Annotated in this window: 42 protein-coding genes and 3 pseudogenes (1 of these 45 running past the window's edge); 14 read left to right on the forward strand and 31 right to left on the reverse strand. The window is 72.4% G+C overall.

Annotated elements, in window-relative coordinates:
• The 5 genes from cas5e to ACH4KB_RS19825 form a co-directional block, all read right to left on the reverse strand.
• Window positions 1-468 carry the 5' portion of a type I-E CRISPR-associated protein Cas5/CasD gene (gene cas5e / locus ACH4KB_RS19805; RefSeq protein WP_398067172.1) on the reverse strand. The gene continues 408 nt to the left of window position 1, outside the view, so 468 of the gene's 876 nt are visible here — the first part of the coding sequence; it begins with the start codon at window positions 466-468; its stop codon lies beyond the left edge, outside the window.
• Window positions 465-1,820: a type I-E CRISPR-associated protein Cas7/Cse4/CasC gene (locus ACH4KB_RS19810; protein WP_398067173.1), complete on the reverse strand. Its 1,356-nt coding sequence runs from the start codon at window positions 1,818-1,820 to the stop codon at window positions 465-467. The genes cas5e and ACH4KB_RS19810 overlap by 4 nt, the downstream gene beginning before the upstream one ends.
• Window positions 1,817-2,413 carry a type I-E CRISPR-associated protein Cse2/CasB gene (gene casB, locus ACH4KB_RS19815; protein WP_398067174.1) on the reverse strand — a complete coding sequence of 199 codons (597 nt, stop codon included), beginning with the start codon at window positions 2,411-2,413 and terminating at the stop codon, window positions 1,817-1,819. Before casB ends, ACH4KB_RS19810 begins: the two co-directional genes overlap by 4 nt.
• Complete coding sequence (gene casA / locus ACH4KB_RS19820) at window positions 2,410-3,924, reverse strand: type I-E CRISPR-associated protein Cse1/CasA (protein WP_398067175.1); 1,515 nt, start codon at window positions 3,922-3,924, stop codon at window positions 2,410-2,412. The genes casB and casA overlap by 4 nt, the downstream gene beginning before the upstream one ends.
• Window positions 3,925-4,106: 182 nt before the next feature.
• A complete protein-coding gene (locus tag ACH4KB_RS19825) occupies window positions 4,107-4,283 on the reverse strand; it encodes a hypothetical protein (protein ID WP_398067176.1) in 177 nt (58 codons plus the stop codon).
• Window positions 4,284-4,539: 256 nt separating this feature from the next.
• Between ACH4KB_RS19825 and ACH4KB_RS19830 the strand changes: the two genes are divergently transcribed.
• Window positions 4,540-8,202 (forward strand): ATP-binding protein, encoded by a 3,663-nt coding sequence (locus ACH4KB_RS19830; RefSeq protein ID WP_398067177.1) that lies wholly within the window; start codon window positions 4,540-4,542, stop codon window positions 8,200-8,202.
• On the opposite strand, the gene ACH4KB_RS19835 is transcribed toward ACH4KB_RS19830, so the two are convergent.
• The 3 genes from ACH4KB_RS19835 to ACH4KB_RS19845 form a co-directional block, all read right to left on the reverse strand.
• Window positions 8,159-8,371: a hypothetical protein gene (locus ACH4KB_RS19835; protein ID WP_398067178.1), complete on the reverse strand. Its 213-nt coding sequence runs from the start codon at window positions 8,369-8,371 to the stop codon at window positions 8,159-8,161. The two genes, ACH4KB_RS19830 and ACH4KB_RS19835, sit on opposite strands and share 44 nt — an antisense overlap.
• Before the next feature lie 83 nt (window positions 8,372-8,454).
• Window positions 8,455-9,159 (reverse strand): response regulator, encoded by a 705-nt coding sequence (locus ACH4KB_RS19840; protein ID WP_398067179.1) that lies wholly within the window; start codon window positions 9,157-9,159, stop codon window positions 8,455-8,457.
• A gap of 106 nt (window positions 9,160-9,265) precedes the next feature.
• Complete coding sequence (locus tag ACH4KB_RS19845) at window positions 9,266-10,453, reverse strand: sensor histidine kinase (protein ID WP_398067180.1); 1,188 nt, start codon at window positions 10,451-10,453, stop codon at window positions 9,266-9,268.
• A gap of 358 nt (window positions 10,454-10,811) precedes the next feature.
• Between ACH4KB_RS19845 and ACH4KB_RS19850 the strand changes: the two genes are divergently transcribed.
• On the forward strand, window positions 10,812-11,687 hold the full coding sequence (locus tag ACH4KB_RS19850) for a peptidoglycan-binding protein (RefSeq protein ID WP_398067181.1): 876 nt from the start codon (window positions 10,812-10,814) through the stop codon (window positions 11,685-11,687).
• A gap of 199 nt (window positions 11,688-11,886) precedes the next feature.
• Window positions 11,887-12,487: pseudogene (locus tag ACH4KB_RS19855) on the forward strand (GNAT family N-acetyltransferase).
• A 2-nt stretch (window positions 12,488-12,489) separates the two neighbouring features.
• On the opposite strand, the gene ACH4KB_RS19860 reads toward ACH4KB_RS19855, so the two are convergent.
• The 4 genes from ACH4KB_RS19860 to ACH4KB_RS19875 form a co-directional block, all read right to left on the reverse strand.
• Entirely contained in the window at window positions 12,490-12,951 is a 462-nt protein-coding gene (locus ACH4KB_RS19860; RefSeq protein WP_398067226.1) for an anthrone oxygenase family protein, read from the reverse strand.
• Window positions 12,952-13,021: 70 nt separating this feature from the next.
• Window positions 13,022-14,629 (reverse strand): von Willebrand factor type A domain-containing protein, encoded by a 1,608-nt coding sequence (locus tag ACH4KB_RS19865; protein WP_398067182.1) that lies wholly within the window; start codon window positions 14,627-14,629, stop codon window positions 13,022-13,024.
• Between the two features lie 282 nt (window positions 14,630-14,911).
• Window positions 14,912-15,826 carry an ABC transporter permease gene (locus tag ACH4KB_RS19870; RefSeq protein ID WP_398067183.1) on the reverse strand — a complete coding sequence of 305 codons (915 nt, stop codon included), beginning with the start codon at window positions 15,824-15,826 and terminating at the stop codon, window positions 14,912-14,914.
• Window positions 15,823-18,477 carry an alpha/beta fold hydrolase gene (locus ACH4KB_RS19875; RefSeq protein ID WP_398067184.1) on the reverse strand — a complete coding sequence of 885 codons (2,655 nt, stop codon included), beginning with the start codon at window positions 18,475-18,477 and terminating at the stop codon, window positions 15,823-15,825. The genes ACH4KB_RS19870 and ACH4KB_RS19875 overlap by 4 nt, the downstream gene beginning before the upstream one ends.
• 143 nt (window positions 18,478-18,620) lie before the next feature.
• Between ACH4KB_RS19875 and ACH4KB_RS19880 the strand changes: the two genes are divergently transcribed.
• Entirely contained in the window at window positions 18,621-19,049 is a 429-nt protein-coding gene (locus ACH4KB_RS19880; protein ID WP_398067185.1) for a GNAT family N-acetyltransferase, read from the forward strand.
• A gap of 303 nt (window positions 19,050-19,352) precedes the next feature.
• Here ACH4KB_RS19880 and ACH4KB_RS19885 read toward each other — a convergent pair whose 3' ends face one another.
• A complete protein-coding gene (locus tag ACH4KB_RS19885) occupies window positions 19,353-19,661 on the reverse strand; it encodes a hypothetical protein (protein ID WP_398067229.1) in 309 nt (102 codons plus the stop codon).
• Here ACH4KB_RS19885 and ACH4KB_RS19890 point away from each other — a divergent pair.
• Window positions 19,570-19,785, forward strand: a pseudogene (locus ACH4KB_RS19890) (phosphatase PAP2 family protein); the annotation flags it as partial. The gene ACH4KB_RS19885 and the pseudogene ACH4KB_RS19890 overlap by 92 nt on opposite strands.
• Window positions 19,786-19,875: 90 nt before the next feature.
• Here ACH4KB_RS19890 and ACH4KB_RS19895 read toward each other — a convergent pair.
• The 3 genes from ACH4KB_RS19895 to ACH4KB_RS19905 all read right to left on the reverse strand — a co-directional run bounded on the left by ACH4KB_RS19895 (window position 19,876) and on the right by ACH4KB_RS19905 (window position 22,993).
• The gene (locus ACH4KB_RS19895; protein WP_398067227.1) at window positions 19,876-20,532 is read right to left on the reverse strand and encodes a response regulator; all 657 of its coding nucleotides are present in this window, start codon (window positions 20,530-20,532) and stop codon (window positions 19,876-19,878) included.
• Window positions 20,533-20,704: 172 nt separating this feature from the next.
• A complete protein-coding gene (locus ACH4KB_RS19900; RefSeq protein WP_398067228.1) occupies window positions 20,705-22,234 on the reverse strand; it encodes a sensor histidine kinase in 1,530 nt (509 codons plus the stop codon).
• Between the two features lie 138 nt (window positions 22,235-22,372).
• Window positions 22,373-22,993, reverse strand: a complete 621-nt coding sequence (locus tag ACH4KB_RS19905; RefSeq protein ID WP_398067186.1) for a DUF4291 domain-containing protein — start codon at window positions 22,991-22,993, stop codon at window positions 22,373-22,375.
• 223 nt (window positions 22,994-23,216) lie between these two features.
• Here ACH4KB_RS19905 and ACH4KB_RS19910 point away from each other — a divergent pair, with 223 nt between their 5' ends.
• The gene (locus ACH4KB_RS19910; RefSeq protein WP_398067187.1) at window positions 23,217-24,161 is read left to right on the forward strand and encodes a DUF4258 domain-containing protein; all 945 of its coding nucleotides are present in this window, start codon (window positions 23,217-23,219) and stop codon (window positions 24,159-24,161) included.
• 35 nt (window positions 24,162-24,196) lie between these two features.
• A complete protein-coding gene (locus tag ACH4KB_RS19915; RefSeq protein ID WP_398067188.1) occupies window positions 24,197-24,424 on the forward strand; it encodes a DUF2283 domain-containing protein in 228 nt (75 codons plus the stop codon).
• A gap of 112 nt (window positions 24,425-24,536) precedes the next feature.
• On the opposite strand, the gene ACH4KB_RS19920 is transcribed toward ACH4KB_RS19915, so the two are convergent.
• From ACH4KB_RS19920 to iolC, 7 genes are all read right to left on the reverse strand, one after another.
• Window positions 24,537-25,691: a sensor histidine kinase gene (locus ACH4KB_RS19920; RefSeq protein ID WP_398067189.1), complete on the reverse strand. Its 1,155-nt coding sequence runs from the start codon at window positions 25,689-25,691 to the stop codon at window positions 24,537-24,539.
• Between the two features lie 116 nt (window positions 25,692-25,807).
• A complete protein-coding gene (locus tag ACH4KB_RS19925) occupies window positions 25,808-26,449 on the reverse strand; it encodes a response regulator (RefSeq protein ID WP_398067190.1) in 642 nt (213 codons plus the stop codon).
• A gap of 130 nt (window positions 26,450-26,579) precedes the next feature.
• Complete coding sequence (locus tag ACH4KB_RS19930; RefSeq protein WP_398067191.1) at window positions 26,580-28,082, reverse strand: CoA-acylating methylmalonate-semialdehyde dehydrogenase; 1,503 nt, start codon at window positions 28,080-28,082, stop codon at window positions 26,580-26,582.
• A gap of 79 nt (window positions 28,083-28,161) precedes the next feature.
• The gene (gene iolD, locus ACH4KB_RS19935) at window positions 28,162-30,210 is read right to left on the reverse strand and encodes a 3D-(3,5/4)-trihydroxycyclohexane-1,2-dione acylhydrolase (decyclizing) (protein ID WP_398067192.1); all 2,049 of its coding nucleotides are present in this window, start codon (window positions 30,208-30,210) and stop codon (window positions 28,162-28,164) included.
• Window positions 30,207-31,118 (reverse strand): 5-deoxy-glucuronate isomerase, encoded by a 912-nt coding sequence (gene iolB / locus ACH4KB_RS19940; RefSeq protein ID WP_398067193.1) that lies wholly within the window; start codon window positions 31,116-31,118, stop codon window positions 30,207-30,209. Before iolB ends, iolD begins: the two co-directional genes overlap by 4 nt.
• Window positions 31,115-32,026 (reverse strand): deoxyribose-phosphate aldolase, encoded by a 912-nt coding sequence (locus ACH4KB_RS19945; protein ID WP_398067194.1) that lies wholly within the window; start codon window positions 32,024-32,026, stop codon window positions 31,115-31,117. Before ACH4KB_RS19945 ends, iolB begins: the two co-directional genes overlap by 4 nt.
• Window positions 32,023-33,231 carry a 5-dehydro-2-deoxygluconokinase gene (iolC, locus tag ACH4KB_RS19950; protein WP_398067195.1) on the reverse strand — a complete coding sequence of 403 codons (1,209 nt, stop codon included), beginning with the start codon at window positions 33,229-33,231 and terminating at the stop codon, window positions 32,023-32,025. The genes ACH4KB_RS19945 and iolC overlap by 4 nt, the downstream gene beginning before the upstream one ends.
• A 132-nt stretch (window positions 33,232-33,363) precedes the next feature.
• On the opposite strand from iolC, the gene ACH4KB_RS19955 reads away from it, so the two are divergent.
• Entirely contained in the window at window positions 33,364-34,290 is a 927-nt protein-coding gene (locus tag ACH4KB_RS19955) for a sugar phosphate isomerase/epimerase family protein (protein ID WP_398067196.1), read from the forward strand.
• Between the two features lie 80 nt (window positions 34,291-34,370).
• Here the strand turns inward: ACH4KB_RS19955 and ACH4KB_RS19960 are convergent, their stop codons facing one another.
• Window positions 34,371-34,895 (reverse strand): DinB family protein, encoded by a 525-nt coding sequence (locus tag ACH4KB_RS19960; protein WP_398067197.1) that lies wholly within the window; start codon window positions 34,893-34,895, stop codon window positions 34,371-34,373.
• Between the two features lie 247 nt (window positions 34,896-35,142).
• On the opposite strand from ACH4KB_RS19960, the gene ACH4KB_RS19965 reads away from it, so the two are divergent.
• The gene (locus ACH4KB_RS19965) at window positions 35,143-35,334 is read left to right on the forward strand and encodes an AlpA family transcriptional regulator (protein ID WP_010064909.1); all 192 of its coding nucleotides are present in this window, start codon (window positions 35,143-35,145) and stop codon (window positions 35,332-35,334) included.
• Window positions 35,335-35,396: 62 nt separating this feature from the next.
• Here the strand turns inward: ACH4KB_RS19965 and ACH4KB_RS19970 are convergent, their stop codons facing one another.
• Window positions 35,397-36,149: a class I SAM-dependent methyltransferase gene (locus ACH4KB_RS19970; RefSeq protein WP_398067198.1), complete on the reverse strand. Its 753-nt coding sequence runs from the start codon at window positions 36,147-36,149 to the stop codon at window positions 35,397-35,399.
• 445 nt (window positions 36,150-36,594) lie between these two features.
• On the opposite strand from ACH4KB_RS19970, the gene ACH4KB_RS19975 reads away from it, so the two are divergent.
• A complete protein-coding gene (locus ACH4KB_RS19975; RefSeq protein WP_398067199.1) occupies window positions 36,595-36,912 on the forward strand; it encodes a heavy-metal-associated domain-containing protein in 318 nt (105 codons plus the stop codon).
• A gap of 102 nt (window positions 36,913-37,014) precedes the next feature.
• Window positions 37,015-37,250: pseudogene (locus ACH4KB_RS19980) on the forward strand (haloacid dehalogenase); the annotation flags it as partial.
• A 544-nt stretch (window positions 37,251-37,794) separates the two neighbouring features.
• On the opposite strand, the gene ACH4KB_RS19985 reads toward ACH4KB_RS19980, so the two are convergent.
• Window positions 37,795-39,093, reverse strand: a complete 1,299-nt coding sequence (locus ACH4KB_RS19985; RefSeq protein ID WP_398067200.1) for a citrate synthase — start codon at window positions 39,091-39,093, stop codon at window positions 37,795-37,797.
• Window positions 39,094-39,307: 214 nt separating this feature from the next.
• Window positions 39,308-41,569, reverse strand: coding sequence for an ATP-dependent RecD-like DNA helicase (locus ACH4KB_RS19990; RefSeq protein WP_398067201.1), 2,262 nt, complete (start codon window positions 41,567-41,569; stop codon window positions 39,308-39,310).
• Window positions 41,570-41,753: 184 nt separating this feature from the next.
• Here ACH4KB_RS19990 and ACH4KB_RS19995 point away from each other — a divergent pair, with 184 nt between their 5' ends.
• A complete protein-coding gene (locus ACH4KB_RS19995) occupies window positions 41,754-42,278 on the forward strand; it encodes a hypothetical protein (protein WP_398067202.1) in 525 nt (174 codons plus the stop codon).
• Window positions 42,279-42,514: 236 nt separating this feature from the next.
• Here ACH4KB_RS19995 and ACH4KB_RS20000 read toward each other — a convergent pair whose 3' ends face one another.
• Window positions 42,515-43,108, reverse strand: a complete 594-nt coding sequence (locus ACH4KB_RS20000; RefSeq protein WP_398067203.1) for a MarR family winged helix-turn-helix transcriptional regulator — start codon at window positions 43,106-43,108, stop codon at window positions 42,515-42,517.
• A gap of 153 nt (window positions 43,109-43,261) precedes the next feature.
• Here ACH4KB_RS20000 and ACH4KB_RS20005 point away from each other — a divergent pair, with 153 nt between their 5' ends.
• Window positions 43,262-44,941: an MFS transporter gene (locus ACH4KB_RS20005; protein WP_398067204.1), complete on the forward strand. Its 1,680-nt coding sequence runs from the start codon at window positions 43,262-43,264 to the stop codon at window positions 44,939-44,941.
• On the opposite strand, the gene ACH4KB_RS20010 is transcribed toward ACH4KB_RS20005, so the two are convergent.
• Window positions 44,907-45,305 (reverse strand): VOC family protein, encoded by a 399-nt coding sequence (locus tag ACH4KB_RS20010; protein ID WP_398067205.1) that lies wholly within the window; start codon window positions 45,303-45,305, stop codon window positions 44,907-44,909. The genes ACH4KB_RS20005 and ACH4KB_RS20010 overlap by 35 nt on opposite strands.
• A gap of 117 nt (window positions 45,306-45,422) precedes the next feature.
• Between ACH4KB_RS20010 and ACH4KB_RS20015 the strand changes: the two genes are divergently transcribed.
• A complete protein-coding gene (locus tag ACH4KB_RS20015) occupies window positions 45,423-46,436 on the forward strand; it encodes a helix-turn-helix transcriptional regulator (protein WP_398067206.1) in 1,014 nt (337 codons plus the stop codon).
• Window positions 46,437-46,562: 126 nt separating this feature from the next.
• Here ACH4KB_RS20015 and ACH4KB_RS20020 read toward each other — a convergent pair whose 3' ends face one another.
• Window positions 46,563-46,889 (reverse strand): hypothetical protein, encoded by a 327-nt coding sequence (locus ACH4KB_RS20020; RefSeq protein ID WP_398067207.1) that lies wholly within the window; start codon window positions 46,887-46,889, stop codon window positions 46,563-46,565.
• Window positions 46,886-47,221: a hypothetical protein gene (locus tag ACH4KB_RS20025; RefSeq protein WP_398067208.1), complete on the reverse strand. Its 336-nt coding sequence runs from the start codon at window positions 47,219-47,221 to the stop codon at window positions 46,886-46,888. The genes ACH4KB_RS20020 and ACH4KB_RS20025 overlap by 4 nt, the downstream gene beginning before the upstream one ends.
• Window positions 47,222-47,409: the final 188 nt, after the last annotated feature.

Consider the following 47,409-nt stretch of genomic DNA (forward strand, 5'->3'; position numbering starts at 1 on the left):
CTCGGTGACCATGGCTTTCCTGCGCACCTCGGCGGAGACCAGTGCCCCGGACAACGGATCCGCGGCGATCCTCTTCGGCGCTCCGTACCAGTCCGCCACCTCATGACGGCCGAAGGTGTCCCCGGTCACCGCGTCCACCGAAGCGGCGGCCGCCGCGGCACGCCGGTGGTCGGTGACCAGCTCGCGGGGGCGCAGCGGATACCGGCCGGCGCCGACGGTGTGGTAATCCCGCACCGGTTTGCCGGGGTGGTCGGCCCGTACGCCGAAGAGCAGAGGAGCCAGTTCGGCCAGCGGATCCTGCTCGGGTGCGTCCGGCGGGGGCTCGCGCGGCAGGCCGAGCGCGGCGGCGCACATCCCGATCACCCCTGACTTGGTGGGCCGGCTGTGCGTGTCGCGCTGCCAGAAGCGGCTGGCGACGCCCCAGGACTGGAGCGGAGCGGCAAGCCGGACGAGCAGCACGTGGTTCACGGCGCCAGCTCCCCGATCGCCGTGACGGATGCCACGCCTTCCCTGCCCGCCGTCTCGAACTCCTTGACCACGGCGTCGATCTGCGGGTCGTAGGTCAGCACTCGGGCAGCCGTCAGGTCGGGACGGCGTTCGCTGACGAAGGCGTGGTGGGTGAGGAGCCTGCGTACCGCGGCGGGCCCGGCCGGTCCTTCGCCTCCCGCGCCCGTCGGGCTCTCGTCGACGGGGCGCTGGAAGGCAGCGGCGTAGTTGTAGGGGCGCGTGCCCTCGAAGGCCAGGACGAGGGCGGGCAGCGAGCCGGTGGAGGCCGTGGAGTTCTTTTTCGCCTGGGGGAACGCCTCCACGAAGGCGTTGACGAACTCCTTCTCCGCGTCGAGTGCCGTCTCCGCCGCCTCGGCCTCGGTCATCCCGGCCGCGCGGAGATTGGTGGTCAGCTGGGCCCGGTCGAGCACGGCATGGCGGTAGAAGGTGCCGGAGATGAGCGACTGGTAGCCGGTCATCCCGGCCCCGGCGTCGTCCGCAGAGTCGAGGAAGTCCAGGGCGTTGCGCTTGCGGTGCAGCTTGGCGTCGTCCGCCGCCGCGTAGAAGTCGTCGACCTGCTCGGCTTCCTGGACGGTGAAGGCGTGGCTGCTCTGCACAGCCCCGTCCACGTTCGGCGAGTCCGCGATCTCCGCGAGGAAGCGGCCGTAGAGCGCGATGTCGATGGCGTCGCGCGGTGCGATGGCGAAGAGCACGGCCTCGCGGTGCCGCTTGGGGAGAGGCGGCACGGTGGCCTTTGCGGAGGCGCCCGTGCCCTCCTCCGCACCCGCTTCGGGAGCCCGGCCGGTCGCCCGGCCGCCCTTTCTGGTGGTCTTCTTCCTGCTCTCGTCCTGTGCCTGGAGGTACCCGTCCCGCCAGACCAGCAGGTCGTGGGCGTGCTCCTGGATGTGGGCGGCGATCCTCGACCCGGCGTCGGACGGGGCGAAGAGCAGCACCTTGGTCAGGTTGGCCACGGTCTTCTTGGCAGGGTCGCCGAACTTCAGGCCGACGGCCTCGATGACCGCGCGGGCGGTGGCGACGGCTTCGTCCCTGTCCCACCCGTGGTCCTTCTCCAGGGACCTCGCGGCGATGAGCGCCCATTCGCGCGTGCGGAGCCCGGTGCTGCGGCCCGCCAGGGCGCCGATACCGGCGTTGGCCCGGTCCCGGGCGTGCACACGCTCGGCCCGGCGGCGCGCCTGGCTGGTGATCATGTGACGCTCCACGCCGCCATAGACCAAGCTTTTCGGGGATCCGTTCTCGTCCCGTACGGGGAGCACGGCTACCAGCGTCTCCAGCACGTGCAGGGAGAGGAACTGGTTTCGGGGAGCCTCGGTCACGTACTCGCGTCCTTCCGCGTCGACTGATCGTTCGTTCCGTCGCCTGCCGCGGCCGCGCTTGGGCCGCCCTTCGTGCCGCGGCTCCGCGTGGGCGGCTCGTGGAAGTCCACGGTCCACAGGTAGGGGATACGCGCCCTGCGGTCGTGCCACCGGGCCAGGTCAACGGTGAGCTGCCCCCAGGAGGGCGGCGGCTGTTCGCAGGACCGCAGGCGGGTGATCGTGTGCTGAAGATGCCGCCACGGGAGGCGACGGCTCGCCACGACGCGGGACAGCAATCGCTGCGCGCCGGGGTTGTCGGGCCCACGCCCCGCCCCGTCACCGATCCTTCGGGCGGCCTCGCCGAGGCTTCCCTTCCCACGCAGGGGAACGGAAGCGCCCTGATGGTAGACGCCGAAGAGGAATGCGACTTTCTCGTAGACCTCGCGCTGCCCTTCGGGGGCGAACCACCCAGCACGGATATGGGAGTCGGTCGGCTTGGTGCGGCGAAGCTCGGCCAGATTCCCGTACTCGCGGTTGCGTACGAGGCTCATGAGCCAGGCGGTGAGCTGATCAGCAGCGCGCCCGTCCGCGACGGACTGGGAACGTTCCATCATCTCTGTCTCTCCTCCCGGAGTTCGGCGGGAGCTGTCCCATCAGCCATGTCAGCCTGGAAACGCTGTTCGGCGCGGGCACGGGCGAGCATGCCCCTCTCGTTCGGCTCCAGCGTGTCGAGCCGATTCCTGAGAAACTCCTCCGCATGGGCGCGGAGCTCCCCGGCGTAGTCACGCAGGGCAAGCGGCACATCCCCGCCCCGGGCCGTCTGATCGAGCAGACGCAGAAACGGCTCCCTCGCCGCCGGCCAGAACTCCCGCCGGGCATCGAACCGGGCCCTCTGGGCCTTGTGGTCGGATGGTTTCGGATTCGGGTAGGCCACCTTCCAGGCGGCGTACGCGGCGCGCTCCAGGGCCCGTGCCACGTACTCGGCGACCTCCGAGCCGTGCCGGGACGCCTCGCACAGCGCCTCTCCTTGGCTCGGGGCATACGGAAAGTGGCCCTCCGTCCAGGTGGCGGCGACCGTCTTGTCGGCGACGAGCCCGACAGCCCAGAGGACGCTCGGCGGGCCGCCCCCTTCGTACGGAAACTCGATACGCCTCAGCCGCCCGAACAGGCCCGTCGTCTCTCTGGTCGCAGCGGTGTAGAGCGCGTGGGCCTCACGCCAGAGAGCGCGGGTGGGCGATGGCCAGAGAGGCTTGCGGTGACCGTTCAGCATTCTCCCGGGGACGGCATCGTCGAGATCGCGCTCGGGGTCGAGAGCGAGAAGCTCACCGGCCCCGATCAACACCCTGTCGACGTGGACGGGTTCGCCCCGCGACGCCTGGGCCGGCTCCAGGAGCACGGAGCGGCCCAGGCTGCTGTGCAGGTCGGCGGGGCCGGACGTGGGGCGGGCCGGCGGCTTCGTCCTGAACGTCCGGCGCGGGTACTTGCCGGTGGTCCACGAATGGTTGAAGTCGCCCGCCTCTCCGTCCGCGGGGGGATAGAGGTTCAGGCGCAGCGTGTCCGCGAGGGTGCGGCCCTGGACCACGACCCGGATCCGGCCCTGGAGCCGGCCCGCGGCGAGGTTGGTCAGCTTCGGGCCCAGCGTCCTGCCCGAGATCCGGGCCCGGCCGGAGAGCCCGTAGTGGTGCTGGGTCAGCAGGGCTCTGAACGCAGCGGCGACCGGCAGCGGTTCGGAGTGTTCGAGGTGATGGTGATCGAACAATTGAACATAGTCGCCCACGCGTTCAAGGATGAGCTGGGCCGGCCCTGTCGCATCTTCATCGAACTGCTGGCGCAACTGGCTGTTCTGTCCCAGGGGCCGTTCCGGATGGAACAGGTCCCAATCGTCGGCGGATTCCCGGACGAGCCACTTCTCCACCTCGTCGAGGCGGTGCTCCTGGGCGACCCAGGCGGCCCACTCCTCATCGGACGACGGAAAGGTCCGGGAGGCGAAGCACAACGCGAGCAGGTATTCGAGGAGGGCCACCCCCTCGCCCGGAGTGGCGCAGTAGAGCCCGCTCAACTCCTGTGCCCGCCGCAGCACCTCGACCAAGGACAACTCGGCGGCTTCACCTTGAAGGGAGATCACCGGCACACAGGGCTGATACCGGGGATCCCAGGAAGGGCGGTTCCCGATCGGAGGCAGGGCCAAGGACAAGTCGCGCTACCGCTTTCACGTACGATCACACACGGCTACGATCACACAGGGCTACCCATCGGCCGCTAATAGTAAGCGTGTTGGGGTGCGGGAGATTCATGGATTCGCCTCCCTCACCTCGGCGGCCGTCGCTTCAGCAGAATCGTCAGGGTGGCCCGCGCATCGCGGCGGCGGTCGGGCTTGGGGGCCAGGACCGAGGTGAGGGCGACCACGGCGAGCACGGCGGTGTAGGTCGTGGCACCCGCGGCGGCCAAGGTCGCGGCATCGAAGAGCGCAGGGAGAACGGGCACGGGGATTCCTTCCGGTTCGCGCCCGGCTGTCCACCTGCCGGGCTGATGCCACCTTGACCGGCCGACCCGCCCTCCAGTAACGGGGGTACAGCACCGAACCCCCCTTTTTTCGCAGGTCAGAGACTTGAAGAAATCTCTTGAGGCTCGTTCTGGAGGTACCGCTGTGGAGAGCGGGACGCATGCTGACTGGGAGGCACGAAAGCGGTTCGGCCGCATGCTGGGCCGCTTGAGGGACCGTGCCGCTCCATCGGGGAACGTGAGCGTCTCGGCGTGTGCGAGGATCGCGGACGTCCACGAGAACTCCATTCGGCTGTGGTCCGCCGGCCGGGCCGCCCCTCGCCGGGCCAACACCGACGCCGTGGAGCGCCTCGTGGTCTTCCTCCGGCGAGAGGCCGGGGAGCCGGCCGAGTTCGATGCCCGGTGGCGCCAGGCCCTCGGGGCGGCACAGCGGGAGGCCCACGACGCTCGTGGTGCTTCCCCGGAGCGCGTCGAACGAAGGCGCTTCATGGGCTCCATCGGCGCTCCGCGGTTTCTGGAGACGCCCCTCGACGGCCGCGAGGCCGAGCTCAGACGCGTGGACCGATTCGTCGCGACGAAGGACGACGCGCCTCCCTGCCTCTGGCTGCAAGGGGATCCGCTGGCAGGGAAGTCGGCGCTGCTGGGCCGGGTGGCACAGCATCTCTGGGCGTCGCCGAAGACCGACGTCGTGGGCTACTTCGTCTCCGAGACCGACGGCTGGGACCGGGCCGGTCACTTCACGGGGGTGATGGTCCGGCAGCTGGCCCGCTTCCTGGGGAGAAGAAGGATCCCCGCCGGCCCGGAAGAGGTACCGCCCGGCAAGCTTCAATCCCTCTTCCGTGAAGCGGCCGAACTCTCGGCCAGGAACGGCCGACGGCTCGTGGTCGTCGTGGACGGGCTGGACCAGGACGCCGCCTGGCGGGGTGGGGTGCCGGACGGCGAGCGTCCCGGAACCAGCATCGCGTCCTTGCTCCCCTGCCCGAAGGCGCGCGCGGTCGAGGGGGCCGGGCAGAAGCGGCACGGCAAGCGTGCGATCCGGCTCATCGTGTCGAGCCGTCCCGCCGCGGAACCTCCCGGTGACGTATCGGCCGAACACCCGCTGCGGCGAGCCGAGTCCGTACAGCTGCGTCGCCCCTCCCCTCGCACAGGAGATGACGGGCCGAGCCTCCGGGACGGGCTGGATCGCCTTTGTGGTTCCGCTTCGGGACGGGCCGTCGTCGGGTTCCTCGCCATTGCCGGGGAGGGGCTGCGCGCCGAGGACCTCGCCGAGCTGACGGGCGGTGAACCAGCCGCGATCGCACGGCTGATGACGGCCTTCTGGGGCCGGTGCCTCGTGCCGGCCGATCTCGGCGAGGGCAGCTTTGTCCTCGCCGACGAGGAACTGCTGCACACGGCCTGGCAGAAGAGCGGGCCGGATCTGCGCTCCGCGTGCGTTCGCCGACTGCACGCCTGGGCCGACTCCTGGCACACGGGCGACCGGCCCGGGCCCCTGCCTCGCTACCTGCTCTCGTACTACCCCGCCCTCCTCTGCGAAGGGCCACGGCTCGAACGGTACGTTCTCGATCCGCGACGTCAGCGGCGGCTCGTGGAGGCGGGCCGGCTCGACGAAGCGCTGGCGCAGCTCGACCTCCTGCCGGGCGGGGAGGACCGCACACCGGAGGTGGCCGCGCGCGTGGCCCTCTCCCGGGCCGTGCTGTCCGGCCGCGCCCGGCCTCCCGTACCACCGGAGCTTCCGAGCCTGTTCGCGCTCGCCGGAGACGTGACGCGGGCCCGGCAGCTGGCCCTCTCGGCTTCGGCGGACGCGGCCAGAGCGGTACGCCTGGTCAAGGTGGTGTCCGCAATTGCCGGGACAATCTCCGGAACCGCCGCTCTGAAGGCCGCGGAGCTCGCGGAACTCACGGAACTCGCGGGCGAAGCAGTTCGATGGGCGGAGCGCGCCACTGACGCCGCACCGTCGATCGCCGAGCAGAGCGACGACATGGAGGAGCTGGCCGAGGCGGGCCACACCCTCATCGAGTGCGGCGCGGAAGAAGCGGGGCGCGCCGTGCTGCGTGCCGTCATCCCCTGCGCGTCCGTGGGCTGGGCATCCCGGATCAAGGCCGCGCAGGCGCTCGCCCCGGAGCAGGAGGGCTGGCTCACCGGGATCGCCCGGTACGCGTCGGTGCTCGCCGAGGGTGGGTTTGACGAGGAGGCCGAGGCCTTGGAGATCTGGGGGCAACTGATCGCGCGACATGCTCCGGGCACTGTCGCGTTGCGGGACACCGTGAAGAATCTCTGCGCCGAGCTGGATCCCGCGTCGGACCTGACCCACGCCGATCTGCTCGCCCTCGGCGCGAGCGCCCTGGCGCGGGACCGGCGGGCCCAGGCCCGCACGATGGTTCGCGCGGCCGTGAAGGCACTGACCTCGGCTTTCACCGATCCCGAGGCACTGTCCCCGGCCGACCGCGCCCATCTGGACCTCGAACTGTCCACCACGCTGGTGCGTGTCGTCCAGGCTCTGCACGACGTGGACTACAGCGCGGCAAAGCTCCTGGCCGCCGTTCCGGACGAGCTGCGCCGGGACGTTCTCGGCGACGACGTCCGGGAGCAGGCCCGCTCGGTGAAGGGGCGAAGCACGGACTCATCGTCGAACAGCCGGGCGGAGGCGACGAGCGGCACCAATTTCCTGGGCGTCAGGGAGGAGCTGATCAGTAACCCCGTCCGTGGACGCCACCTCCTCGCAGAAGCCTTCGCCCGGTGGGAGGGGCACGCGTCGGCCGTTACGGCTGCCGGCTGGCGGCTTCCTCTCGCCCAGGCCCTCGCCGTCGCCGGGCATGCGCGGGAAGCCGTGCGGCTCACGGGCGGTTCGCCGGAGACGGCCGGGCGGGCGGGGGGCCTGGCCGTCGTGGCCTTGGGTTGTGCGGCAGGCGGACGTCCGGCGGAAGCCCTGCGGTACGCGCGAGAGGCCGCCGGGTCGGCCGTGTCGCTGACCGACCCGGCCGTACGCGCTCTCGTCGCCCAGGCGTGCGCTCATGCCGGTGCGTCCGAGTCCGCGCTGAGCCGGGTCGACGGGGGTGGGCCTTCGTGGAAGGAGCGCGAGCAGGTCGAGCGAACGGAGGCCGCCGTGGCCGTGGGGCTCGCCCCGTACGACCCCGAGGCCGCCGCGCGGATCGTCGGGCGGCAGCTCGTGGGGGTGAACCGGGCGGGCCGCGTATCGGGTGGGGAGCGGCATCTGCCCCGGATCATGGGGCTGCTGCTCACCCTTCCCGACCCCCGGCGGCCCGGCGGCGACCTGTGCGCGGCGCTCCAGGGGTTGTGCGCCGGGCCGGCCGAGAGCATCCAGGGGTGGGACATGCGCGCGGTGTTGTTCCAGGCGCTGCTCGATGTCGGCGAGTGCTGCTCCGGGGTGGTGCCCCTCGGGGACAGGCTCGACCGCTGGGAGCGGTATGTGGGCTCCACCCCGTTACCCGAAGGCGTGCCGCCCCTCGCCGAGTGGGCCGTTCTGCATTCCGTCCGGGGCGATGTCCAGGGGGCGCGGGACACCGCCGGGCGGGCCGGGACGCCTCAGGGGCGGGCGGCTGCCCTGGTCGCTGTGGCGACCTACCTGTCCGGCGTCCCGGTGATCGTCCCGGCCGCGGACGGCTGGGCGTCGCAAAACACTTCCGTACTGCGCTTCCTGGCGCTCGCCGACGCCCTCGGCCCCGAGGGCACCCGCGACGAGTGCGAGGCCCGACGCATCCTGCGGGAGGTGCTGGCGGGCGAGCACTGGCGGTACGCCTTGCCGCTCCTGCCCCGGCTCGCGCCGGAGGCCCTTCCCCGGCTCGCGGAGTTGGGCCTCGTGCACACAGCGGGCGATGCCGGGGAGCGGCATCCTCCCCTCATGCGTCCCGCCGACGGAGCAGCACCAGCGCCCGGAGCGTGAGCGCCTCCGTGCAGGCGGCGACCAGAAGCAGGGAAGGCCAGGGACCCAGGCTGCCCACGGTGTCGGCGGTGGCGTACGAGGTCTGGGTGACCTTCTCCAGGGCGGCCGTCGGGGAGAGTCCGGCGACCCAGCGTTCGGCGTCGCCGGTGAGTTCCGTTGCCTGGATCATGCGGCCGACGCTACGAGCGGGGGGCCGATGGTGAATCCTCCGGCGGGGGTCGTTGCCTGCTCCCCCCGGGGGTACGGCAGGCCCTAGCGTTCTCCCGCCCTGACCAGGCCCGTCTCGTAGGCGAGGACCACGAGCTGGGCCCGGTCGCGGGCGCCGAGCTTCGTCATGGTCCGGCTGACATGGGTCTTCGCGGTCAGCGGGCTCATGATCAGCGCCTTGCCGATCTCCTCGTTGGACAGTCCGGCGGCGACGAGCGCCATCACCTCGCGCTCCCGGCCGGTGAGCACGGCGAGCCGTTCGGCGCCCGCCGCCTCGGGGGTCTTCAGCCGGGCGAACTCCTCGATCACCCGACGGGTCACGGCGGGGGCGAGCAGACTCCGGCCCGCCGCGACCGTGCGGATCGCGGCGCGCAGGTCGTCCGGCTCGATGTCCTTCAGCAGAAAGCCCGCCGCGCCGTGCCGGAGGGCTTCGAAGACGTACGCGTCGACCTGGTACGTGGTGAGCATGACGACACGGACCCGGTCGAGGGAGCGGTCCTCGGCGATCCGGCGGGTGGCCTCCAGGCCGTCGACGCCGGGCATCCGGACGTCCATCAGCACGACGTCCGGGCGGGTCGTCCGGACCGCCTCGACGGCCCGGGCCCCGTCGGAGGCCTCCGCGACCACGACCAGGTCGTCGGTGAGGTCGAGCAGGGCGCGGAACCCGGCCCGTACGACGGTCTGGTCGTCGGCGAGGACCACGCGGACGATCCCCGGCGGCCCCGCCGCGCTCTCCACCTGCTCGCTCACGGGGCCGCTCCCCGGGTTCCGTACGGCGCCACGTTCACGAGGCCCTGCCCTGTTCCGTACAGCGCCACGTTCACGGGGCCCTCCCCTGTTCCGTACAGCGCCACGTTCACGAGGCCGCTCCCTCCGTCGGCAGTTCGGCACGGACGCGGAAACCGCCGCCCGGCACCGGACCGTAACTGACGTCGCCGCCCACCGCGACCGCTCGCTCCCGCATGCCGATCAGGCCGAAGCCCCGGTCGGCGGGCGGGCCGGCGGGCGGGCCGGCCGGCGGCGGCACCGGGGGGCCGTCGTCCACGACCTCGACGGTCAGCCGGGTGGCGTCGCGGGTCACCGACACCGCGGCGTGCAGCGCCGCGGAGTGCTTCACCACGTTGGTCAGCGCCTCCTGCACGATCCGGTACGCCGTGGCCTCGACGACCGCGGGCAGGGCGGCGCCCCCCGTCTGCCGCCGCAGGCTGACCCGCATCCCGCCCGCCTCGACCCCCGCGACCAGTTCGTCCAGCTGGTCGAGGCGGGGCGCCGGCGCCGTGGACTCCGTCGCGCGCAGGACGGACAGCGTGGCGCGCAGTTCCCGTACGGCTTCCTTGCCGGAGGCGCGCACCTGGGTCATCGCCTGCCGCGACACCTCCGGCGCGGCGTCCAGTGCGTCGAGGGCGACCCCGGCCTGCACGGTCATCGCGCTCACCGTGTGCGCGAGGATGTCGTGGATCTCCCGGGCGACCCGTGCCCGCTCCTGGCGGACCCGGCGGGCGGCCTCCCGCTCGCGGTCCTCCTCGGCCCGCGCGGCGCGCGCCGCGTACTCCGCCAGCAGTTCCCGCCGGGTGCGCACCACCTCACCCAGAAGGAGCGGGACGAGCGGCCAGACCATCTCCAGGACGGGCAGCCCCTGCGGGTTGACCACGTCCCTGCCGACCTTCAGCGCCACCGCGCCCGAGACCGTCGCGGCGATCACCCCGGTCCACAGGGTGCGCCGGCGGTCGCCCAGCACCGCCACCGTGTAGAGCGCCACGATCACCGGGAGGTTCAGCAGTTCGCCGATGTGCCCGTGCAGCGCCCACCCGCCACAGGCCGCCCCGGTCACACAGACCACCGGAACGGGCCAACGGCGGCGGCAGGCGAGCGCCGCCAGCGAGACCACGAGGAAGGCCCAGGTCAGCGCGTCGGCCTGCCGGTAGCCGGGCTCGTTGACGGCCGCGTCGGCGGTGGTCAGCACCCCCACCACCGCCACCACCAGCAGATCCGCGACGATCGGCGGCAGAGCCCGCGCACGGGCGGCCAGGCGGTCGAAGGTCATCACCCCCTCACGGTAGGAGGCGGGAGGCCGGGCCGCATACGACGGCGGGAGTACACCGGGGCGGGGCCGGTGGCGAGCGTACCGGCACCGTGCACATCGGGCAGGAGTTCGGACACACCCGGAAGGGAGTTCGGGCACGGCGCAACCTTCCGTCCGGCGGGACGTTCGGCAGGGCCTGGGAACGGGCAAATCGATCAGGTGGGCCCGAAGGCGGAATCCCCGCCGCTGGGCGCTCCCGACCGTCCCCTCACCCGGCAGGTGTACGCGGCTCCGCGCCGTCGGCCGCCCGCCGGTCCCGCCGACCCCACACCGAAGCGCCCGCGTGAACTACGCACCCATCAGGGAAAGGAGCGCCGCGATGGCGACGCCGCTGTCTGCAGCCAGGCTGCTCAAAGCCCTCCGCGACGAAGGTCTCCACGTCGTCGAACACCGGAGCTGGCGTACCAACAACCGGAACCACAAGGGGCCCTGGGGCCCGACGCACGGCGTGATGATCCATCACACCGTCACCTCGGGCACCGCCTCCTCGGTCGAACTCTGCTACAACGGCCACTCCGCCCTGCCCGGCCCGCTCTGCCACGGGGTCATCGCCAAGGACGGGTCCGTCCACCTCGTGGGGAACGGCCGGGCCAACCACGCCGGGCTCGGCGACGACGACGTCCTGCGCGCCGTCGTCGCGGAGAAGGCACTGCCGCCGGACAACGAGGCCAACACCGACGGCAACCGGCATTTCTACGGCTTCGAATGCGTCAACCTCGGTGACGGCAAGGATCCCTGGCCGGCGGCCCAGCTGCTGGCGATCGAGCGGGCCGCCGCCGCCGTCTGCCGGGCGCACGGCTGGTCGCAGCGGTCGGTGATCGGGCACCTGGAGTGGCAGCCGGGCAAGGTCGATCCGCGCGGGTTCACCATGAACTCGATGCGCTCGCGGATCGCCAAGCGGCTGGGCGGTTCCCCGGACGGACCCTCCGATCCGCCGCCGAAGCCGACGTACGAGCCGTTCCCCGGCGCCGCGTTCTTCAAGGTCGGCCGCAACAGCGCGGTCGTCACGGCGATGGGCAAGCGTCTGGTGTCCGAGGGCTGCGGCCGGTACACGGTGGGTCCCGGCCCGGCCTGGTCCGAGGCCGACCGGAAGTCGTACGCCGCCTGGCAGCGCAAGCTGGGCTACACGGGCGGCGACGCGGACGGCATTCCCGGCAAGAGCAGTTGGGACCGGCTCAAGGTGCCCAACGTGTGACGGCGGCACGTCCGGCTCCTCCTCCTCGCCGCCGGAGGTGAAGAAGCTGAAGGCGGTGAAGGCGGTGAAGGCGGTGAAGGCGGTGAAGGAGCCGGACTATGCGGATGATCACGGCGGTTCACTAGGGTTCTCTCACTGCGCCGGTGGGCGCTCCGGCGATCCGCCGATGGATCGCCGACGAGATCCGAGGGACGGTGCGATGGCGGCCGAGGTGCGAACGGTGACGGCCGGGGAGCTGAACCGGTACGCCGACGGGATCCGCGAGGTGTACGCGCGGGCGTTCGCGGCCCCGCCCTGGAACGAGGATCCGGCGCAGGCCGACGGCTATGCGGAGCGGCTCGCACGGGACGCGCTCCGGCCCGGTTTCACGGCGGCGGTGGCGGTGGCCGGGGGGGGCGGTAGCGGGTTTCGCCACGGCCTGGATCACCCCGGAGGTCTTTCCTGCCGACCGCAGCTACGGACAGGTCGCCGAGGCGCTCGGGCCCGGGCGGACGCGGGCGTGGCTCTGCGGTGCGCTGGAGGTGAACGAGCTGGCCGTGGCGCCGGAGGCGCACGGTGCGGGGCTCGGCGCTGCGCTGCTGCATGCGGTGACGGGGTCCGCCCCGGACGGCCGTTGCTGGCTGCTGACCTCCGTGCGGGCCGAGGCGGCGCTGCGCCTGTACGAGCGGGCCGGCTGGCAGCGGGTCGACGCGCCCGTGCCCGGCGCGGCCGCTCTCGTGGTGCTGCTCGGCCCGCGCCACCCGCGGCGGGCGGAGGCGGGGGCCCACGTACGGAGGGGCGCCTCGCCCTTCAGCGCCTAGCCCTACAGCGCGACGGCCAGCAGGACGCACGCCACCAGCGCGAACGCGGTGCGCACCTGGTGGAGGGTGTTCCAGCGGGATTCGAAGGCCGCGCGGGCCGCACGGTCGTCGCCGCCCTCGGAGGCGGCGAGGGCGTTGTTGAGCGGGATGTTCCCGACCACGGTCACCAGATGACCGGCGACCACGCAGATCAGCGCCCCCAGGATGGCGGGCCCCGCCGCCTCGCCGTGCTCGCCGAGGCCGGTGAAGAACGCGGCGGCGGGCCGGGCGGGGCGGGCCGGGCCGGGCGGGCCAAGCCGAGCGGGCGGGCCGAGCCGAGCGGGCCGGGCGGGCCGAGCCGAGCGGGCCGGGCGGGCGGGGCGGGCGGGCCGGGCCGGGCGGGCCGGGCCGGGCCGGGCGGGGCCGGCCGGGCGGGCCGGGCGGGGCGGGCCAAGCCAGCCGAGTGGGCCAAGCCGGCCGCCCAGGACACACGTCCCGCTCGGCCCGGCCGTCCTCCTCGACCCGCCCGGCCCCTCGGCCTCCGGCCGCTCCGCCTCAGCCGATCTCGCCCTCGCCCTCGCCCGGTTCCGGCTCGTCCGTTCCGGAGCCCCGCTCGATCCGGTCCGCCTGGCCGATGGCCTTGGCCAGCTTCGTGACGGAGCTGTCCTCGGTCGTCTCCGCCAGCCCGGCGGCCCGCGAGGCCAGTTCACCGAGCCCGGGTGCGCCGGGCAGGTCGCCGCCCCGCAGGTGGTCGGCGAAGTAGGCCACCACCGCCGCCACTTGGAGCCGGTCGCCGCCGCTCCAGAGGGAGCCGTCGATCGCCCCGGTCGTCGCGGTCCGGGTCTCCTCCTGGGCCTCGCGGGTCTTGGGGTCGAGCCAGCGCACGGTGGCCTTGGCCACGGTGCCGGACGCGCCCTCGCGCAGCCGTACGGCGTACAGAGCGGTCACCGTGTGGCCGGGGCCCACCTCGCCGCCGTCGGCGCTGTCGTCGCGGAAGTCCTCGTCGGCGACCTTGCGGTTCTCGTAGCCGATCAGCCGGAACTGCTTCACGGTCTTCCGGTCGAACGCCACCTGGGCCTTCGCGTCGCGGGCCCTGATCTCCAGGTGGGCGGGAAGCTGGCCGACGAAGACCTTGCGAGCCTGCGCCTCGTCACTGACGTACGTGGTGTTTCCGTCGCCCTTGTTGGTGAGCCGCTCCATGAACGCGTCGCCGTAGTCACTGCCGACGCCGACGCCGAAGAGGGTGATGCCGTACTCCCGGCGGGTGGAGTCGATCTTCTCCAGGATGCCGTCGGCGTCGGTGTCGCCGGTGTTGGCCAGCGCGTCGGAGAGGAGCACCACCCGGTTGGTGGCCCCCTTGCGATGGCCCTTGACCGACTCCTCGTAGCCGAGGGTGATGCCCGCCTCGACGTTGGTGGACTGCGTCGGCCGCATCTCCTCCACCACGTCCTTGATCCGGTTCCGGTTGTCCTTCAGGCGGGTCATCGGCAGCCGGGTCTCGGCCTCGTCGCTGAAGGTGACCAGGGAGATGGAGTCGTCGTCGCGCAGTTCGTCGGTGAGGATGGTCAGCGACTTCCTGACCAGGTCCAGGCGGCCGGTCTCGGCCATGGACCCCGAGATGTCGACGACGAACGTGAGGGCCGCGGGCGGCCGTTCAGCGGTCGACGGGGCGGCCTCGGTGGCCAGGCCGACACGGAGCAGCGACCAGTCGGAGGCTCCGGTTCCACCGCCCCCGCCCCCGCCCTTCCCGGAGCCGATGCGCGCCCCGTCGACGTTCACCGAGAAGCCGGGGCCCTTCGGCCGTTCGTACCCCTGGCGGAAGCTGTTGACGAACTCCTCGGGGCGCACCTCCTCGGGAGAAGGCAGTCTGCCGTCGCCGAGGGTACGGCGCGCGTACCCGTAACTGGCGGTGTCCACGTCCAGGGCGAAGGTGGAAAGGTAGTCGGGTGCCGGGACATCCAGCCTGGCCACATCTCCGGACTCGCCCGCCGGTGCGGCCGAGCGGCCCTTCTCGGGCGCCGCCCCGTCCGGCGCGGGCTGTCCGCCGCCGGTCGATCCCTGCCCGTCGCGCGTGTCCGAACTCAGTTCGCGCTTGCTGCCCGAGGCGCTGTCACCGCTGCCGCACGCGGTGAGGACCATGGCGCCCGCCAGCAGGAGCGCCATGGCCCCCGCCCGGCCCCCGGCCCTCACTCCGGACCGAACTCCGGACCGGCCTGCGGACCGGACTCCGGACCGGCTTTCCGCCCGGTCCCCCGCCCGCTTCTCATGTCGCCGGCCTGTCTGCTGCATGTGCAACCCCCCACGTCGTCACGTCGTCACGATGTCCTCGACATCTGTGAATGTGACGTACGAGGTCGCCGACCGGAGTCGACGAAAGCGTTGCGGAACCATCTCGATGCGGCAACAGCGGCGGTCAACGGGTGGGAAACCGGCGGAACATCAGATTCAGGACACGATGTCCTTACGACTGAACCCGCGGAAGGCCAGCGCGAACAGGATCAGGGCATAGGTCACTGATACGGCCGTGCCCTTGATCATGCCGCCCCACTCCAACTGCGGCTGGAGGGCGTCGGCCCACGCGAACTGCCAGTGCGCGGGCAGGAAGTCGCGCCAGGAGCCGAGCGCGGTGACCGCGTCGAGCACATTGCCGACGATGGTGAGGCCCACCGCGCCGCCGACCGCGCCGAGCGGGGCGTCCGTCTTCGTGGACAGCCAGAACGCCAGGCCCGCGGTGACCAGTTGTGAGACGAAGATGAACGCCACGACGATCGCGAGGCGGGGCACCGTGTCCCCGGCGGACAGCGCTCCCCCGGTGGGCAGCTTCAGCGGCCCCCATCCGTAGGCCGCCGTGCCCGCCACCAGGGCGACGAGCGGCAGCAGCACCATCGCGGCCAGGCTGAAGCCGAGGGCGACGACGAGCTTGGACCAGAGCAGCCGGACGCGCGGTACGGGCGCGGCGAGCAGATAGCGCAGCGAGGACCAGCTCGCCTCGGAGGCGACGGTGTCCCCGCAGAACAGGGCCACCGGCACCACCAGCAGGAAGCCGGCCGAGACGAACAGCGAGGTGGCGGCGAAGTTCGCGGCGGACTCGGTCGCCACGTCCATCAGGTTGATCCGGCCGCCGCCCCCGCCGCCTCCTCCTCCGCCGTCCTCGCCGTCCGGCGTGCCGCCGATCGCGAAGGCGATGATCAGGATGAAGGGGAGCGCGGCGAGGATTCCGCCCATCAGCAGGGTGCGTCGTCTGCGCAACTGCCGCATGGCCTCGACGCGGAGGGGAAGGGTGCGCCGGGCGCGGTAGCCGGGGGCCTCCGGGTGTTCGGTCTCCACCCGGGCCTCGGGGGGCTGGACGGGGGCGCTCATGCTGCTCCTCCTGAGATGAGGGTGAGGAAGGCGTCCTCCAGGCGGCGGTGCGGTCCGACGCCGGTGACCGGGACGTCGAGCCGGACGAGGTCGGTGACGAGCCGGGAGGTGGTGGCCCCGTCGAGCCGGACGAGGAGTCCGCGCCCGTCGTCGGTGCGGACGGCGGAGCCGATGCCGGGCAGGGCGGCCACCTTCTCCGCCAGCGGCTCGGACACCTCGTCCGCCGTGGTCACCAGGATCATGTCGCCGGAACCGGTGATCTCGGCGACGGGTCCGGCCTGGACGAGCCGGCCCCGGTCCATGACGACCAGGTGCGTGCAGGACTGCTCGACCTCGGAGAGGAGGTGGCTGGAGACGATGACGGTCCGGCCGCCGGCCGCGTACCGGATCATCACGTCCCGCATCTCGCGGATCTGCGGCGGGTCGAGCCCGTTGGTCGGCTCGTCGAGGATGAGGAGGTCCGGCATGCCGAGCATGGCCTGGGCGATGGCGAGCCGCTGCCGCATGCCCTGGGAGTACGTCCGTACGGCACGGGCGAGCGCGTCGCCGAGGCCGGCGATCTCCAGGGCCTCCTCGATGTGCGCGTCCTCGGCGGGCCGGCCGGTGGCCTGCCAGTAGAGGTCGAGGTTGGCGCGCCCGGAGAGGTGGGGCAGGAACCCGGCCCCCTCCACGAACGCCCCGACCCGGGACAGCACCGGCGCGCCCGGCCGGATGGCCTGCCCGAAGACACGGATCTCGCCCTCGTCGGGGCGGATGAGCCCCATGAGCATGCGCAGGGTGGTCGTCTTGCCCGCGCCGTTGGGCCCCAGCAGCCCGAGGACCTGGCCCTTCTCGACGCGGAAGGACAGCTCGCGCACGGCGTACCGGTCGACCGCCTTCGCGTACTTCTTCGAGAGACCGGTGATCTGGAGCGGTACGTCGGTGAGCGCGGGGTCCGGCGCGGGCGTCGCGGTCCGGCGGCGGGCGGTGAGCAGCAGAGCCGCCGCGATGACGAGGGCGGCGGCCGGGAGGCCCCAGGTCCACCACGGGAGGGTGGCCGCCGCGGTCTTCACGGCGGGCGCGGTGGGGACGGTCAGCGGTCCGTCGGCGGTGACGGTGTACGTGGCGGGCTCGGCCGGGGACGCGTAGCCGAGGTCGGTCGCGGAGAACACCAGCCGCAGCCGGTGTCCGGCGTCGAACTCGTGGTCCACGGCGGGCAGCGCCAGCTCGACCGGCTTGCCCTGCTGGTCGGGGGTGATCCGGTAGGGGGCGACGAGCTGGTGGGGCAGCACCTGCTGCCTGCCGTCCGGCGACACGTCGTACACCTTGCCGAAGAGCACCGCGTCCCGGCCGCCGTCGGCCTTCACGTTCACCTTCACGGTGGGTGTGCCGGTGACGCGTACGGAGGTGTCCAGCGGTGCGGACTCGAAGCGGGCGGACTGTCCGGGGAAGTCGAGCGAGAACCCGACGCCGAGGGAGGAGAGCTGGGCGAGTCCGCCGCCGACGCCGGGCACGGCGGAGATGGCGGGCGGCGAGGACCCCGCGGGGTTGCGGAAGGTCTTCGTCCCGCCGCCCAGCGCGATGTCCCGGCCGCCGCCGCGCAGCCCCGGGTAGGTGTCGCCGCTCGCGCCGCGCAGGAGGGCGGCGCCGTCGGTGGAGTCGACGCCTCCGGTGCGGGTGACACGGAAGGCGGGCCCGGTGTCGGCGCCGGTGTCCTCCTTGAGATAGCGGTCGAACCAGGAGCCGACGCGCCCTTCGACGCGTCCGGTCTCGCTGTCGCCGCCGTCGTGGCCGCCCGAGATCCAGTCGACGGAGACGGGTGCGCCGTTGGCGCTGATGGCCTTCTGCATGGCGTCGGCCTGGCCGAGTGGGAAGAGGGAGTCGGACTGCCCCTGGAGGAGGAGCGAGGGGACCTTGATGCGGTCGGCGACGGCGGACGGCGACCGCTCGGTGAGGAGGTCGATCGCCTCGGCGTCGGGCTTGCCGCTGACGGCGACCCGCTCGTACATCTCGCAGAGCCGCTTCTCGAACTTCTCGCAGCCGCCGCCGGTGGTGATGAAGATCCCGGCCCAGAGCTTCTTGAAGACCCCGTCGGGGAAGAGGGCGTCGGCGAGGTTCCAGTAGGTGATCACGGGCGCGATGGCGTCGACCCGCTCGTCGTACCCTGCGGCGAGCAGGGAGACGGCCCCGCCGTAGGAGGCGCCGGTGAGGCCGACCCGGGGGTCGCCCTTCTCGTCGAGCTCCACCTCGGGCCGCTCCGCGAGCCAGTCGATGAGCCGCGAGACGTCCCTGACCTCGTGGTCCGGGTCGTTGAGGGAGATCTCCCCGCCGGACTTGCCGAAGCCGCGCGCCGACCAGGTCAGGACGGCGTACCCGTCGGCGGCCAGTTTCTCCGCCTGGGCCCGTACGTCGTTCTTGCTGCCGCCGAAGCCGTGTCCGATGAGCACGGCGGGCCGCTTGCCGGAGCCTCCGGCGTGGAAGTACGAGGTGTCGATCGGCACCCCGTCCATGCGCAGCGTCCGGTCCTCGCGCTGCACGGCGGGCGTGCCGTCGTCGGCGACGGCGGTCCAGGTGCCGCCGCCCACGAGCACGGCGAGCGCGGCGCCGACCGCGGCCCACCGGCCAGGTGTACGGGGCAGCAGGCGCCGCCATCGAGCAGTAGGGGTCTCCATCCCTCGACCCTAAGCGGAGGATGCAAGCCGGTTGCGTGCCGCCGGGGGGAGGCGGGCGGCCTCCCTGAGAGGTACGGTGCGCCCCCGCCGTACTCCGGACGCGGTACAGAATGCCTTCAGAACCCTTGCCCCGGGAGGCCATTGTGGACATTCGCCGCGCTACGACCGTCAGGGAACTCCTGGCCGCCGGCCACCTCTACGACGCGCCGCCCCGTGAGGAACGGGCCGCCCGCTTCCTCGCGGCGGACGGTCATGTGCTGCTGATCGCGTACGTGGACGGCGTCCCGGCCGGCTTCGTCACGGGCATCGAGATGCTGCACCCGGACAAGGGCACGGAGATGTGCCTGTACGAACTCGCCGTCGACGACCCGTTCCGCCGCCAGGGCATCGGCAAGGCTTTGACGCTCGCGCTCGTGGACATCGCCCGGGAGCGGGGGTGCTACGACCTGTGGGTCGGCGTGGAGGACGGCAACGAGGCGGCGCTCGCGACGTACCGGTCGGCGGGGGCGGGGGACGACGGCGGGTTCACGATGCTGACGTGGGAGTTCGGGGACGGTGCCGCGCAGGAGTAGGGCGTCTCGTACGGGGTGCGGCCCTGCGGCCGGGGCGCTGCGGCCCTGCGGCCGGGGCGCTGCGGGGCGTCAACCCTGACGTTCGTCGGGGGCCGCTCCTGCCGTTCGGCCCCCGCGCCGGGCCGCGGTGCCTTCGTACGTTCCCAGCATGGCTAAGCACACACATCAACACCACTGGCCCGTGCGGCTGTTCGGATCGGCCGCACTGCTCGCGTCGGCGGCCGCCGTGATCGGGATGCTGTCGCCCGGGGGCCTGGGCCGGCCCGGGCCGACCGAGGTCACGGAGGGGGCTTCCGTATCGCTCTACCGGTCGCTGACGGGAGCGGTCGGGGACGGTCCGGGGTGGCTGGGGCACCTGTTGGAGCTGTCATCCGAGGCCACGCTGATCCTTCTCGGCCTGCTGCTGCTCCGGGTCTGCTGGACGGCGGTACGCAGGAGGGACACGGGCGCGGTGGCGGGGGCCGTGCTCATCGGCGCCGGGACGGTCGTGGCGTACGCCGTCAGCGAGGCGCTGAAGCTGATCGTCGACGAGGAGCGTCCGTGCCGGGCGCTGGACGGCGCCCGGGCGGTCGCCGCGTGCCCCGAGCCGGGCGACTGGTCGTTCCCGAGCAACCACGCCACCCTGGCCGCCGCGCTCGCGGTCGGGCTGGCGGTGCGGCGGCCCCGACTCGCTGCCGTGACGCTGCCGTTGGCCGTGGCGGCGGCGCTGCTGCGGGTCCTGGTGGGAGTCCATTACCCGCACGACGTGATCGCCGGCGTCCTGCTCGGCGGGGCGGTCGTCGCCTCGGTGCTCCTCGTGCTGGGCCGCCCCTCCGGTCGGCTCGCCTCAGCGCTGCTCGGGCGGTGGCGGTGGTGGGGGCAGGATCCCGGCCTCGTGGGCGACGACGGCGGCCGCGGCCCGGTTGTCGACGCCGAGGCGGGCCAGGACGGAGCTGACGTGCGCCTTGACCGTGCCCTCGACCAGGTGCAGCCGCCGGGCGATCTGCCCGTTGGACAGACCGCCACCGAGGTACGACAGCACTTCGCGTTCCCTGGGCGTCAGCCCGGCGACCCGCTCCCGGGCCGCGTCCCGCCGGCCGGCCAGGGCCCCGGCCCCGGTGGACGCGAGGTGCGCCACCACGCGAGCGGCGACCTTCGGTGACAGATAGGCGGCGCCTTCGGCCACGGCCCGCACCCCGGCGACGAGTTCCTCGGGCTCGCCGGACTTGATCAGGAATCCGGCGGCCCCACAGCCCAGCGCCCGCAGGATGTAGTCGTCCTCGCCGAACGTGGTCAGCATGACGACGCCGGTGGCGGGCAGGGTGCGGCGGATCTCGGCCGCGGCGTCGATCCCGTTGGTCCCCGGCATCCGAACGTCGAGGACGGCCACGTGCGGGCGGTACGCCCGGGCCAGCTCCACCGCCTCGTGCCCGTCGGCCGCCTCGGCGACGACCTCGATGCCCGGGTCGGTGGCGAGGACGGCGCGGACGCCGGCCCGGATCATGGGCTCGTCGTCGGCGACGAGGACTCGGATCGTCCCGGCCGGGGCAGTGCCCGGCGCCTGGGCCGGGTCCGCCGCCCGGGTCGTGTGCGCCGCCCGGGCCGGGCGCGCGGAGGCCGTGTCCGCCGCCCCGGTCGCGTCCGCCCCGGTCGCGTCCGGGCGGCTCATCGGGTGCTCACGGCGTCAGCGCGTCGCGGGAGACCAGCCTGCCGTCCCGGAAGCAGAGCCGGTACGCGTCTCCGGACCGGTCGTCGAAGCGGTCGGCCGTCATCGCGTAGAACTCGCACGTCACTCCTCGTTCCTCCGGTTCCTCCGGCCCGGCGCCCGCCGGCCGCTCCGCCGACTGCCGGTCCGGCAGCACCTTCCGTATGTCGGCCCGATCCTGCCCCACCCGCAGCCGGGCGTAGTCGCGCGGGTCGAGGACAGACCGGGACGCGGCCACCGTCTCCCACATCCCGACCCCCGCGAGCAGCACCGCGCCCGCTGCCAGCGGCACCGCGAGCGCGGTGACCAGGGTGCGGCGGACCCGCCGCCGCGCCCGCCGGTATCCGGCCGGCCCAGGGCTCACCCCGCCGCCGGCGGGCCGGGGCGCGGGCTGGGCGGGGGCGCGGTGGGGCAGCCGGGCGTCGACGGTGAAGCCGCCGTCCCGGGGGCCGTGGTCGAGGGTGCCGCCCACGAGCCGGACGCGCTCGTCCAGCCCGATGAGGCCTCGCCCCCCGGGCCCGGCGATCCCCCCGCTCCCGTGCCCGGCCAGTCCACGCTCCCCGAAACCGGCACGTCCACGCTCCCCGAGCCCGGCGAGCCGTCGGCCCTCCTGCCCGGCCAGTCCACGCTCCCCGTGACCGGCCGGCCCTCGCCCCCGGTGCCCGGCCAGCAGTTCGCCCGGGGGCCCGGGCGGTGTCGCCGGGTCTCCGTCGCGGACCACCACCCGGGTCTCGGTCGTCGTGTGCGAGAGCTCGACGCTCACGGACCGGCCCGGCGCGTGCTTGGCCGCGTTGGTGAGGCCTTCCTGCACGACCCGGTGCGCGGCGCGTTCGACGGCGGGCGGGAGGCCCGCCGGGGCTTCTCCGGCCACCGTCAGTTCGACGTCGAGCCCGGAGGCGGCCGCGTCGCCGACGAGCCGGGCGATGTCGGAGTCCCGCGGCCCCTCCGGCGGGCCCTCACGCTCCTCGCGGAGGACGCCGATCACCTCGCCGAGCCGCTCCACCGCCGCGCCGGCCCTGCCCCGGATGTCCTGGGCGGCCCGCCGGTGCCGCTCGTCCAGGCCGGGCGCCAGCTTGAGGGCCCCGGCGGACAGGGCGATCAGGCTGAGGTCGTGGCCCAGCACGTCGTGCATGTCCCGGGCGATCCGGGCCCGCTCCAGCAGCCTCGCCTGCTCGGCGACCAGCTGCTTCTCCCGCTCCAGCTGTTCGGCCCTCTCCCAGCCGGCCCGGACCAGCTCCCGGTACTGACGTGAGAACCGTCCCACGAACCACGGCACCAGCACCGCGAGGACGACCACCGCGACGAACTGCGTCCCGAGAGTGAGCAGGGGCGGCGACACCACCACCGCGACCGCCCCGGCCACGAGCGTCCCGGCCAGCACCAGGACGACGGTTCTGCCGCGCCCGGGGCCCCGCCCCGCGACGAACGCGGCGATCGCGGTCGGCAGGCCCCACCACCAGCCGACCAGGCTCAGCGCGCCGAAGGCCGCCGCGGCGGGCACCAGCAGGCCCCCCGGGTCCGCCCACCTGGGGCCGGGCCCACGAGCGGTCCTGTTCCTGGGGTTCCTGGGGTTCCTGGGGAAGAAGCTGTTCACGAGGGAAGGCTACGAAGCCCCCGGGCCTTCCGGGACTGCCTAAAGTCACATCTTCGGCGTCGGGAAAGCGCCCCGGTCCGGCCGGGGCGCGGCGAGGTCGAGCGGTGTCTCCACGGGCAGCAGGGCAGCGGCCCGCTCGCGCTCCCCGGCCCGGACCGCCGCGTGCACCTCGCGCGCGAGCGGGGTCACATCGCGGACGGACACGGTCCACTCGTCCGCGTACCGCCGGGCGGCCTCACCGCTCAGCCCGAGTTGGAGGGAGCGGTACGGAAGCGGGTTCAGGTCGAGGTCGCGTTCGGGGTCCCACTGGACCCGGGCGGGGGCGGTGCGCAGGCTGCGCTTCCAGGAGGCGGCGTCGGGGTGCACATCGCGTACGTAGTGGGAGAGTTCGGCGTGTGCGAGGGCCCACTCCAGGCCGTTCCGGTCGATCTCGACGGCGAGGACGACCTCCTGCCCCTCCTTCGTGCCCCAGCCGCAGCGGTACATCATCCACAGGAAGCTGGGCTTGATCCAGGTCATCCGGTCCCGCTTCCAGGCCTCGGGGAACCGCCCGTCGCGTGCGGCCGGCAGCCCGATGGCGGGGCGGTACGCCTGGTAGACGGTGACGGTGGTGGCTGTCTGCCGGGCGCGGATCTCGTAACGGGGCGGGAGGAGCGGCGCGTTCATGAGTCACAGGATGCGGGAGGCGCCCACGCCGGGGCATCCCGTTTTCCCTCGTCCCAGCCCGGCCCGGGGAGCCCGGTCCCCGGGAAGCCGGCCTGCCGCCCCCGCCGATCGGCGGGGGCCCGGGCCTCCGCCCGGCGGATACCCCGGGCTCCGTTCCGCTGCGAGGCTGCTCGGCGTTGACGTTCACCAGGGGCCTGCCCTCTGGCCTGCAGCAAGGACCCACATGTCTCGCACCACCGATCGTTCCCTCCTCCGTCAGCGCGGCGCGGCCCGGATACTCGTGGCAGCCTGCACCGCCGGCGCCGTACTGCTCACCGCGTCGGGCGCCCGGGCCGACAGCGTGTCCACCGAGCGCGTCGTGCGGGCCGCCGAAACGGTGGAGCGTGTCACGGGGACCTCCGACCTCGTCCCCGGGACCGCCCTCGCGGGTGGCGCCACCCGCTCCGAGGTGCCCACCGACGCGCACCCCGCGCGGATCACCGCCCCCGCCACCGCCGACGGGGCGGTGGAGTCCGCCTACGGTGAGGACACCGTCCGGTTCGGCCTGCCCGGCGGCGCTCACTCCGCCGCCGTGCGCAGCACCGGCGGGACGATCGTGTACGCCGACGCCGAGGAGGGGTTCGACCTCGCGGTGCAGCCGAACCGGGACGGGGTGCGGGCCCTGGTCACGCTGCGGGACGCACAGGCGCCGACCGAGTACAGGTTCCCGCTCGACCTGCCCGCCGACGCGGTGACCGAGCACCTGGAGGACGGCAGCATCCTGGTCAGCCAGGGGGACACCTATCTCGGCGCGTTCGACGTGCCCTGGGCGAAGGACGCGAACGGCGAGGACGTGCCCACCGAGTACCGCGTCGAGGGCGGCGCGCTCGTCCAGACCGTGCGTCCGGGGCCGAACACCGCGTACCCCGTGGTCGCCGACCCCGCGTGGTTCATCCCGCTCGCCATCGTCGCCGGGCGGCTCCTGCTCTCCACCGGCGTCAAGAGCATCTCCAAGCACGCCGCCCAGCGGATGGCCCAGCGGGGCATCAGCCAGGAAATGGTCGCGCGTACCGTGAAGAACGGCAAGAAGACGAAGGGCAAGTCGGCCGGTACCTGGAAGTACGTCAGCGGAAAGATCTGGGTCGTGGTCAACAAGGCCGGCAACGTCGTGTCCGTCGGCCGCAACTGACCCCCACTCCCATGGAGCGGAACGGAAGGGAACCCATGTACGTCGAGTACGACCGCGAGAACGATCTCGCGTACGTCTCCCTCGTCGAGCACATCGCGGACGGAGCCGCCGTCCGGCAGGTCACCGTCGAGACCCCCGGCGGGGGCGCGGACCTGAACCTCGACTTCGACGAGGCGGGGCGGCTGCTCGGCATCGAGGTCGTCGGAGCCCAGGCCGGGTTGCCGGAGGAGCTTCTCCGTCCGGCCCCGCGCACCGACCGGTAGGAACGGCAGCGCGGAGACCGGTCGGACCTGGTCCGACCGGTCGGACCAGGAAAGACCGTGAGGCCGGGAGAGACCGTGAGGCCGGGAAAATCCGTGAGGCCGGAAGGGACGGTCAGGCCGGGAACTCGGCTCGGACGAGGAAGCCGCCGCCGGGCAGCCGCGTCGCGGTGAACGAGCCGCCCAGCAGGTGTGCCCGTTCCCGCAGGCCCACGAGGCCGTTGCCCCCGGCGGGCAGCCCCGGCGGGGCGGCTGTCGCGTCGGCGGCGGTGTTGCGCACCTCCACGCGCAGTCGCCCGGCGACGAGCCCCACCCGCACCTCGCCCCTGGCGCCGGGGGCGTGTTTGCGTACGTTGGTGAGCGCTTCCTGCACCGTCCGGTACGCGGCACGTTCCACGGCTTCGGGAAGCGGGCCCGCCAGGTCCCCCAGGTGCAGCTCGACGGACAGGGCGCTCTCCTCCACCAGCGTGCCCAGGTCGGCGATGCGGGGCTGCGGGGCGAGGTCCCGGGTGTTCCCGCTGTCCGCGCGCAACACCCCGACCAGGTGCTGGAGCTCGGTGAGCGTTTCCACCGACAGGCCGCGGATCACTCCCGCCGCTTCCCGTACCGCGGGAGCCTCGGGCTCCGCGACCTCGATCACCCCCGCCTGCAAGCTGATGAGGCTGACCTTGTGGGCGACGACGTCATGCATCTCCCGGGCCAGTCTGGCCCGTTCCGTGGCCAGGGTGTGACGCGCCAGCAGCCGGTGCTCGCGCTCCCGGCTCTCCGTGATCTCGCGCAGCCTCTCCCGCCGCTGCCGGGCCGACCGGCCCAGCACGAAGGCCCCGACGCCGAGCGCGCAGGAGTCGAGCGTGCCCAGCACGGTGTCGTGGTCGAGTCGGAGCAGAGTGATGTCCCCGATCGGGACGGGGAGAAACTGCGCCAGCGCGACCAGCACCGCGCCGACGGCCCCGGGGATCGCGCTGCGGCGGTGGGTCGCCAGGAAGTACAGGGCGATCAGCGGGGCGAACGCGAGATGGCCGAGGTAGAACCCGGGGAGGCCCGCCGCGAGCGCCAGTTCGGGCTGCCGCCGCCGCAGGACGAGCGCCCCGGCGGCGGCAAGAGCGCCCCACAGCACCGGGCCCGCCTGGGCGGCGTTGACGACCAGCCCGTCCAGGGCGGCCACGCCCACCGGAAGACCGGCCGACCCGAGCCGCCGCAGGTTCCGCGCTCCGGAGGCCCGGGGCGGTCGCCGCAGTGGCGGCTGCTGCTGTTGCTGCGGCTCCGGCAATTGCCGCTGCTCCGGCGGTTGCTGCTGCTCCGGCGGTCGGTGCCGCGGTGGCGGCTCCGGCGGTTGGTGCCGCGGGGCGCTCTGCGGTATCACTGCCGGTACGTCGGCGCTCGCGCTCATCGCTCTCGTACGGGCGGGTCGGCCAACCCGGCACGGTCGGCGACGACGGCGGCCTGGACCCGGTTGACGCCGCCCAGCTTCGCGAGCACCGAGCTGACGTGGTCCTTCACCGTGCCGTGGGCCAGATACAGCCGCCCGGCGATGTCGCGGTTGGAGAGGCCCCGGCGCACCAGGGCGAGCACATGTCGTTCCCGTTCGGTCAGGCCCGCCACCCGGCGCGCCGCGTCACGCGTGGTGGCGGAGGCACGGTAGCCGTCGACGACCGGGGCCATGGCCCCGGCGGCGAGGACCCGGCTGCCGCCCGCCAGCACCCTTACGGCGTGCTTCAGTTGCTCGGGGGACGAGTTCTTCATCAGGAAGCCGGCGGCTCCGGCCGTCAGGGCGGCTTCCACGTACTCCCCCGCGTCGAACGTCGTCAGCATCGCGATCGCGGGGGCCGGCGACAGGGCCGCGATCTGCCCCAGTACGGCCAGCCCGTCCACGTCGGGCATCCGGATGTCCAGCAGCAGCACGTCCGGCCGGTGGCGCGCGACCGTCGCCGCCGCTTCCGCCCCGCCGCAGTCAGCCACCACCCCGATGTCCCCCGCCGAGCCGAGGATCGCCCGCAAACCCGAACGAACCAGCAGCTCGTCATCCACGACGACGACCCGAATCACCTGTGCTTCCCCCTTGCCCCGCACTCCACGAGCCCACAAAGGGTATGACAGACACAAATCCGCCCGCCCGTAGCACCATCGCTACGAGCGGGCGGAAGGCGGACCGGGGTGGTCAGTGGTTGCGCGGGAAGCCGAGGTCGACGCCGGCGGGGGCGTCGGCCGGGTCGGGCCAGCGGGTGGTGACGACCTTGCCGCGCGTGTAGAAGTGCACGCCGTCGTTGCCGTAGATGTGGTGGTCGCCGAAGAGCGAGTCCTTCCAGCCGCCGAAGGAGTGGTAGCCCACGGGGACCGGGATCGGGACGTTCACGCCGACCATGCCGGCCTCGACCTCCAGCTGGAAGCGGCGGGCCGCGCCGCCGTCGCGGGTGAAGATCGCGGTGCCGTTGCCGAACGGCGAGGCGTTCATGAGGGCGACGCCGTCCTCGTACGTGTCGACACGGAGCACGCACAGCACCGGGCCGAAGATCTCGTCCCGGTACGCGTCGGAGTCGGTGGAGACCCTGTCCAGGAGGGAGAGGCCGATCCAGTGGCCGTCCTCGAAGCCCTCGACCGTGTGGCCGGTGCCGTCCAGGACGACCTCCGCGCCCTGGGCGGCGGCGCCCGTGACGTAGGAGGCGACCTTGTCGCGGTGGGCGGCCGTGATCAGGGGGCCCATCTCGGAGGCGGGGTCGTTGCCGGGGCCGATCGTGATCTTCTCGGCGCGCTCACGGATCTTCGCGACCAGTTCGTCACCGATCGCGCCGACCGCGACGACGGCGGAGATCGCCATGCAGCGCTCGCCCGCGGAGCCGTACGCCGCCGAGACCGCCGCGTCGGCGGCCGCGTCCAGGTCGGCGTCCGGGAGGACGAGCATGTGGTTCTTCGCGCCGCCGAGCGCCTGGACGCGCTTGCCGTTGGCGGAGGCGGTGGCGTGGATGTGGCGGGCGATGGGGGTGGAGCCGACGAAGGAGACGGCGGCCACGTCCGGGTGGTTCAGCAGGCCGTCGACGGCGGTCTTGTCGCCGTGCAGGACGTTGAGGACGCCGTCCGGGAGGCCGGCCTCCGAGGCCAGCTCGGCCAGCAGGTTGGCGGCCGAGGGGTCCTTCTCGCTGGGCTTCAGCACGAACGTGTTGCCGCAGGCGATGGCCAGCGGGAACATCCACATCGGCACCATGGCCGGGAAGTTGAACGGCGTGATGCCCGCGACGACGCCCAGCGACTGGCGGATCGAGGAGACGTCGACCCGGTTGGACACCTGGGTGGACAGCTCGCCCTTGAGCTGGGTGGTGATCCCGCACGCCAGCTCGACGATCTCCAGACCGCGGGCGACCTCGCCCAGCGCGTCCGAGTGCACCTTGCCGTGCTCGGCGGTGATCAGCGCGGCGATGTCGTCGCGGTGGGCGTCGAGCAGGGCGCGGTAGCGGAAGAGGACGGTGGTGCGCTGGGCGAGCGAGGAGGTGCCCCACGTCGCGTACGCGGCCTTCGCCGCCGCCACGGCCGCGTCGACCTCCTCCACGGAGGCGAGCGCGACCTGTGTGGTGACGGCGCCGGTGGCGGGGTCCGTGACGGGACCGTACTGGCCCGACGTGCCCTCCACTGTCTTGCCGCCGATCCAGTGGTTGACGGTCTTCGTCATGACGTACTCCTTCAGGCTTCTGGCCGCTCGGGCAGGTGCACGTGGCTTCGAGCGGGTTCGAGCGGGCTCAGGGCGGGCTTCACAGATGGCGGCGTCGGGCGGCGACCTGCCGGTCGTACTCCTCCCGGGCCTCGACCGCCGCCGGGCGGCTCGCGGTCTCGGCTACCGGAACATCCCACCACGCCTGTGCCGGAGGGGGGCCCGACACTGTGTCGGGCGTTTCGGTCTCCACGTAGACACAAGTGGGGCCCTCCGCGTCACGGGCCCCGGCGAGTGCTTCGCGCAGGTCGTCGACGGTGGTGGCGCGCAGGACGCGCATGCCGAGGGAGGCCGCGTTGGCGGCCAGGTCGACGGGGAGCGGCGGGCCGGTGAAGCCGCCGCCGGCGTCCCGGTGGCGGTAGGCCGTGCCGAAGCCTTCGGCGCCGACCGACTCGGAGAGCCCGCCGATGGAGGCGTATCCGTGGTTCTGAAGGATCAGCAGCTTCAGCGGCAGGTTCTCCTGGACGGCGGTGACGATCTCGGTGGGGTTCATCAGGTACGTGCCGTCGCCGACGAGCGCCCAGACGGGGCGGCGCTGGGTACGGACTCCGTCGGCGAGCAGGACGCCGATCGCTGCGGGGATCTCGTAGCCCATGCAGGAGTAGCCGTACTCGACGTGGTACTGGTCGCGGGAGCGGGTGCGCCAGAGCTTGTGCAGGTCGCCGGGGAGGGAGCCCGCGGCGTTGATGATGATGTCGTCCTCGGTGACCAGGGCGTCCAGGAGGCCGAGGACCTGGGTCTGGGTGGGGCGTGCGGTGGGGTCGGGGGTGGCGAAGGATGCCTCGACCCGTTCCTCCCACGCTTCCTTCGCGCCGGTGTACTCCGTCTCGTACGCCGGGTCGACCCGGTAGCCGCGTCCGGCGAGCGCCGCCGTGAGCGCCTCGATGCCCGCGCGGGCGTCGGCGACCAGCGGGAGGGCGGCCAGTTTGTGGGCGTCGAAGCCGGTGATGTTGAGGTGGAGGAAGCGGACGGCCGGGTCGGCGAAGAGCGTGCCGGAGGCGGTGGTGAAGTCGGAGAACCGGGTGCCGATGCCGATCACCAGGTCGGCGGTGCGGGCCAGTTCGTCGGCGGGGGCGGTGCCGGTGTGGCCGATGCCGCCGACGTCGGCCGGGTGGTCGTGGCGGAGCGCGCCCTTGCCCGCCTGGGTGGAGGCGACCGGGATGCGCGTGGCGGCGGTGAACGCGGCGAGCGTCTCCTCGGCCGCGCTGTGCCGGACCCCGCCGCCGGCGACGATCAGGGGGCGGCGGGCGGAGCGTACCGCCCGTACCGCGGCTTCCAGTTCGTGCGCGTCGGGGGCGGGTCTGCGGACGTGCCAGTCGCGTTCGGCGAAGAACTCCTGCGGCCAGTCGTACGCCTCCGCCTGCACGTCCTGCGGCAGCGCGAGCGTGACGGCCCCGGTCTCGGCGGGGTCGGCGAGGACGCGCATCGCCTGCAACGCGGCCGGGATCAGCGCCTCGGGCCGGGTGATCCGGTCGAAGTAGCGCGAGACGGGGCGCAGACAGTCGTTGACCGAGACATCGCCCGCGTAGGGCACTTCCAGCTGCTGGAGTACGGGGTCGGCGGGGCGGGTCGCGAAGGTGTCGCCGGGCAGGAGGAGGACGGGCAGGCGGTTGATCGTCGCGAGGGCGGCCCCGGTGACGAGGTTGGTGGCCCCCGGGCCGATGGACGTGGTCACCGCGTGCGCGGAGAGCCGCCCCGACTGACGGGCGTATCCGACGGCCGCGTGCACCATGGCCTGTTCGTTGCGGCCCTGGAGGTAGGGCATGCGGTGCGCGGACCCGTTCCCGCCGCCGTTTCCGTCGCCGTTCCCGCCGCTGCCGTTCCCGTCGCCGCTTCCGCCGCTGCCCGCCTCGACGAGTGCCTGGCCGATGCCCGCGACGTTCCCGTGCCCGAAGATGCCCCAGGTGGCGCTGATGAGCCGCTGTCGACGGCCGTCGCGCTCGGTGTACTGCCGGGCCAGGAAGGCGACCAGGGCCTGCGCGGTGGTCAGCCGGCGGGTCGCACCGTGGGGGCTCGCGGAACTCGTCGGGTTCGCAGGTCTCGTCGGGCTCGCGGGACTCGTCGGGTTCGCGGGACTCGTCGGGCTCAAGGCGTTACCTCCGGGCCGGGCGACGGATGCGCCGTGTACAGCGGGAGTCTGGCGTCGATCGGCTCGCCCGGCCAGGTGTCGCGGATCCATCGGTGGTCGGGGTGGTCGCGGATCAGCCAGGCCCGCTCCTCCCCCGGCCCGGCCATCACGTTCAGGTAGTACAGCGTCCGGCCGGGCGGGGCGATGGACGGGCCGTGCCAGCCGTCGGGGATGAGGACGGCGTCGCCGCCGCGCACTTCGGCGAGGACGTCCGTACCGCCGTCGCGCGACGGGGATACCCGGTGGTAGCCGATCCCGCCGTCCGCGACCTCGAAGTAGTAGATCTCCTCCAGTTCGCACTCCTCGCCCGGCACGTGCTCGTCGTGCTTGTGGGGCGGGTACGAGGACCAGTTGCCGCCGGGGGTGAGCACCTCGACGGCGATCAGCCGGTCGCAGTCGAAGGTGCCGGCGGCGGCGAAGTTGTTCACCTGGCGCGAGCAGGTCCCGGAGCCGCGCAGCTCGACGGGTACCTCCGGCGCGGGGCCGTAGCGAGCGGGGAGTCGTCGCTCGCACTTCGCTCCTGCCAGGGCGAAGCGGCCACCTGCGCCGGAGGCGATCTGTGCGTGGGAGTCGCGCGGTACGTAGGCGAAGTCGGAGACCCCGCTGAACACGCTCTCCCGGCCCAGCAGTTCAAAGGTCTCGCCTGCCGTACGCACCGTACATGCACCGGCCAACGGCAGGACGATCCATTCACTTCCGCCGGTGTCGAGCGTGTGAACTTCTCCCGGTTCCAGCTCCAGCACCCGCAGGGCGGAGCGGTCCCAGCCGGCCCGCTCGGGGTCGATGTCGACGGCGTACGCCCCGCGCGCGACGCTGCCGGCCGGCAGGTGGTACCGGTGGTCCCGCTCAGGGGGACGATGCTTCGTCATGGCTCTTCCCTACCCGTGCCGAGCAGCGATACGGCGGTGTCGACGGCACACGTCACGTCCCCGTCGACCGGGTAGAGCAACGAGCGGCCCACGACCAGCCCCCGCACGGTGGGCAGCCGCAGCGCGTCGCGCCATTTCTCGTACGCCGCGTCCTGGTCGTCGCCGACCTCGCCGCCGAGCAGGACAGCGGGCAGGGTGGAGGCTTCCATCGCCCGGGCCATGGCGTCGGGGTCGTCGGTGACGGGGACCTTCAGCCAGGTGTACGCGGACGTCCCGGCGAGGCCCGACGCGATGGCGATGGAGGTCGCCACGGCGGCGGCGCCGAGATCGTTGCGGAGGCGGCCGTCGACGCGGCGGCAGAGGAACGGCTCGACGAAGACGGGCAGCCGGTGCGCCGCCATCGCGTCGATGGTCCGGGCGGCGGTGTGCAGGGTGTCCAGCGAACCCGGGTCGTCGTGGTCGATGCGCAGCAGCAGCTTCCCCGCGTCGAACCCGTGGCGGACCAGGTCGTCGGGGCGGTGGCCGGTGAACCGGTCGTCGAGCTCGAACGCGGCCCCGGCCAGCCCGCCGCGGTTCATCGAGCCCATCACGACCTTGTCCTCCAGGGCTCCCAGCAGGAGGAGGTCGTCCAGGACGTCGGCGGAGGCCAGCACTCCGTCGACACCGGGGCGGGAGAGGGCGAGGCAGAGCCGTTCCAGCAGCTCGAAGCGGTTGGCCATGGCCAGGGACCGGTCCCCCACCGCGAGCGCGCCGCGCGCGGGATGGTCCGCCGCGACGATCATCAGCCGGTCGCCGGGGTGCCGGATCAGCCGCCGCCGCTTCCGTCGCGCGGCGGCCTCGGCGACGGCTTCGGGACGCTCGGCGCGCAGCCGCACGAGCTCGGTGAGGGAGGGCGCGAGAGGCGTCATGAGCCCGCTCCGGCCGGGGCATCTCCGGCCGGCGCATCGGGGTCCGGGGCATCTCCGGCCGGGGCATCTCCGGCCCGCGCATCGGGGTCGGGGGCTGGGGCATCCGAGGCCGCCGGGATGCTGGGGGCCGCCGGGGCACCTGGAGCGCTGGGAGCCGCCGCAGCGCCGGGGGCCGCCGGGGGGCCCGGGTCGGCCGTCACGGCTCCGGCCGCGAGGGCCCCCTCGACCTCGCCGGGAAACGGCATGGCGGACGAGCAGGCGAGCCGGGAGGCGACGATGGCGCCGGCCGCGTTCGCGTACCGCACGAGGCGGTCCAGCGGCCACCCGGCGAGCAGCCCGTGACAGAGCGCGCCCCCGAACGCGTCCCCCGCGCCGAGTCCGTTGACCACGTCCACCGGCAGGGGCGGGCAGTCGGCGGTGGTGCCGTCGCGGTGGACGGCGAGCACGCCCTTCGGGCCCTGTTTGACGACGGCGAGCTCCACCCCGGCCGCGAGCAGGGCCCGGGCCGCGGCGTACGGTTCGCGTTCGCCGGTCGCGATCGCGCACTCGTCGATGTTGCCCACGGCGACCGTGGCATGGGCCAGCGCTTCGCGGTACCGCGCGGGAGCCTCGGCGCTGTCGTCGCCGCCCTCCCAGAACATGGGCCGCCAGTCGAGGTCGAAGACGGTCGCCGTACGCGGCCCACCGGCCGGGCGGGCGTCGGCCGGGCGGGCGTCGGCCGGGCGGGCGTCGCGCGCCGCGAGGGCGGCCAGGGTGGCGGAGCGGCTGGGCTCGGCGCTGAGTCCGGTGCCCGTCATCCAGAAGATCCGGGCCTCGCGCACCGCGTCCAGGTCGAGATCCGGCGCGTGGATCTCCAGATCGGGGGCCTTGGGGTGCCGGTAGAAGTAGAGCGGGAAGTCGTCCGGCGGGAAGATCTCGCAGAAGGTGACCGGGGTCGGATACTCCGCCACGGCCGTCGCCCAGCGGGCGTCCACCCCGAACCGTTCCAGTTCCTGGTGGAGATAGGCGCCGAAGGCGTCCTGCCCGGTCCGGGTGATCACGGCCGTCCGCCGCCCCAGCCGGGCCGCCGCCACCGCCACGTTCGTCGGGGAGCCGCCGAGGAACTTGCCGAACGTCTCGACCCGGGCGAGCGGCACCCCGATCTCCAGGGGGTAGAGGTCCACCCCGATCCGCCCCATCGTGATCACGTCGTACGGCTCAGGCATGCCCATCCCTTCGACCACCGGTGGCCGGCTGGTCCCAGGTCTAGTCCCCTCCCCGGAACCCTGTCAACATTTTGTCCGGACATTCGGACGAAGCCTTGACACTCTTCGGCATGGCCCCCAAGGCTGGGCGGTATGACCGCCTCCGTCCACTCCTCGGCCCGCATCCGTATCGGCTCGGCCCCCGACTCCTGGGGCGTGTGGTTCCCCGACGACCCGCGTCAGGTGCCGTGGCAGCGCTTCCTCGACGAGGTGGCCGAGGCCGGGTACGCGTGGATCGAACTCGGCCCGTACGGCTATCTGCCCACCGACCCGGCGCGGCTGGCCGACGAGACCCGCGAGCGGGGACTCACCGTCTCCGCCGGGACCGTCTTCACCGGACTGCACCACGGCCCGGACGTCTGGGACCGGACGTGGGCGCATGTCGCGGACATCGCCGGACTGACCCGGGCCATGGGCGCCGAGCATCTGGTCGTCATCCCGTCCTTCTGGCGCGACGACAAGACGGGCGAGGTACTGGAGGACCGGGTGCTCACACCCGCGCAGTGGCGTGAGCTGACGACGCAGACGGAGCGGCTGGGCCGGGAGGTCCGGGAGCGGTTCGGGCTGCGCATCGTCGTCCACCCGCACGCGGACACCCACATCGACACCGAGGAGAACGTCAACCGCTTCCTGGACGCCACCGATCCGGATCTCGTCTCGCTCTGCCTGGACACCGGGCACTACGCCTACTGCGGCGGGGACAGCGTCAAGCTCATCGAGACGTACGGGGAACGCATCGGCTACCTCCACCTCAAGCAGGTCGATCCGGAGATCCTGGCGACGGTGGTCGCGGACGAGGTGCCGTTCGGCCCGGCGGTGGCCAGGGGGGTGATGTGCGAGCCGCCTGGTGGGGTGCCCGCCCTGGAACCGGTCCTGGAAGCGGCCCGGGCCCTGGACGTCGATCTGTTCGCGATCGTGGAGCAGGACATGTATCCGTGCCCGCCGGGCAAGCCGTTCCCCATCGCCCGCCGCACCCGGGAGTTCCTCCGCTCCTGCGGAAGGCCCGGCGCCCCGGCCTGAGCCCGCCGGATGCGTCGAGCTCCACCCCTCGGCCGCCCGCACCGCCCCGGCGCACCCCGGGGTGCGCCGGGTGCGCCGGGTCAGACTCCCGTGCTTCCGTCGACGCGTTCGCGGATCAGGTCGGCGTGGCCGCAGTGCCGCGCGTACTCGCCGATCATGTGGGTGTAGATCCACCGCAGGGTGACCTGCGCGCCCATGAACGGGCTGGTGTCGTCGAGCGCCCGGGCCGCGCAGTTCTGCCGGGCCCGTGCCACCTCGGTCTCCCACTGGGCGAGCGCCCGCTCGTGGGTGGAGTCCTCGGCCAGCTCCCAGCCGCCGTCACGGCCCTCGGTTCCGGCTTCGCCGCCGGCCGGCGGGGCGTGGAGCGGCGGGGCGTCCTCCTGCGCGAGCACGCGGCGGAACCAGTTGCGCTCGACCTCCGCCAGGTGCTGGAGCAGTCCGAGCAAGGTGATCGGCGACGGCGCCGCGGACGCCTCGCGCAGCCCCTTCTCGGGCAGGTCCGCGCACTTCTGGGCGAGGGTGGCGCGGTAGAAGTCGAGCCAGCTCTCCAGGGAGGCGCGTTCATCGGCGACGAGAGGGGGCATCGGGCGTTCGGAAGTGCTCATGGTCCCCATCGTGGCAGCCGGGTCCGACAACGACCCCGACCCGCACCACTGGTCCCGGTTCATCCGTTCTGCCACAGCAGTCACCGTTTCGGAACACATATCTCGGTTACGCGTGGTTTCTGTCACAGTCGGTCGACAGCCCCACGCCACCTGCCGCCCGAGGTCGTTCAACCGAGCACCGGCTGAGTGATCGTCAGCCGGTGCTGCGGAGCGCAGCAGAGCAGAGAAGCGCTGAGAGGTGTCACTGATGACCGACAGAACGCTCTGGTCCTACAAGGACATTGCCGCGCACATCCAGGTCCAGCCGGACACTGTCCGCTCCTATCGCAAGCACGGGCTCCTGCCCCCGCCCGACCAGGTGAAGAACGGGAAGCCCTACTGGTACGGAGACACCGTCCGCGCGTGGGTCGCCTCCCGCCCCCGCAACCGGGGCCGCTGACACCCCTGCCCGCACAGCGACCCCGCCCGCACAGTGCCCCCGCCCTCCCCCGCCCGGGCCCGTCAGCCCCGGGCGGGTGCCCGGAAGAGGGCCGTCCAGAGGAACGGCTTCCCGAAGAGCGGGGACTGGGGAGCCTCGTCGTTCATCCGGCGCAGCTCGATCTCCGTCAGGCCGGAGAAGACGTGGCGCAGCGCCTCGGGTGAGTAGGCGAGGCCGCCCTGGAGGCCGCCCGTCCGGTAGAGCTCGGCGTCCGGCAGCTCCGAGCCCATCCCGCCCTCACCGGCGGCGAAGCAGGTGAGCGTGAAGTGGCCGCCGGGCGCGAGGCAGCGCTCCAGGAGGGCGAGATAGCTGATGCGCCGGTGGGGCGGCAGGTGGTGGAAGCAGCCGGAGTCGTGGATCAGGTCGTAGGGCCCGGCCAGGGCGGCCCCCGCCGCCGTCAGTGCGAACGCGTCACCCTGGTGGAACCGGACGCCGTGGGCTCCCGCGCTCTCCGCCCGCTCCCGCGCCCAGGCGATCGCTTCCGGGGAGAGGTCGACCGCGTCGACGTCGAAGCCGAGCGAGGCCAGGTGCAGCGCGTTGCGGCCGGGCCCGCAGCCGAGGTCGAGCGCACGGCCCGGGGTGATCAGCCCCTGGCGGAGATACCCGTCCAGGCTCTCGTCGGGCTTGTCCACGAAGAACGGCACCGTCCTCGAACGGTCCGCGTAGAAGTCGTCCCACCAGGACGCCCCGCCGGCCGTCCACCGGTCCGCCGCCGGGGCGAACAGCCCGTCCATCAGCGCCAGCACATCATCCGTCGTCGTCACGTTCCGGTCCATCCGGGCCCCCTTTTCCGATGGGGTAATTCTAGGCAGTCGGAGCATGAAACCCCAGGTCAGCGACCCTTTGCCGATGCTGCGGGCAGGCCCCTGGCGCCTTCTGGGACGGGCGGGGAGGCCGGCCCACCGGCCTCCACCTGTTCGGTGCCCCGCAGGCCCTCCGGGGCCCGCTCCGGGGGTGTTCCAGGCTCCCCCGAGGGCTGTTTCCGAACGGATTCCCCGTCCCTTCGCCGAGGCCGAACCTGCGGTGGAGGGAGCGCAGGGGCGCGGGGGCCCACCCGGTGGAGCGGCCCATCAGCTTCATCGACCTGGGGACCAGCAGGCCCCCAGGTCGCGGTCATACCCCCTAGGGGTATAGTGTGGATACGGCGGATCGCCAGGGAGTCCTCCACGGCCCCCGCGCCCCGCCACGCCGCCGTAACGTGTTCGCGAAGAGGAGAACGTCATGACCGCCGAGACAGAGACCACCCAGTCCACCGGTTCCTGCTGCACGCCCACCGGCTCCTGCCACGACGGCGCGACCGAGGTGCAGATCGAGCAGACCGACGAGGTCACCACCGCGTACCAGGTGAAGGGCATGACCTGCGGCCACTGCGAGGGCGCCGTCTCGGAGGAGATCTCCGGGATCGCGGGCGTGACCTCGGTCGCGGCCGTCGCCGCCACCGGCCTGGTCACCGTCACGTCCAAGGCCCCGCTGGCCGAGGACGCCGTCCGCGCCGCCGTCGACGAGGCCGGGTACGAGCTTCTCGGCCCGGCCGCCTGAAAGGCCGGCCGGAGCAGCCGCCACCCCGTTCGCCCTCGGGCCGCACCTCACCAGTCGACACCGGCGGGGGGTGCGGCCCGATCCGCGTCTCCCGGGAGTCCGGCCGTACACCTCACACCGGTTCGTGGAGATCTCAAGGTGACGGCTGCCGCGATCCGCCTCTCCGGGCGTACGCTGGCCACCATCGGGGGCAGCCCCTTCCGGACCTCCGGGTACCGCGTCGCGGCCTTGCCCCTGGCTGTAATCGGCCTGCTCAACCCTATGATCGCGGGAGCCGCCATGGCGTTTTCGTCCGTGTTCGTCGTCACGAACGGCCTACGGTGCGTGCCTTCACGTAACTTCCACAAAGAGATTTAGATCACACCGGTTTCAGGGTAACCATCCGGTGGGTTCGCGAGTCTTAAAGTGCGAGCCAAGGATGTCTTGGGGGACGTCCGACGGAGTGTCTTGGGGGACGCTCCTGTGGCAAGCGTTGGCCGGGGCACGTGCACCGGGGAGCTTTGAGCGGCCCTCCCGTGCGTACGTACCCCGGCGGACCGCAGCACAACAGAACAACGGGAGCTTCGGCTCCCTACAGACGCCCGGCCGGATCCCGTGGGGGGAATCCGCTCCGGGATATGGGAAACGCCCCGACCGTCGACCCGTGGGGGGATCGGCGGCGGGGCGTTTCTCGCTTTCCGGCTCGCTCAAGGCCCGTCCGCGCCCCGCATGAGCCCCTGAGCCCCTGAGCCCTGAGTCCGCTCGACCGCCGTACGCGGCCCCGCGCAAGCCCCGTAGAACGCCGAATCGCCCCGGACACCGCGCTCTGTGCGAAGCGCGGTACGCGGGGCGAAGGCAGTCGGCCGAAGAGGCCGGGCACTCCAGGGGGTTACGAGCTCCGGGTCAGCGGCCCTCGACCGGGACGAAGTCGCGCAGGACCTCGCCGGTGTAGATCTGACGCGGGCGGCCGATGCGGGAACCCGGCTCCTTGATCATCTCGTGCCACTGAGCGATCCAGCCGGGAAGCCGGCCGAGCGCGAAGAGCACGGTGAACATCTCGGTCGGGAAGCCCATGGCCCGGTAGATCAGACCGGTGTAGAAGTCCACGTTGGGGTAGAGGTTGCGCGAGACGAAGTAGTCGTCGGAGAGCGCGTGCTCCTCCAGCTTGAGCGCGATGTCGAGCAGCTCGTCGGACTTGCCGAGCGCGGACAGCACGTCGTGCGCAGCGGCCTTGATGATCTTGGCGCGCGGGTCGAAGGACTTGTACACCCGGTGGCCGAAGCCCATCAGGCGGACGCCGTCCTCCTTGTTCTTCACCTTGCGGATGAAGGAGTCGACGTCGCCGCCGTTGGCCTGGATGCCTTCCAGCATCTCCAGGACCGACTGGTTGGCGCCACCGTGCAGGGGGCCCCACAGGGCGGAGATGCCGGCGGAGATCGAGGCGAACATGTTCGCCTGCGAGGAGCCGACCAGACGCACGGTGGAGGTCGAACAGTTCTGCTCGTGGTCCGCGTGCAGGATGAGCAGCTTGTCCAGGGCCGAGACGACGACCGGGTCCAGCTCGTACTCCTGGGCGGGGACCGAGAAGGTCATGCGCAGGAAGTTCTCGACGTACCCGAGGTCGTTGCGCGGGTAGACGAAGGGGTGCCCGATCGACTTCTTGTAGGCGTACGCCGCGATCGTCGGAAGCTTCGCCAGGAGGCGAATCGTCGAGAGGTGACGCTGCTGCTCGTCGAACGGATTGTGGCTGTCCTGGTAGAACGTGGACAGCGCGCTGACGACCGAGGACAGCATGGCCATCGGATGGGCGTCGCGCGGGAAGCCGTCGAAGAACCGCTTGACGTCCTCGTGCAGCAGCGTGTGCTGGGTGACCTCGTTCTTGAAGGCCGAGAGCTCATCGACCTTCGGCAGGTCGCCGTTGATCAGCGTGTACGCGACCTCGAGGAACGACGAGCGCTCGGCGAGCTGCTCGATCGGGTATCCGCGGTAGCGCAGAATGCCCTGCTCACCGTCGAGGTACGTGATGGCGGATTTATAGGCGGCGGTGTTGCCGTATCCGCTGTCCAGCGTCACCAGGCCGGTATTGGCCCGGAGCTTCCCGATGTCGAAGCCCTCGTCGCCGACGGTGCTGTTGATCACCGGGTAGGTGTACTCGTCATCGCCGTACCGCAGTACTACAGCGTTGTTGGTGTGCTCGCTCACGTCATCCCTCACCGACGTAGTGCCTCTTCTTCGAGGTGCCCTGACTGTCTTCCACCCTCCCCCATTCGGCTCAGGAGAGTGCACTCGGGGTCGTCCATTGGACTCATTGGCGGCACTGAGTGCCGCCAACTTACTCATCCTGCCCCCTTGACTGCGGTTCCGGAAGACCTCCGTGATGTTTCCCACCGATTTGATCGATCATTTTTGCCACGGCTCACGCGAAGTCTTCGCCGGAGCCGCCCCGGAGCCGGAAATCCAGTGCTGTACAGCGTCTGCCTGCGGAAACCGTGCGGACGGCCTGGCCGATCGCCTTACGGGAGCCGACCAGGACCACCAGCTTCTTGGCCCTCGTCACGGCGGTGTAGAGCAGGTTGCGCTGGAGCATCATCCAGGCACTGGTGGTGACGGGGATGACGACGGCCGGATACTCGCTGCCCTGGGAGCGGTGGATGGTCATGGCGTACGCGTGGGCCAGCTCGTCCAGCTCGTCGAAGTCGTACCCGATCTCCTCGTCCTCGTCGGTGTGGACGGTGAGCTTCTGTTCGTCCAGGTCAAGGCCGGTGACGACGCCGACCGTGCCGTTGAAGACGCCGTTCTCGCCCTTGTCGTAGTTGTTTCGGATCTGGGTGACCTTGTCGCCGACCCGGAAGACCCGGCCGCCGAACCGCTTCTCGGGGAGGTCGGGGCGGCCCGGGGTGATGGCCTGCTGGAGCAGCCCGTTGAGATTCCCCGCACCCGCCGGGCCCCGGTGCATCGGGGCGAGCACCTGCACGTCACGGCGGGGATCGAGGCCGAATTTGGCCGGAACGCGACGGGCCGCCACATCGACGGCGAGCTTGCCCGCGTCCTCCGTCTCGTCCTCGACGAAGAGGAAGAAGTCGCTCAGCCCCTCCGTGAGCGGCGGCTGCCCGGCGTTGATCCGGTGGGCGTTGGTCACGACGCCGGACTGCTGGGCCTGGCGGAAGATCCGGGTGAGCCGGACGGCGGGGACCGGGCCGCCCTCCGCGAGCAGATCGCCCAGCACCTCCCCCGCGCCGACCGAGGGCAACTGGTCGACATCGCCCACGAGGAGGAGGTGGGCACCGGGTGCCACCGCCTTCACGAGCTTGTTGGCGAGCAGCAGATCAAGCATCGACGCCTCGTCCACGACGACCAGATCCGCGTCCAGCGGGCGATCCCGGTCGTAGGCCGCGTCCCCGCCCGGCTTCAGCTCCAGGAGCCGGTGCACGGTGGACGCCTCGGCCCCGGTCAGCTCCGCGAGGCGTTTGGCGGCACGCCCGGTGGGGGCGGCGAGCACGACCTTGGCCTTCTTGGCCCGGGCCAGCTCGACGATGGACCGTACGGTGAACGACTTCCCGCAGCCGGGGCCGCCGGTCAGGACGGCCACCTTCCGGCTGAGCGCGAGCCGTACGGCCTGTTCCTGCTCGGGGGCGAGGGTGGCCCCCGTACGGGTGGCGAGCCAGGCCAGGGCCTTGCCCCAGTCCACGTCCCTGAAGGCCGGCATGCGGTCCTCGCCGGTGTTGAGCAGGCGGCGGACCTGCCCGGCGAGGGACAGCTCGGCCCGGTGGAAGGGGACGAGGTAGACAGCGGTGATCGGTTCGCCGCCCTCGGGGGACGGCACCTTCTCCCGTACGACGCCCTCCGGATCGGCGGCCAGCTCGGCCAGGCACTCGATGACCAGCCCGGTGTCGACCTGGAGCAGCTTGACGCCGTCCGCGATGAGCCGCTCCTCGGGGAGGTAGCAGTGCCCCTGGTCGGAGGACTGGGACAGGGCGTACTGGAGGCCGGCCTTGACCCGCTCGGGGCTGTCGTGCGGAATGCCGACGGCCTGGGCGATCCGGTCGGCGGTGAGGAAGCCGATGCCCCAGACGTCGGCGGCCAGCCGGTAGGGCTGGTTCTTCACGACGGAGATCGAGGCGTCCTCGTACTTCTTGTAGATGCGGACGGCGATGGAGGTGGAGACCTCGACGCTCTGGAGGAAGACCATGACCTCCTTGATCGCCTTCTGCTCCTCCCAGGCGGTCGCGATCATCTTCGTGCGTTTGGGGCCGAGGCCGGGGACCTCGACCAGGCGCTTCGGCTCCTGCTCGATGATGTCGAGGGTGTCGACGCCGAAATGGGTGGTGATTCGGTCGGCCATCACCGGGCCGATCCCCTTGATCAGCCCGGAGCCGAGATAGCGGCGGATGCCCTGGATGGTGGCGGGCAGCACGGTGGTGTAGTTCTCCACGGTGAACTGCTTGCCGTACTGCGCGTGCGAGCCCCAACGGCCCTCCATCCGCAGCGATTCGCCGACCTGCGCGCCGAGCAGCGCGCCGACGACGGTGAGGAGGTCCCCGGCTCCGCGTCCGGTGTCGACGCGGGCGACCGTGTACCCGTTCTCCTCGTTGGCGTAGGTGATCCGCTCCAGGACGCCAGTGACCTCACAGACGCCTTCGCGGTTGCCCCGCTTGGCGTCAACTCCCCTACCGGGCACCGCCCCACCTGCTCATCCGGTCTCCGCTGTCTCTGGGAGGCTACCGCCCGCCGCCGACAGAGCGGACTCGACCGTGTTCCGCGAGGTGGATGTCCGGTGTGTGGCGGCAGCCGGCCTGTCCTCGTGAGATAACGACTTGGAATCGCGCCTCCCTGGCACGTCTCGACGCCTGCATGCTCAGGCCATGGGAAGACGCGACGGGGTGCGCAGGGGAACAGCCCGGGGGTATCTGCTCGACGGCTGCCTGGCCGTGCTCGTGCTGCTTCTTGTGTGTCTCATCGGGCTGTGGGTCTGGCTGGCCACGGCGGATGACCGCGCCGAGGCGAAGGCCCGCGCCGATATGCGGAGTGCTGCTGAGACTCGGCAGGAGAGGCTCGCCGGGGCGGCAGCCGACGGTGTGCTGGACGACAGCGAGATCGCTCAAGTCTTCCCACGGGGAAAGCCGGCCCAAGGCCTGGTCGGCGTCGAGCGGCAGGGCTCTGACCTCACGGTGACGGCAGAGCTGTTGGGCGTCGGACCGGGGGCCTTCCTCGCCGGCGAGACACTTGTGACGGGGTGCTTCGCCTTCGAGGTCGCGCTGGACGGCAAGTCAGGGCCCGCGGTCACCGTCAGGGAATTGGCCGTGGAAACCGAACCGCAGTCGGCGTGTACGGCGGCAGGGGTGCCGACTCCCCGCGTCCGTCCAGGAGAGCACCCAACCTCGTCCTGACCCAGGTCGCGTTTGGTTGGTGAGGTGAGATCCGCTCCAGGACACCCTGGAGGACGGCCATGTTGGACATGACCCGACGCTACCGGGTGGCACTGACAGGGCGGTTCGCGGCCCGGGGGCGGGCTACGCGGGCGGGGATGGGCTACGCGGCCCGGGGGCGGGCTACGCGGCGCGGTCGTAGCGGACGGGCTCTTCGGGGGAGCAGGGGCCGGCGTCCCCGTCCTCAGCACAGACGGTCAGGGGGAGACGGGGGTACGGGGGCCGGGTCCGCCGTCCCGGTACTCGTTGGCCAGCAGGGTGTCCATGGTCGAGCGCAGCCCGCCGAGGAACTGCTCGAACCGCTGGATCTCCTGCGGGGAGTAGGCGGCCATCGCCTCGGCCATCCGCTCGGAGTACGGGCCGAAGAACGCGATGGCCCTCGGCCGGATGTCGGGGCTGCTGCGCAGGGTCACCACCCGGCGGTCGGTGCTCTCGCGGGTGCGGACGATGTGTCCCGCCTGTTCGAGCCGCTTGAGGAGGATGGCGGTCGCGCCGGAGGAGAGCGAGACGCGCTCGCTGAGCCGGGCCGGCGACAGGGGTGCGCCCTGGTCCTCCGCGTAGAGGATCTCGACCAGGGCGGCGGCATCGGTGGAGTGCAGCCCGAGCCAGGCCGCGAAACGGCGGGTGAACTCGGTGTAGTTGGCCCCGAAGGCGCGCAGGCCGTCCATCACACGGTCGACCCGCGGCGTCTCGTGGTCGACCGCGCCGTCCCCGCCCACCGGGACGTCCCCGTCCACCGGGCCGTTCCCGTCCACCGTGACGTTCCCGTCGGCTCCGTGCCCGTTCGGCATTGGCGCTGCCCCGCTCTCTTCCGGTCCCGGTTCCGTCGCGGGCCCTCCGGCCGCGTCCCCCACCGCCCGCTTTGACAACCTACCCCGCCACATTTACCTTTGCCACAAAGGTATCTTTCTTTGCGGCAAAGCAATTCGGGGAGTAGAAGCACTGTGCCCGAACCAGCGGAAATCCCTCCCACACCACGTCAGTGGCTCGGCCTCGTCGCCGTGGCGCTCGGCGTGGCCCTGATCGTCGTCGATCTGACGATCGTCAACGTGATCCTCGCGCCGATCATCGAGGACCTCTCCATCGGCTCGTCGGAGGCCCAGTGGATCCAGGAGTCGTACGCGATCACGTTCGCGGCGCTCCTGCTGGTCACCGGACGCCTCAGCGACCTGTACGGCGCACGCCGGATCTTCCTGCTGGGCCTCGCCGTCTTCGGCGTGACGAGCCTGCTGGCCGCGCTGGCCCCCGGCGGCGGCCTGCTGATCCTCGCCCGGTCCGTCCAGGGTGTCGGCGGAGCGATGATGCTGCCCACCTCGCTGGCCCTGCTGAACGCCACGTTCACGGGCCGGGCGCGCGGTCAGGCGTTCGCCGTGTGGGGCTCGACCATCGGAGCGGCGGCGGCCGTGGGCCCACTGCTGGGCGGATGGCTCGCCGACTTCTCCTGGCGGTGGGCCTTCGGTATCAACATTCCGCTGGTCGCCCTCATCGTGGTGGGGGTCCTCCGGTACCTGGACGCGTCGCCCCACGCCCGGGGCCGTATCGACGGCGTCGGCGCGGCGCTGTCGGCGGTGGGGCTGGGGCTTCTCGCGTTCGTGCTGATCGAGGGACGTACTCATGGCTGGCTGATGACGACCGAACCGCTGGAGATCGGAGACTTCTCCTGGTCCGGCGGGCTCTCGCCGGTGTTCGTCGCCCTGCTCCTGTCCGTCCTGGCGCTGGGCGTGTTCTGGCGCAGGCAGGCCGTGCTGAGCCGGGCGGGCGACGAGCCGCTGATGGACGTGTGGCTGCTCTCCATCCGCTCGTTCCGCAACGGCAACTTCGTCACGCTGATGGTCGGCCTCGGGGAGTTCGGCATCATCGCGGTGCTGCCGCTCTGGTTGCAGTTCGCCCTCGGCTACAGCGCGTTCGAGGCGGGCCTCGCCCTCGTCGCCCTGGCCGCGGGCAGCTTCGCCGCCTCCGGGGCGAGCTTCCCGATGGCCGCGACGGTGCCCGCGCTCGCCCAGGTCCGGATCGGCCTGGGCCTGGAGGCCGCCGGGCTGGCGCTGCTGGCCCTGACCGCGTCCACGGACAGCTCCTGGTGGCTCATCGCCCTCGCCCTGTTCGTGTACGGGATCGGCGTCGGCTTCGCCACGGCGCAGGTCACCAACATCGTCCTCGTGGACGTACCGGAACGCAGCGGAGGCCAGGCGTCGGGCATCCAGAGCGCGGCCCGCGAGCTCGGGTCCGCCCTCGGCATCGCCCTCCTGACCACGCTGTTCTTCAGCACCCTGGCCTCCGGAATGACCGAACGGCTCACCCGGGACGGAGTCCCGGCGGACGAAGCGGAACGCCTCGGGAGCGTGGTGACGGAGAGCGCGGGATCGGTGATCGAGACCCTCGCCGCGGAGCCGCGCACGGCATCGGCGGCTCAGGCGGCCCGCGAGGCGATGGCGGTCGGCGTGCAGGTCTCCGGGTACGTCTGCGCGGGGCTGCTGCTCCTGGCGCTGGCGGCGACGCTGTTCATGTCGCCGAAGGCCCGTACCGAAGAGGGGCCGAAGGCGCGTACGAAAGCGGGGCCGAAGGCGCGGCCCGGAGCCGACAGGGAGGCCCTCAGCGGGCGAACTTCGCCACGGCCGCCGGAGTGACCGGCGTGAAGAAGTTCACGAGGTTGCCGTCGGGGTCCCGGAAGAGCAGCGACCGGTTGCCCCACGGCATGGTGGTGGGCTCCTTGACGAACTCGGAGACGTGTCCGGTCAGGTTCTCGTACACGCGGTCCACGTCCTCGACCAGGAACTCGATGATCACGCTGTGGTTGTCGGCCGGGCGTGCGGAGTCCGGTGCGAACAGCGAAACCGTACGGGTGCTGCCGATGGCGAGCGTGGCGCCGGGGGTCCTGATCTCGGCGAAGTCCTCGGTGGACCAGGACGCCGGGAGGCCGGTGGCCTTCTCGTAGAACGCGACGAGACGTGCGACGTCGCTGGTGATGACGCGGATGGAGGCGAAGTCCATGGTGAGCTCCCTGTGTCGGCGGGTGGGGCCTCGGAACCGGTGGCCCGGCTCCCGGACTTCGTACGTTAGAACTTATAGCGGACAGAATCCGCCCGGTATCCGGCCTAGACTTCGAGCATGCCCCGGACCTCGACGACGTACCGGCCCACCGGCCGGGTGCTCACCCTGCTGGAACTGCTCCAGTCGGGCGGCACCCGGACGACGACCGAACTGGCCGAGCGGCTCGGCGTCGACGGGCGCACGGTGCGGCGCTACGTGAACCAGCTGATCGATCTCGACCTCCCGGTCGAGCCGGTGCGCGGCCGGTACGGCGGCTATCGACTCGCTCCCGGACACCGCCTGCCTCCGCTGATGTTCGACGACGACGAAGCGCTCGCCGTGCTGCTCGGGCTGATCGCCGGGGGCCGGGCGGGGCTGACCACGGGGGCGGCCACCGCGAGCGAGACGGCCGCGGCCAAGATCCGGCGGGTGCTGCCCGCGCGGCTGGCCCGCCGCCTCGACACGGTGCTGGAGTCCCTCGCCCTCACCGCCCCGTCCGGCTCGTTCGACGCCCCGGACGCCGAAGTGCTGCTCACCCTCGCCGACGCGGTGCGCCACCGCAGGCCGGTCGCGATCAGGTACACCGACCGTGAGGGCCGGCGCAGCGACCGCACGCTGCATCCGTACGGGATCGTGGTCCATTCCGGCCGGTGGTACGTCACCGGCGGCGACCCGGCGAGCGGGGAGGACCGGAACCTGCGGCTCGACCGCATCGCGGACGCGAGGGCCCTGCCGGGGTCCTTCGAGGAACCCGCCGGACCGGACCCGGCGGAACGGCTCCTGTCCGGCTTCGCCACTGCGGACTACCGGTACGAGGTGACCGTGCGGGTCCACGGGACGGTCGAGCAGATCCGGGCCCGGCTGCCCGCGAGCGTCGCGAGGGTGGAGGAGGCCGAGGCCGAGCAGGTGGAGGGCATGGATCCCGTGACCGAGCGCTGGCTGCGCGTCGAGATCCGAGCGGAGCGGCTCGACTGGCTGCCGCCGGTCCTCGCCTCCCTCGACCTGCCGTTCGTCATCGAACGTCCCGCCGAACTGCGCGACCTGGTCGTCGCGTTCGCGGACCGCCTGGCGAGCAGCGCGCGGCGGACCTGACAGGGGATCGCGGCCCGCCCTCTCCCCTTCCCCGACCGCCGGCGCTACCGGACGGCCACCGTCGCTTCTCCCTCTCTTCCCCTCTCCCTCGATGGCCGACTCCGAAACTCTCGGGCGACCGGTCGCCTATGGCTGATCTGGCCCATCCGCCCGAGGGAGTGTCGCTTCCAACCGGGAGCCCCTGCTCTCCGCGACCCGTTTGACCTGTACCAGGGACTCACTCAACCGGGCGGCGAGAAAGTGGAGTTGCGGAGCGGTCGCGTCCGTCTCGGCCAGCAGGTCGGCGGCGTGTCCGAGTAGTTCGTCCGCCATGTCGAGCTGGATCTCCTCCACGTCGTCGGCCGCCCGCGACACGTAACCAGTGCCGTCCCCCACGACGTAACAGGGTTTCCCTCCCGTGCCGCTCCAGGGCAGCAGCCGCACCACGGAGGCGTCCTCCCCGGCGGCCCTCATGCGGCGGCCCCGCTTTCACAGCCGGAACCGACCGCCAGGTCCACCCCGCGCACCGCGATCCAGAGCCTTCCGCCGCGCCTGCGCTGCCGCCGCCGCTCGGCCGCCAGCTCCTCGGCCACCTGGCGTTCGTGCGCCACGAAGTACGGGCGTACCAGCGGGCTGTCCTCGCCCCGGGGAGGGCGCTCACCGGTGCGGTATGCGGTCGGACCGCCGACGTAGTCGCAGGAGTAGGGGTGGACGTCCGCACAGGTGTCCAGCGGATGCCGTTGGCGTGGTGCGGTGGTCAGGAAGCTCAGCACCGGCTTCAGGAGCCGGGCGAGGACGTGCTTCATGGGGCCTGCCTTCTCAGGGTGCGTCGACGTGCGGGGCATCGCTTCGTTCCGTAGCGAATCCATCACAGAGTGGGGTCGCGGGTCGCTACGCTGCTAGAGGTCGTCTTCAAAGGTCAGATCCAAAGCAGGATTGAGGCGATGGTGACGGCCGCCTGGTAGGACTCGCGGGTTTTGTCATAGCGGGTGGC

This window comes from Streptomyces sp. NPDC017520, assembly GCF_044329855.1.
In the GTDB taxonomy this organism is placed as follows: domain Bacteria; phylum Actinomycetota; class Actinomycetes; order Streptomycetales; family Streptomycetaceae; genus Streptomyces.

Coding starts and splice junctions, on each gene's coding strand:
- ACH4KB_RS19975 (WP_398067199.1), top strand. CDS start 36,595: ATGACCGCCGAGACAGAGACCACCCAGTCCACCGGTTCCTGCTGCACG.
- ACH4KB_RS19910 (WP_398067187.1), top strand. CDS start 23,217: ATGTCTCGCACCACCGATCGTTCCCTCCTCCGTCAGCGCGGCGCGGCC.
- ACH4KB_RS20000 (WP_398067203.1), bottom strand. CDS start 43,108: ATGCCGAACGGGCACGGAGCCGACGGGAACGTCACGGTGGACGGGAAC.
- ACH4KB_RS20025 (WP_398067208.1), bottom strand. CDS start 47,221: ATGAAGCACGTCCTCGCCCGGCTCCTGAAGCCGGTGCTGAGCTTCCTG.
- iolB (WP_398067193.1), bottom strand. CDS start 31,118: ATGACGAAGCATCGTCCCCCTGAGCGGGACCACCGGTACCACCTGCCG.
- ACH4KB_RS19970 (WP_398067198.1), bottom strand. CDS start 36,149: ATGGACCGGAACGTGACGACGACGGATGATGTGCTGGCGCTGATGGAC.
- ACH4KB_RS19930 (WP_398067191.1), bottom strand. CDS start 28,082: ATGACGAAGACCGTCAACCACTGGATCGGCGGCAAGACAGTGGAGGGC.
- ACH4KB_RS19995 (WP_398067202.1), top strand. CDS start 41,754: ATGGGAAGACGCGACGGGGTGCGCAGGGGAACAGCCCGGGGGTATCTG.
- ACH4KB_RS19845 (WP_398067180.1), bottom strand. CDS start 10,453: ATGACCTTCGACCGCCTGGCCGCCCGTGCGCGGGCTCTGCCGCCGATC.
- ACH4KB_RS19895 (WP_398067227.1), bottom strand. CDS start 20,532: ATGATCCGGGCCGGCGTCCGCGCCGTCCTCGCCACCGACCCGGGCATC.
- ACH4KB_RS20020 (WP_398067207.1), bottom strand. CDS start 46,889: ATGAGGGCCGCCGGGGAGGACGCCTCCGTGGTGCGGCTGCTGCCCTGG.
- ACH4KB_RS19870 (WP_398067183.1), bottom strand. CDS start 15,826: ATGAGCGCCCCCGTCCAGCCCCCCGAGGCCCGGGTGGAGACCGAACAC.
- ACH4KB_RS19955 (WP_398067196.1), top strand. CDS start 33,364: ATGACCGCCTCCGTCCACTCCTCGGCCCGCATCCGTATCGGCTCGGCC.
- ACH4KB_RS19945 (WP_398067194.1), bottom strand. CDS start 32,026: ATGACGCCTCTCGCGCCCTCCCTCACCGAGCTCGTGCGGCTGCGCGCC.
- ACH4KB_RS19835 (WP_398067178.1), bottom strand. CDS start 8,371: ATGATCCAGGCAACGGAACTCACCGGCGACGCCGAACGCTGGGTCGCC.
- ACH4KB_RS19865 (WP_398067182.1), bottom strand. CDS start 14,629: ATGGCGCTCCTGCTGGCGGGCGCCATGGTCCTCACCGCGTGCGGCAGC.
- ACH4KB_RS19960 (WP_398067197.1), bottom strand. CDS start 34,895: ATGAGCACTTCCGAACGCCCGATGCCCCCTCTCGTCGCCGATGAACGC.
- casB (WP_398067174.1), bottom strand. CDS start 2,413: ATGATGGAACGTTCCCAGTCCGTCGCGGACGGGCGCGCTGCTGATCAG.
- ACH4KB_RS19965 (WP_010064909.1), top strand. CDS start 35,143: ATGACCGACAGAACGCTCTGGTCCTACAAGGACATTGCCGCGCACATC.
- ACH4KB_RS19905 (WP_398067186.1), bottom strand. CDS start 22,993: ATGAACGCGCCGCTCCTCCCGCCCCGTTACGAGATCCGCGCCCGGCAG.
- ACH4KB_RS19875 (WP_398067184.1), bottom strand. CDS start 18,477: ATGGAGACCCCTACTGCTCGATGGCGGCGCCTGCTGCCCCGTACACCT.
- iolC (WP_398067195.1), bottom strand. CDS start 33,231: ATGCCTGAGCCGTACGACGTGATCACGATGGGGCGGATCGGGGTGGAC.
- ACH4KB_RS20015 (WP_398067206.1), top strand. CDS start 45,423: ATGCCCCGGACCTCGACGACGTACCGGCCCACCGGCCGGGTGCTCACC.
- ACH4KB_RS19915 (WP_398067188.1), top strand. CDS start 24,197: ATGTACGTCGAGTACGACCGCGAGAACGATCTCGCGTACGTCTCCCTC.
- ACH4KB_RS19850 (WP_398067181.1), top strand. CDS start 10,812: ATGGCGACGCCGCTGTCTGCAGCCAGGCTGCTCAAAGCCCTCCGCGAC.
- ACH4KB_RS20010 (WP_398067205.1), bottom strand. CDS start 45,305: ATGGACTTCGCCTCCATCCGCGTCATCACCAGCGACGTCGCACGTCTC.